Origin of the sequence: Borrelia duttonii Ly (assembly GCF_000019685.1) — a bacterium.
GTDB lineage: Bacteria > Spirochaetota > Spirochaetia > Borreliales > Borreliaceae > Borrelia > Borrelia duttonii.
This window is the reverse complement of sequence record NC_011229.1, coordinates 230,687-288,357: the sequence shown is the minus strand read 5'-3', so window position 1 is coordinate 288,357 and position 57,671 is coordinate 230,687. Positions and strand designations below refer to the sequence as shown.

Annotated in this window: 48 protein-coding genes and 1 tRNA gene (2 of these 49 running past the window's edge); 24 read left to right on the top strand and 25 right to left on the bottom strand. The window is 27.6% G+C overall.

Annotation, left to right across the window (positions count from 1 at the left end; translation table 11 throughout):
- On the bottom strand, positions 1-359 hold the beginning of the coding sequence (locus tag BDU_RS01315; RefSeq protein WP_012538027.1) for a tetratricopeptide repeat protein. It extends 1,045 nt beyond the left edge of the window; the window shows 359 of its 1,404 coding nt (coding positions 1-359); its start codon is at positions 357-359; its stop codon lies beyond the left edge, outside the window.
- A 168-nt stretch (positions 360-527) separates the two neighbouring features.
- Here BDU_RS01315 and BDU_RS01310 point away from each other — a divergent pair, with 168 nt between their 5' ends.
- Genes BDU_RS01310 through BDU_RS01295 form a run of 4 tightly spaced genes read left to right on the top strand, consistent with a single transcriptional unit; the run spans position 528 to position 7,033 of the window.
- Positions 528-1,724, top strand: a complete 1,197-nt coding sequence (locus BDU_RS01310) for a hypothetical protein (RefSeq protein WP_318250774.1) — start codon at positions 528-530, stop codon at positions 1,722-1,724.
- Positions 1,717-3,855, top strand: coding sequence for a flagellar assembly lytic transglycosylase (locus tag BDU_RS01305; RefSeq protein ID WP_049752251.1), 2,139 nt, complete (start codon positions 1,717-1,719; stop codon positions 3,853-3,855). Before BDU_RS01310 ends, BDU_RS01305 begins: the two co-directional genes overlap by 8 nt.
- A 13-nt stretch (positions 3,856-3,868) precedes the next feature.
- Positions 3,869-4,669: an undecaprenyl-diphosphate phosphatase gene (locus BDU_RS01300; protein WP_012538024.1), complete on the top strand. Its 801-nt coding sequence runs from the start codon at positions 3,869-3,871 to the stop codon at positions 4,667-4,669.
- 12 nt (positions 4,670-4,681) lie between these two features.
- On the top strand, positions 4,682-7,033 hold the full coding sequence (locus BDU_RS01295; RefSeq protein ID WP_012538023.1) for a DNA translocase FtsK: 2,352 nt from the start codon (positions 4,682-4,684) through the stop codon (positions 7,031-7,033).
- 50 nt (positions 7,034-7,083) lie between these two features.
- On the opposite strand, the gene rpsU is transcribed toward BDU_RS01295, so the two are convergent.
- Genes rpsU through BDU_RS01275 form a run of 4 tightly spaced genes read right to left on the bottom strand, consistent with a single transcriptional unit; the run spans position 7,084 to position 10,991 of the window.
- Positions 7,084-7,293, bottom strand: coding sequence for a 30S ribosomal protein S21 (rpsU, locus tag BDU_RS01290; RefSeq protein WP_012422030.1), 210 nt, complete (start codon positions 7,291-7,293; stop codon positions 7,084-7,086).
- Positions 7,294-7,310: 17 nt separating this feature from the next.
- Positions 7,311-8,267, bottom strand: coding sequence for a M23 family metallopeptidase (locus BDU_RS01285; protein WP_012538022.1), 957 nt, complete (start codon positions 8,265-8,267; stop codon positions 7,311-7,313).
- Positions 8,267-10,381, bottom strand: a complete 2,115-nt coding sequence (recJ, locus tag BDU_RS01280; RefSeq protein ID WP_041177770.1) for a single-stranded-DNA-specific exonuclease RecJ — start codon at positions 10,379-10,381, stop codon at positions 8,267-8,269. The genes BDU_RS01285 and recJ overlap by 1 nt, the downstream gene beginning before the upstream one ends.
- A gap of 22 nt (positions 10,382-10,403) precedes the next feature.
- On the bottom strand, positions 10,404-10,991 hold the full coding sequence (locus BDU_RS01275; RefSeq protein WP_318250773.1) for a hypothetical protein: 588 nt from the start codon (positions 10,989-10,991) through the stop codon (positions 10,404-10,406).
- 167 nt (positions 10,992-11,158) lie between these two features.
- On the opposite strand from BDU_RS01275, the gene lon reads away from it, so the two are divergent.
- Positions 11,159-13,609 carry an endopeptidase La gene (gene lon / locus BDU_RS01270; RefSeq protein WP_012538019.1) on the top strand — a complete coding sequence of 817 codons (2,451 nt, stop codon included), beginning with the start codon at positions 11,159-11,161 and terminating at the stop codon, positions 13,607-13,609.
- A gap of 62 nt (positions 13,610-13,671) precedes the next feature.
- On the opposite strand, the gene BDU_RS01265 is transcribed toward lon, so the two are convergent.
- From BDU_RS01265 to rdgB, 7 genes are all read right to left on the bottom strand, one after another.
- A complete protein-coding gene (locus tag BDU_RS01265) occupies positions 13,672-15,939 on the bottom strand; it encodes an efflux RND transporter permease subunit (protein WP_012538018.1) in 2,268 nt (755 codons plus the stop codon).
- Between the two features lie 10 nt (positions 15,940-15,949).
- Positions 15,950-18,478: a leucine--tRNA ligase gene (gene leuS, locus BDU_RS01260; RefSeq protein WP_012538017.1), complete on the bottom strand. Its 2,529-nt coding sequence runs from the start codon at positions 18,476-18,478 to the stop codon at positions 15,950-15,952.
- A gap of 97 nt (positions 18,479-18,575) precedes the next feature.
- Positions 18,576-18,659: transfer RNA gene (locus tag BDU_RS01255), tRNA-Leu, on the bottom strand.
- A gap of 18 nt (positions 18,660-18,677) precedes the next feature.
- Entirely contained in the window at positions 18,678-19,286 is a 609-nt protein-coding gene (locus BDU_RS01250) for a DedA family protein (protein WP_012538016.1), read from the bottom strand.
- Between the two features lie 10 nt (positions 19,287-19,296).
- Positions 19,297-20,001, bottom strand: coding sequence for a phosphatidylcholine synthase (gene pcsA / locus BDU_RS01245; RefSeq protein WP_012538015.1), 705 nt, complete (start codon positions 19,999-20,001; stop codon positions 19,297-19,299).
- 14 nt (positions 20,002-20,015) lie between these two features.
- Entirely contained in the window at positions 20,016-21,785 is a 1,770-nt protein-coding gene (gene pepF, locus BDU_RS01240; protein WP_012538014.1) for an oligoendopeptidase F, read from the bottom strand.
- A gap of 125 nt (positions 21,786-21,910) precedes the next feature.
- The gene (rdgB, locus tag BDU_RS01235) at positions 21,911-22,510 is read right to left on the bottom strand and encodes an RdgB/HAM1 family non-canonical purine NTP pyrophosphatase (RefSeq protein ID WP_012538013.1); all 600 of its coding nucleotides are present in this window, start codon (positions 22,508-22,510) and stop codon (positions 21,911-21,913) included.
- Positions 22,511-22,714: 204 nt separating this feature from the next.
- Here rdgB and BDU_RS01230 point away from each other — a divergent pair, with 204 nt between their 5' ends.
- Genes BDU_RS01230 through BDU_RS01220 form a run of 3 tightly spaced genes read left to right on the top strand, consistent with a single transcriptional unit; the run spans position 22,715 to position 24,776 of the window.
- A complete protein-coding gene (locus BDU_RS01230; RefSeq protein ID WP_012538012.1) occupies positions 22,715-23,740 on the top strand; it encodes a M23 family metallopeptidase in 1,026 nt (341 codons plus the stop codon).
- Positions 23,741-24,292 (top strand): bactofilin family protein, encoded by a 552-nt coding sequence (locus tag BDU_RS01225; protein WP_012538011.1) that lies wholly within the window; start codon positions 23,741-23,743, stop codon positions 24,290-24,292.
- Positions 24,282-24,776, top strand: a complete 495-nt coding sequence (locus BDU_RS01220; RefSeq protein ID WP_012538010.1) for a YaaR family protein — start codon at positions 24,282-24,284, stop codon at positions 24,774-24,776. Before BDU_RS01225 ends, BDU_RS01220 begins: the two co-directional genes overlap by 11 nt.
- A gap of 96 nt (positions 24,777-24,872) precedes the next feature.
- On the opposite strand, the gene BDU_RS01215 is transcribed toward BDU_RS01220, so the two are convergent.
- The 5 genes from BDU_RS01215 to BDU_RS01195 form a co-directional block, all read right to left on the bottom strand.
- Complete coding sequence (locus tag BDU_RS01215) at positions 24,873-26,435, bottom strand: glycerol-3-phosphate dehydrogenase/oxidase (RefSeq protein ID WP_012538009.1); 1,563 nt, start codon at positions 26,433-26,435, stop codon at positions 24,873-24,875.
- Positions 26,436-26,468: 33 nt separating this feature from the next.
- Entirely contained in the window at positions 26,469-27,470 is a 1,002-nt protein-coding gene (gene glpQ, locus BDU_RS01210; protein ID WP_012538008.1) for a glycerophosphodiester phosphodiesterase, read from the bottom strand.
- A gap of 85 nt (positions 27,471-27,555) precedes the next feature.
- Entirely contained in the window at positions 27,556-28,911 is a 1,356-nt protein-coding gene (gene glpT, locus BDU_RS01205) for a glycerol-3-phosphate transporter (protein ID WP_012538007.1), read from the bottom strand.
- Positions 28,912-29,035: 124 nt separating this feature from the next.
- Positions 29,036-30,526, bottom strand: coding sequence for a glycerol kinase GlpK (gene glpK / locus BDU_RS01200; protein ID WP_012538006.1), 1,491 nt, complete (start codon positions 30,524-30,526; stop codon positions 29,036-29,038).
- A gap of 64 nt (positions 30,527-30,590) precedes the next feature.
- Positions 30,591-31,352 (bottom strand): MIP/aquaporin family protein, encoded by a 762-nt coding sequence (locus tag BDU_RS01195; RefSeq protein ID WP_012538005.1) that lies wholly within the window; start codon positions 31,350-31,352, stop codon positions 30,591-30,593.
- Positions 31,353-32,082: 730 nt separating this feature from the next.
- On the opposite strand from BDU_RS01195, the gene BDU_RS01185 reads away from it, so the two are divergent.
- Together BDU_RS01185 and BDU_RS01180 are read left to right on the top strand one after the other, a co-directional pair.
- Positions 32,083-32,691, top strand: coding sequence for a deoxynucleoside kinase (locus tag BDU_RS01185; protein ID WP_193333502.1), 609 nt, complete (start codon positions 32,083-32,085; stop codon positions 32,689-32,691).
- A gap of 71 nt (positions 32,692-32,762) precedes the next feature.
- The gene (locus BDU_RS01180; RefSeq protein WP_041177690.1) at positions 32,763-33,527 is read left to right on the top strand and encodes a hypothetical protein; all 765 of its coding nucleotides are present in this window, start codon (positions 32,763-32,765) and stop codon (positions 33,525-33,527) included.
- On the opposite strand, the gene lnt is transcribed toward BDU_RS01180, so the two are convergent.
- Positions 33,491-35,044 (bottom strand): apolipoprotein N-acyltransferase, encoded by a 1,554-nt coding sequence (gene lnt / locus BDU_RS01175; RefSeq protein ID WP_012538002.1) that lies wholly within the window; start codon positions 35,042-35,044, stop codon positions 33,491-33,493. The genes BDU_RS01180 and lnt overlap by 37 nt on opposite strands.
- 162 nt (positions 35,045-35,206) lie before the next feature.
- On the opposite strand from lnt, the gene BDU_RS01170 reads away from it, so the two are divergent.
- The 8 genes from BDU_RS01170 (at position 35,207) to BDU_RS01135 (ending at position 42,183) form a co-directional block, all read left to right on the top strand.
- Positions 35,207-37,207: a tetratricopeptide repeat protein gene (locus tag BDU_RS01170; RefSeq protein WP_193333517.1), complete on the top strand. Its 2,001-nt coding sequence runs from the start codon at positions 35,207-35,209 to the stop codon at positions 37,205-37,207.
- A gap of 24 nt (positions 37,208-37,231) precedes the next feature.
- The gene (gene ychF, locus BDU_RS01165; protein WP_012538000.1) at positions 37,232-38,338 is read left to right on the top strand and encodes a redox-regulated ATPase YchF; all 1,107 of its coding nucleotides are present in this window, start codon (positions 37,232-37,234) and stop codon (positions 38,336-38,338) included.
- A 130-nt stretch (positions 38,339-38,468) separates the two neighbouring features.
- Positions 38,469-39,170: a hypothetical protein gene (locus BDU_RS01160; RefSeq protein WP_318250772.1), complete on the top strand. Its 702-nt coding sequence runs from the start codon at positions 38,469-38,471 to the stop codon at positions 39,168-39,170.
- 72 nt (positions 39,171-39,242) lie between these two features.
- A complete protein-coding gene (gene rpsT / locus BDU_RS01155; RefSeq protein ID WP_025400605.1) occupies positions 39,243-39,500 on the top strand; it encodes a 30S ribosomal protein S20 in 258 nt (85 codons plus the stop codon).
- 11 nt (positions 39,501-39,511) lie between these two features.
- On the top strand, positions 39,512-39,838 hold the full coding sequence (locus BDU_RS01150; protein WP_012537997.1) for an HU family DNA-binding protein: 327 nt from the start codon (positions 39,512-39,514) through the stop codon (positions 39,836-39,838).
- Positions 39,839-39,841: 3 nt separating this feature from the next.
- Positions 39,842-40,249, top strand: a complete 408-nt coding sequence (locus tag BDU_RS01145) for a bactofilin family protein (RefSeq protein ID WP_012537996.1) — start codon at positions 39,842-39,844, stop codon at positions 40,247-40,249.
- An 86-nt stretch (positions 40,250-40,335) separates the two neighbouring features.
- The gene (rho, locus tag BDU_RS01140; protein WP_012537995.1) at positions 40,336-41,880 is read left to right on the top strand and encodes a transcription termination factor Rho; all 1,545 of its coding nucleotides are present in this window, start codon (positions 40,336-40,338) and stop codon (positions 41,878-41,880) included.
- A gap of 57 nt (positions 41,881-41,937) precedes the next feature.
- On the top strand, positions 41,938-42,183 hold the full coding sequence (locus tag BDU_RS01135; RefSeq protein WP_012537994.1) for a type B 50S ribosomal protein L31: 246 nt from the start codon (positions 41,938-41,940) through the stop codon (positions 42,181-42,183).
- A 27-nt stretch (positions 42,184-42,210) separates the two neighbouring features.
- Here the strand turns inward: BDU_RS01135 and BDU_RS01130 are convergent, their stop codons facing one another.
- Complete coding sequence (locus BDU_RS01130; protein ID WP_012537993.1) at positions 42,211-45,129, bottom strand: insulinase family protein; 2,919 nt, start codon at positions 45,127-45,129, stop codon at positions 42,211-42,213.
- Between the two features lie 12 nt (positions 45,130-45,141).
- Positions 45,142-45,858, bottom strand: coding sequence for a hypothetical protein (locus tag BDU_RS01125; RefSeq protein ID WP_041177689.1), 717 nt, complete (start codon positions 45,856-45,858; stop codon positions 45,142-45,144).
- 145 nt (positions 45,859-46,003) lie between these two features.
- Between BDU_RS01125 and serS the strand changes: the two genes are divergently transcribed.
- A complete protein-coding gene (gene serS, locus BDU_RS01120) occupies positions 46,004-47,278 on the top strand; it encodes a serine--tRNA ligase (RefSeq protein ID WP_012537991.1) in 1,275 nt (424 codons plus the stop codon).
- Here serS and dusA read toward each other — a convergent pair.
- Complete coding sequence (gene dusA / locus BDU_RS01115) at positions 47,268-48,275, bottom strand: tRNA dihydrouridine(20/20a) synthase DusA (RefSeq protein WP_012537990.1); 1,008 nt, start codon at positions 48,273-48,275, stop codon at positions 47,268-47,270. The genes serS and dusA overlap by 11 nt on opposite strands.
- 69 nt (positions 48,276-48,344) lie before the next feature.
- Here dusA and BDU_RS01110 point away from each other — a divergent pair, with 69 nt between their 5' ends.
- The 5 genes from BDU_RS01110 to BDU_RS01090 are packed head-to-tail and all read left to right on the top strand — an operon-like array spanning position 48,345 to position 53,607.
- Positions 48,345-49,037, top strand: a complete 693-nt coding sequence (locus BDU_RS01110) for an SIMPL domain-containing protein (RefSeq protein WP_012537989.1) — start codon at positions 48,345-48,347, stop codon at positions 49,035-49,037.
- A gap of 19 nt (positions 49,038-49,056) precedes the next feature.
- Positions 49,057-49,758 (top strand): 6-phosphogluconolactonase, encoded by a 702-nt coding sequence (locus tag BDU_RS01105; protein ID WP_038366093.1) that lies wholly within the window; start codon positions 49,057-49,059, stop codon positions 49,756-49,758.
- Positions 49,745-50,980, top strand: coding sequence for a flagellar motor switch protein FliG (locus tag BDU_RS01100; protein ID WP_041177688.1), 1,236 nt, complete (start codon positions 49,745-49,747; stop codon positions 50,978-50,980). Before BDU_RS01105 ends, BDU_RS01100 begins: the two co-directional genes overlap by 14 nt.
- A complete protein-coding gene (locus BDU_RS01095; RefSeq protein WP_012537986.1) occupies positions 50,980-52,758 on the top strand; it encodes an alanine--tRNA ligase in 1,779 nt (592 codons plus the stop codon). The genes BDU_RS01100 and BDU_RS01095 overlap by 1 nt, the downstream gene beginning before the upstream one ends.
- 27 nt (positions 52,759-52,785) lie before the next feature.
- A complete protein-coding gene (locus BDU_RS01090) occupies positions 52,786-53,607 on the top strand; it encodes a ZIP family metal transporter (protein WP_012537985.1) in 822 nt (273 codons plus the stop codon).
- A gap of 1 nt (position 53,608) precedes the next feature.
- Here the strand turns inward: BDU_RS01090 and pstB are convergent, their stop codons facing one another.
- From pstB to BDU_RS01070, 4 genes are all read right to left on the bottom strand, one after another.
- Positions 53,609-54,373 carry a phosphate ABC transporter ATP-binding protein PstB gene (gene pstB, locus BDU_RS01085; protein WP_012537984.1) on the bottom strand — a complete coding sequence of 255 codons (765 nt, stop codon included), beginning with the start codon at positions 54,371-54,373 and terminating at the stop codon, positions 53,609-53,611.
- 3 nt (positions 54,374-54,376) lie between these two features.
- A complete protein-coding gene (pstA, locus tag BDU_RS01080; protein ID WP_012537983.1) occupies positions 54,377-55,915 on the bottom strand; it encodes a phosphate ABC transporter permease PstA in 1,539 nt (512 codons plus the stop codon).
- Positions 55,912-56,820, bottom strand: a complete 909-nt coding sequence (gene pstC / locus BDU_RS01075; RefSeq protein WP_012537982.1) for a phosphate ABC transporter permease subunit PstC — start codon at positions 56,818-56,820, stop codon at positions 55,912-55,914. Before pstC ends, pstA begins: the two co-directional genes overlap by 4 nt.
- Positions 56,821-56,907: 87 nt before the next feature.
- Positions 56,908-57,671: the 3' portion of a substrate-binding domain-containing protein gene (locus tag BDU_RS01070; RefSeq protein ID WP_041177687.1), read on the bottom strand. It continues 85 nt past the right edge of the window; 764 of the gene's 849 nt are visible here — the last part of the coding sequence; its start codon lies off the right edge, out of view; its stop codon occupies positions 56,908-56,910.

Below are 57,671 nucleotides of genomic sequence, written 5' to 3'. Positions count from 1 at the left end.
TTATAAAATCCATAACTTAAGAATACTTTAAAGGAATCAATATTCTTATTTGTAGGATTTTCTTCGATAAGTTGACATAATTTTCTGGCGTATTTAAGTCCATTTTCAAAATCTTTATTAGTATAATAATAGTCATTTAAAGTTTGTAAAGCCCCTACTTCATTTGGGTTTGTTTTTAGTATATTTATAGCTTTTGAGATCAATTTTTTCGTTTTGTGAAATGTTTTGTGATGTTTACCTTTTGTTCTTGTTTTTGTATTTAATACTGCAATTCTGAATAGTATAAATACCAAAACAGATATTGCGGCAGAGGACAGTATTATGAATAATGGCAACACTTTAACTTCTCCTAAAATCATATATTAGCAATATTACATAAGCAGTAATTATAGCTTTAAATATAACATGGTTTCTTTTAAATAAAAGCATATACATAAGTTGAATATGATATTAATTATATTATATTATTGTTATAGTTAATTATATATAAATTTGTTTTTTATAAAAGAACAAAGAGGTTGGAATTGTTGAAAGGTTTTTTGGGCATAAGGCTTTCTAGTAATGAATATTTTTCAGTTTTAAGCTTGGATGATACTTCTGTAAAGAAGATGGTATTGGGTAAACTTGCAGATGAGACCAACATAAAATTAGATTTTTATGTTAGTGAATATGAAAATTTTTCTAATCCCATTATTATTGGGTCTTTTTTCTTAGATAATCTTGATAAAGATAGTTTGAATGTAAATATTTATTTCAAAATAGATTCTATGATGCTTTATGTTTATGGAGAGTGTGATGGAATTACTAATAAAACCAAGTTTGATTTGAGTTTGATGAGTCTTTCAGTTAATACAAATGAAGTTAATGGTGATTCTTTAAATAGTGATAAAGTGGATGATTTGCCTATTGATTTTCAAGATACAAATCGCAAGGAGAGTTTTGACAGTATTGTTGAAGAGAAGCAAGATGATTCTTTGGATTTTGATTTAAGTAATGTTAATGATTTATCTAATTCTAAGGATTTGCTTTTAAAGAAAGAGAATGATTTGGATTTAGTAGTGGATTCTTTAAATTTAACTAATGATATGGATGAACATGCATTGTTAAGTGAAGGAAGTAAAGAGTTAGATTCTGAGTCTAATGTAAATTTAGAAAATTTGGATTTTGCCCCTACAAGAGATAAATTGGAAGATAATCCTATTGAAGAAACAGAAGTTGCACATGTACTTGATGATATTGATCAATATTCTGTAAATCAAGGTATTTCTACTTTGGATAAGGTTTCTATTGATGTTAATGAGAGAAATGATGTTTTTGATAATTCTGAGAATGATGTAAAATCAGTTAAAGATAAGGATGATAGTTCTAGTAGCTTTAATGTGTATGTTATCCAAAATTCTTATTCTGATGATTTGAGTGTTGAAGATATTATTGCGGATGTTAGTAAAAATTTAGATGATGTTGAATTTGATGATGTTTCTTTGGATTTAGGTAAAGACAATTTTACTGTGGATGTTGAAGAACCTAAATTTGATCCTGATTTAAAAGAAGATCGTATTCAAACTTCTATGCTTTATTTAAGTCTTGTTTCTTTATTTCTTTTGATATTTTTTTCATTGTTTTTGATTTTTTCTAAAATATTAAATCCTAAAAATTTTACAATTTCTTATTGTTCTTTTTATAAAGAAGAAAAAATTACTAGATGTGAAAAAAGTAATGTTTAAGAAAATTATTTATTTGTTTTTATTGAATTTATTATCTTGTTCATTTGTGAAAGAATCTTTAAGTAGCAATATTTTAAAAAAAAGTATCAATAGTTTTGATTTAAATCATTTAAATTGGTTGTGGAATTTTGACTATGTAGGACAAAATTTTGATAAATATTTTGGTATAGATTCAGATTCTTATGTATATGTTGCTTATCTTTTCAAAAAAATAGGGTATGATGAAAAATTTAGAGAATATATGCACAAAGCAATAAATAGTAATAATAATATTGCATCTCAATTTGCTGGTGTAAAACTTCTTGAATATTATAATTCTAGAAGAGAATATTATGAGGCAGAACTTGTTGGTCGAAAACTTTATAACAAATATAATGATAATAAATTCATTATATTAGGATATTTTAAAAGTCTTTATTGGCAGAAAAAGAATAATGAAGCTCTTTTAGTTTTAAATAAGCTAGAAAAAATGGATTTCATGCAGGCACAAGAAAATGAAAATCTTTTATTTAAAGCAGTGCTTTATTTTAATATTTCTGATATTAATACGTCATTAATTTATTTCAAGAAATTGTTTGAGAATTTGCCGGCAGAATATTTGCATGTAAGGGCTCATGATTATCTTGTTCTTGAAGGGAAAGATAATCTTTTAAATTCAACTTTTTTAAGTCTTGTTAAATTTAAATCTTTGGTTGCTAATGGTGATTTTAAAGGTGCTGTTAATATATTAGATGATAGTTTTAAGAAGTATTATAATAATTTTATTTTTTTAAATGATGTTTATAAGACTTTTGTAAGTTTAGGTTATATTAACAAGGCATTATCTTTTTTTAGTAATTTAGATAGTGTTTATAAAGATTATTATTTGGGGCTCCTTAATTTAAAATTAAAAAAAGATGTAGGTTTTGTGACAATACTTAAATATTTGGAAAATTCTTCTATTATAAATGAACCTTATAGATTAGAAATGCTTAATGAAATTTTTAGAAATTTCATATTTATGAAAAATACAAGAAATTATTTTTCTAAAAACATAGCTAATTTTTATACAAGTAAAGATAAGGGTAATTTTGCTTTTATTAAGGTATTAGATGAATATATTTTAGAAGCTGTACAACTTGGAGATTATGATAATTTATATTTACTATATTATAATGGTCAAAATGTTATTGACAATGCTGTTTTAGCAAGGCTTGCTTTTCTTAATGCTAGACTTATATATCACAAATTTATTAAATCTCAGTCAGTCGGTGAGTATAGAGAGCTTTTGCGTTCTGCTATTAAATATGATCAAATATCTTATGCATCGTTTATGAGTAGGTATTTGCTTGATCAAAATATTAATGATTTGTTTGAAAATGCTTTGGATATAAATTATGATCAGTCCGATTATGAAAGGTTTTTGGAAGGGTTTTTAAAATTTAATTTGCATTCTTATGTTAGTGTGTTTGTTGCCAATGATTTTAAAAATGGTTATAGATTTTCTCCTAATTTTTACCGTAATCTTTACGATGAATTTGTGAAACATGAATATTATTATGAATCTATACTTGCTATTAATTACCTTGTAAGGCAAGATTTTTCGGCTTTAAATAAAGATGATTATAAGCGTCTCTATCCATGTTTGTACACGGCTTTAATTAAATCTTGGTCAGGGAAAAGGGAACTTGAGTCGAGTCTTGTATTTTCTTTAATAAAAGCTGAGAGTAGTTTTAAAAGAGATGCTGTATCTAAACCTGGTGCTATCGGACTTATGCAAATTATGCCTGCAACATCAGCTGATGTATCTAGAGAAATCAAATATTATAAATACTATTCTTATGATTTGAAACAGCCAAAGGATAATGTTATTATTGGGACTCATTATTTACGTAAAAGAATAGACATGTTGGAAGATGTGTATAAGGCTCTTGCATCTTATAATGGTGGTATTGGAAATGTTAGGAAATGGGAAAAAGATTATGGGCATTTGCCCAAAGAAATTTTTATCGAAGCTATTCCTTTTGGACAAACTAGGAATTATATTAAAAAAATATTAGTTTATTCTGTATTATATGATGCTTTATATGAAAGAAAGGGAATGGATTTTATTATAGAGTATATTATGGGTAAATTTTCCAAACGTTTTTAGGTTGTGAAGTTAAATGGATAATATTTTAAGGGTTATTATTTTAGGTTTTGTTCAAGGCATTTCTGAGTTTTTGCCTATATCTAGTTCAGGCCATTTGTTACTTTTAAAAAAGTTTATGAACATTGATCTTCCAATTGTATTTGATATTTATTTGCATTTTGCAACAGTTTTAGTTGTAATAATTTATTATCGAAGACGAATATTAGAGCTTGTAATGGTTTTTATTAAATTTATTTTAAGAAAATTAAAAATGACAGAATTAGATTCTTCAAATTTGAACTTGATATTACTTATATTAATAATTACATTTTTTACAGCATTGATTGGGATTTTTATAGAAAAGTTTAAGGTGTTATTTACTTTTAAGTTAGTTTTATTTAATTTTATTGTGACAAGTATTTTATTATTTTTGATTGAATTTAGAATTAAAATTTTTAATTTTAAAAAAAATATTTTTTTTTCAGGATTATTAATTGGGATTATGCAGGGAATTGGAGCTATGCCGGGTATTTCTCGTTCAGGAATTACGATTTTTGCGTCAATTTTGCTTGGGTTTAGCAGGACAAAATCCCTTGAAATCTCTTTTTTATCTTTAATTCCTATTGTTTTTGGAAGTTTATTTTTAAAGTATAATGATCTATTTAAGTCTGATATAATTTTTAATATTTTTGAGATAAATTTGGGAGCAATTTTTGCTTTTATATTTGGACTATTTTCAATTAGTTTGTTTGTTAAGATGCTTAAGAATAGTAAACTGTATTATTTTTCAATTTATTTAGTTTCAGTTGTGAGTTTAGTTTATTTCCTTGTTTGATGTTAGTAGAATATGAAGAATTTTTATCGTTATTTTCAGTTTTTATTCTTTTTTATGTTGGCTGTTATACTATTTTCTCTTTTGGTGGCATTAACTCCTATAGGAAATATATTTATATTTTTTGTATTTAATCTTATAGGGCAGATGCTTCTTAATACTTTTTCATTTTTGTCGTTTTATTTAATACTCTATCCGCTTGTAAACTGGTATGTTTATTGCAATAATATGCTTAGCAAAAAATTTATATTTAATTGGAATTATACGGTTATTTTATTTTTTACTTTAACCTTTTGGTTAAGAATTAATTCTGATTTTGAGGGTTCTAATTTTGTTAATTGGTTCTTGAGTAATTTTGGCATTATAGTTGGAAATTTATTTGTTTGTCTTCTTTTTATTTTAGAACTTATTGTTTGGGTTTATTTAAATTATGTTTTTTTTAAAGATGCTAGTTTTATTTTAACTACCTTTCATTTTATAACATTTAAATTGAAAATTTTGTTTGAGAACATGTTTTCTTATTTGCCTTTTTTGAGTACTTTAAAGATTAAGAAAGATATTAAGGTTTATAAAGATTGTGAGAATAATGTAAGTTCAGATAGTATTTTGAATAAGGAAGATAATATTATTAATGATGAAGAGTATCAGGCTTTATGGTCTTTTAAGGAGTTTTTACGAAATTCTAATAAATCTTTAGATGTTGATTTGGATAAAACTATTTTTTCTAAATCTGAGGTAATGGATGATAAATTACCAAAAGATGAATCTTTGCAAGAAGTTCAATGTGATTTAAATACTGAGAATAATTGTCAATATAAAATTTTGAGAAGTGAATGTGAGGATAGTAGGTTAGTAGTTAGTGGAAAAATTAGGGCTAGTGATATAAGGCATAATGGAATAATAAATAATATTGTTAGAGATGAATATGAGAATGACACTTTATTTAAAGTTAAAAGTGATGAAAATTATTCAATAGATATTTCTGTTTTTGCTCAAAGGGAGCCTGAGAATGAAACTGAAGATGTTGAATATGAGAGAGAAATTCAAAAGCAAGCGATGCTTTTGCAAGAAACTTTTAGAGAATTTAATATTAATGCCAAACTTATTGATATTATTAGAGGTCCTGTTGTTACGATGTATGCTGTTCGTCCTGATAAAGGTATTAAGCTTTCCAAAATAACTTCTATATCTGATAATATTGCATTACGTCTTGCAGCAGTTAGAGTTAGAATTATTGCGCCAATACCTGGTAAAGAAGCTGTTGGGATTGAAATACCTAATAAGAGACGAAAATTCATTTTGATATCAGAGATAATAAATAGTCAAGAATTTCAAAATGATTTTAAAGTGCCTTTTGCACTTGGTAAAGAAATTAGTGGAAATAATGTTGTTTTTGATCTTGTGACTGCTCCCCATCTTTTAATAGCAGGTGCTACTGGTGCTGGAAAATCAGTTTGTGTAAATTCACTTATTGCTTCAATTATTTTTTCAAAATCTCCAGATGATGTTAGGCTTGTGTTAATAGATCCTAAAGTAGTTGAGCTTAAACTTTTTAATAATATTCCTCATTTATTAACTCCAGTTATTACTAATGTAAATAGAGCTTTGGAGGCTTTGCGTTGGTGTCTTGATGAGATGGAGAGAAGGTATGTTCTTCTTGATAATTTTTTTGTTAGGGATATTAATTCTTATAATAAGAAAATAGTGGAAGAAGGATTAAATGAAGTGCCGTTGCCTTATTTGGTAATAATTATTGATGAATTTGCAGATTTAATTCTCTCTGCAAGAAAGGATTTAGAAAATTTGATTTCTAGGCTTGCAGCTATGGCTAGGGCTGTTGGAATGCATTTAGTTCTTGCTACTCAAAGACCATCTGTTGATGTTATTACTGGGGTAATAAAAGCCAATTTTCCCTCAAGAATTTCTTTTATGGTTGCTAGTTCTATGGATTCAAGAATAATTCTTGGAACATCAGGTGCTGAAAAACTTTTAGGAAAAGGTGATATGCTTTACGTTAGTCCTATCACGCCTTTTCCACAACGCATTCAAGGTGGTTTTTTAACTGAAAAGGAAGTTTATAAGTTAGTTGAAGAGGTTAAAAAATTTGGTATACCAAATTATATTGATGATGAAATATTTATTGATAGTGTTGTTGAGTCTGATACTTTGGTGATAAATTCTTCAGATGAACCTATGTTTGAAGAAGCTCTTGAAATTGTTCGTTCTACTAAAAAAGCATCTGCGTCTTATCTTCAGAGGCGTTTAAAGATAGGATATAATAGAGCTGCACGAATTATTGAACTGATGGAAGAGATGGGATATATAGGTCCTGTGAATGGTTCAAAACCACGAGATGTTTTTATTTAAAGAGTTTCAATGTAAAAAAAAGGACATTCACCATGAATATCCTGATTTTATTATTTACCAATTTTTTGTTTTAGTTTTCTTACTTTTTTTGCTTGTTTTCTTTTGAATGCTTTTTCTTTTTTAACACGAATAGTAGATGGCTTTTCATAATATTCTCTTCTTTTCCATTCTCTGATGATTGCTTCTTTTTCAATCATTCTTTTAAAACGTTTCAATGCTTTTTCCAATCCTTCATTTTTGTCCACATTGACAGTTACCAAAAAATCACCCCCTTTTTTTACTCTATCTTTTTAGTGTTATTGATTATTTGATTTTTGTCAATAAGCATTTCTTCTAAGAAAAAATCTGGATTTACTGCGATTCCATTAATTCTAATTTCAAAGTGTAGATGAGGACCTGTTGATATTCCCGTATTTCCGACATTACCGATATATTCTCCTGTATTTACTATTGTATTTTCTTTAACTCCAAATTTTGATAGGTGTAGATAAATTGTAAATACTCCTGGTAAATGTTGAATGATAATGGTTTTGCCAGTGATTTCTCTGTCTCTTGCAAATACTACTTTTCCTCTACCAGCTGCGAAAATAGGTGTTTTTTCTTTTTTAAATGGCGCGTAATCTTTTCCGTTATGTATTTTTTGGCTTGATATTTTTTGATTGTCTTGCATATAAATTCTTTGGTCTCCATAAGGACTAGTTATTTGATATTTATCTTTTATTGGATGGACAAATGTATCATAATGATAAATTGTTGTATCACCTACACTTCCAATGATATTCCATAATGTTAGAGCTTGTTTTTTTGCTTTAGGTGATTGTTGACTTTTGATAAGTTTAGATTTGCTTTTATTAAGTTTGACAGTTGTTTTTTTGAATGTGAATTTTTTGATTTCAATTTCCTTTATGTATTGTTTATTTTCAAACTCTATTTGAATTTTTCTTTTTCCTTCTTTGATCATTGGTGTGATTCCTATTAAAGCTATATAGTAGTCTTTATTACTTATATTACACTTAAAAGGCGATGTACTTAAAATGGGTTTTTGATTTGTTGATAAGAGAGATAATTTTTTAAAGTTTTTATTGCTTATAAAATAGATGTTTCCCCCTTGAAAGGTCTCTTTTTTATAGTATATTTTTGTAATATCGTTATTTTTTGCATTAACTTTAAATAATCCTATTATAAATATAAATGCAAGTGTAAATATAAATAAAAGTTTTTTGATGTTGTGCACTAATTTTTTCTCTTGTTTATATCAATAATTTTTAAAATTTTATCATTTTGATTGTAAATATCTTCACTGATTGTGAATATTATGTCTATATTTTGACCATCTTTGATGCCAAGTTCTTGAATAGTTTGAGTGCCATTAAAGTAAATTGCTTTATAATAATCTATATTATTAATGATTTTCATGCTTATGTGTTTTGAAGTTCCATTTTTATCAATTGTTCTGATGTCCTGAATGCATACATTTTCCATCATTAAAATAAATTCTCTAAAATCATGTCCATATGGTTCAAACAAATCTATTGTTTTGATAAGTTCTGTTTTACTTAAATCTTGAGGTATTATAGCATCAATTAGTATTGAATCTTCTTGTAATTCTTTATATTCTATTTTTTTGAGAGCATTTTCAAGTTCTCTTATAAATTCGTTTAGTACATTTTCATACAATGTAAATCCAGCAGCAGCTTTGTGCCCTCCAGAATTTATTATTAGATGTTTTGGGATCATTGAAATTAGTTCTTTGGAATTTACTTTATTATTTGATCTAATAGATCCTTTAATTATATCTGATTGTTTAGTAAGAAAGACAGCGACTTTTTTATAATAGGATGAGAGTCTTGTTGCCATTCTAGAACTAATTCCTTTTGGAGTATTTTTGTCATAGCATACTATGAATTTATCATTCTTAAAAATGGTATTTTCATTATGAGTATTCCAAGATATATCTTCTTTATATTTTCTTAAAGTGTTTATATTTTTGATTTCCTTAAATTTATTTTCTATTTTATTAGTATCTTGACTTAATAAAAATCGTATTGTAATGTCTGCTTTTTCAAGTCTTCCTGTTGAATTTAATATTGGTGCAATTTTAAATGCAATATCTGTTGAAGTGATTATTGGTTTTGTTAATATATTGACTTCTTTTAATAGATAATTTATAGATATATTTTCTCTTAATGCTATTTCTTTAAGTCCTTCTTTTACAGCTATTCGATTTTCATCAATAATTGGCATATTATCAGCTATGGTTCCTATTGCAACAAATTTAAGCCTTTTAAGGCAATTTTGCAGTAAATTTTTGTTTGTTTCAAATATTATGTTATAGAACATATAGTACAGTTTTTCATAAATATTAATTTTTCTATATTTGAAATATTTGGTAATTTGCATAAGTTCTTTTAGTGTTTTGTTGGCATGTTTGGGATATTTTTTTATAAAATTTTCATTAATATCAATGATTTCTATATCTATTTTTTGTTTAAAAAATTCATTTAAAAGTTGAGCTTGTTCAATTTTATTAAATACAATTATGTGTTTATTTTGTGAAAATTCTTCTATTTGATTAATATTAATTTGTAAATCGTTATTATTGTCTAGAGTTATATGCTTTTTTAAAATGTAATTGTTAATTTCTATTGCATGAAGTTTGATATTGTTTTCGAATTTTTCTAAAAACATAAATATTAAGTCTTTGTTATAAAAATTGGTAGTAGAAAGATATAATGCAAGACATGCTTTGAAACTTACATAACATCCAGCTATTTCTTTAAATGGATAAAGATCACCTTTTAAATGGGGATCTATGATAATATTTTCTGTGTCGATTTCTTTGTTTGGAAGGTGATGATCTGTAATTATTACTTCTATATTTTTTGATCTTGCATAATTTATTTCTTCAATGTTAGAAATTCCACAATCAACAGTGATTATTAGTGTTATTTTGTCGTTAAATGCCTTATCAATAACTTCTTTTGTAAGCCCATAAAATTCTCCATTAGATGGTATTTTATAAGTTACATTAATACCAAAATCTTTAAGAGTTTCATACATTATTATTGTTGCTGTGATTCCATCAGCGTCTTTATCTCCAAAGATTAATACATTTTCTTTTTCTAAAATGGCTTCATTTATTCTATAAATAAATTTGTCTATATTTTTTAAAAAAAATGGGTTGTGCATTAAATTGACACTGCTTTCTAAGAAAAATAAGAAATCTTCTTCTTTAATTTCTCTGCTAAGTAGTAGTGTTGCTTCAAAAAGACTGATATTATATTTTTTTTTAATGTTAACTATATTTTTTTCTGCAATATCAATTTCTTTTTTTTTCCAGATTTTCATTTCTTGTTCCAATTTGCTTTCTTTAGAGTAGTATTTGCTCAAATTCTCTATTTAGTTTGTTTTTAATCATAAATGTTAGAAGTTCTTTTGTTCTGTTAGTTAATTTTGCATTTAAAGTTGTGTTTATATTTGTTTGAGTTGTGTTTTCTAAGTACTTAAAACTTTCTGTATTAATGTACTGATTTTTATTATTGGAACATTTGATGCAATTAAAACCATAAATGTGTGTGTCGTAATAATAATTTTCTTTTATTTGTTTATTACATTGAAAACATAAGTTTGATAAATATAAAAGTCCTTTGATTATTAAAAATCTTATTTTGTACTGCAAGTCAATTAATTGTGTTTTTCCTAAGCTTGAATTATTTAGCATTTCTGTAGCTTCGTTAAATAGTTTGAAGCATTCTCCTTCATCAAAACTTAAATTAATAAGCTTGATCCATAGTTTAATAATTGTTAGTTTTTCGTATGTTAAGTCTTGAACAATAAATTCTTCATCATTAACTTCTATTATTTTGCATAAGTTGTTTTTTTTTACTATTTCAAAATTGGCTTTTACTAAGTTATTTATATTTAACTTAAACTTTTCTATGGTGTAATCATGAATCATTGTATGAATGATTCCTTTTGAATGAAATAGGTTTAATAATGAATAATTTTTTTTATGATATAGATTTGTTATTATAGCATTGATTTTGTTAAACAGCATTATACATTATTGTATAATAAAAAAATTCATTATTAAATGAATTCTCATAAAAATTTTCTTTTGTTATAATGAAATCTAGGGAGATTGAATACTTTATGGAAGAAATAAAAGATACTGTTTCTAAGGAAAAGAAGCGTTCAAAGAACTCTGGAGGCATTTTGCCACATTTTGATAAACCCGTAAGAGTACCTTTAATTGCTGTTCCATCACATCCTGTATTTCCAAGTATGTTTATTCCAATTGTTATAGTTTCTGATATTGATATGAAGGCTGTTGATTATGTTATTAAAGGTAATGGAATTATTTCTTTATTTGTTTTGCGTGATAAATTTTTAGAAAAATCAGGGAATAATAAGGATGGTAAATTAACTATTAATTATCAGAAGGATATTTATTCTGTTGGTGTTACTGCTAAAATAGTAAAAAAGATTAATCTTCCTGATGGTGGATATAATATTTTTGTTTCCACTATTGATAGAGTTAAATTTGTTAAAGTTGTTCTTAATGAGGATTTTCCAATAATTGAAGTTGATTATTTAAAGCAAATTCCAATTAAAAAGTATGATGTTAATTTAAAAGCAATTTATAGTAGTATTTTACTTAAAACTAAAGAAATATTCTCACATAGGAAAATGCCCGAATTTCAGTTAAATATGGTGAATATTGAAGATAAGGGTAGATTATGTGATGTTGTTGCAGGAATGATAGCGTCTTCAAAGGAATCTCATCAAGAGGTGCTTGAAACATTAAGTGTTAAGGATAGGCTTAAAAAGGTTTTAGAATTGCTTTATGAAGAATTAAACCTGATTGAGATTCAAAATAAAATTGCTAAAGGTATTCAAGAAAAATTAGAAAAACAGCAAAAAGAGTTCTTTTTAAAGGAACAACTTAAAGCTATTAAGACTGAGCTTGGTGTTGGAGATGAGAAGAATAGTGAATTTTTAAAAATGAAATCTAAAATAGATGCTTTAGCTTTAAAAGGAGAAGCTTTAGATGCGGTTGGAAGGGAGCTTGAGAAGTTTTCATTTCTTGAGAGACATTCGTCTGAGTATATTGTAGTTAGGAATTATCTTGAACTTATTACAAATCTTCCTTGGGAAGATACCAAGGTTGATTTTGATAAATTTAATTTACAAAGAGCAGAAAAAATTTTAGATAAAACTCATTATGGCATGAGGGAGGTTAAAGATAGAATTCTTGAATATATTTCTGTCCTTAAATTAAGAAAATCTCAAAAAGGGGCTATTATGCTTTTAGTTGGTCCACCTGGGGTTGGTAAAACCTCGATAGGAGCAGCTATTGCTGAAGTTCTTAATACGAAATTTTTTAGATTTTCTGTAGGTGGTATAAGAGATGAATCAGAAATTAAAGGACATAGAAGAACTTATGTAGGAGCATTACCTGGAAAAATTATTCAAGGACTCAGAATTACAAAAACAAATTCTCCTGTTTTTTTAATAGATGAAATTGATAAGGTATCGTCTTCTCATTATGGAGATCCGTTTTCAGTTCTTCTTGAGGTTTTAGATCCCGAACAAAATGTTAATTTTAGAGATCATTATCTTGATTTGCCTTTTGATATTTCTAATGTATTTTTTATTTTAACGGCCAATTCTCTTGAAACAATACCTACACCTTTATTAAATAGGATGGAGGTAATTCAACTCTCAGGATATGTTGATGATGAAAAAATAGAGATAGCAAGAAAATATTTGATACCAAAGGTCTTAAAGGAAAATGGTGTTGATAAAGATTCCTTAAAATTTCAAAGTTCATCTCTTGTTCAGATAGCTAGAGAATATGCTAGAGATAATGGACTGAGAAATTTTGAGAAATATTTAAAACAAATTGTTCGAAAAATTGCAAGAAAGCTTGTTGAAGATCAATCTGTCAAAGCATATCAGATTTCTAAGGAAAATTTGGAAGAGTATATTGGCATTCCTGTATTTAGAAAAGAAAAATTTTTAGATAAAGCTATGTCTCCAGGTATGGTAATGGGTCTTGCATGGACCAATTATGGTGGGTCAACTTTGATTATTGAGACTGTAAAGACTGAATCTAAATCTCCTGGTATTAAGTTGACAGGTAGGCTTGGAGATGTTATGAAAGAATCTGCAAATATTGCGTTTACTTATGTCAATAGTATTAGTAATGAACTTAAAGTGCATAAGTCCTTTTTTGAAAAATACATGATACATTTGCATATTCCAGAAGGTGCTACTCCAAAAGATGGGCCTTCTGCTGGAATTACTATTGCTAGTGCTTTTATATCTCTGGCTCTTAATAAGACTGTAAGACCCAATTTGGCTATGACAGGAGAGTTATCATTAACAGGTAATGTAATGGCTATTGGCGGATTGAAAGCCAAAATAATTGCTGCTAAGAGAAATGGTGTTGAGCACATTATTATTCCTAAAGCAAATAAAGTAGATCTTGATGATATTCCTATTAATATTAAAAATGGTATAAATTTTCATCTTGTAGATAGTATGAAAGAAGTAATTAAATTGTTATTTTGATTTTATAAAGTTTTAAGTTTAATTTGTGTTTTAATGTTTTTGAGATATATTATTTGTAATCTTTACACTTTTGTTGTACTTACTGTTTTAACAGTTGGTTTAAATATATAAATTAATAATGGAAGTAGTGTTAATGATGCAATAGATGTTGTTAACATGGTAAAAGCTATTATTGCTCCAAGTGTTGCAATTATTTTGTAAGTTGAAAATATTAATGTTAAGAATCCTATTCCTACCGATATTGAGTTTGCAAATATTCCATTAAATACGTTAGGAATTGATTCAAGTAAAGCATTTTTATAGTCCTTAGTTACTTGATAGTTTAATATAAATGCATTAAAGAAGTGAATAGAATAATCTACACCTATGCCCATACTAACAGAGGCAATTGTTGCTGTTGCAGGATTTAATGTTATTCCAAAAAGTTTCATTACTGCAAAATTTAAAAATACCGACCATGCTACTGGAATTGCAATGATAATCCCAGTTTTTATGGATTTAAAGAATATTATTAGTAATATTGCTATTGCACTAAGTGTTGTAATAATATTTGTGATTTGTTCTCTTACCATAGTTTGTGATATAGGTATTTTGTCATAAGCACCTGAAAAATGGTATTCATGTCCTGGCATATATTTATCAATCACATTGCTTGCATAGTCTGCAAATTGTTTAATTTCTTCAGTTGAATTTTGATCAGTTCTTATAATAATTGATATTTGCGACCAATCATTATTGATATACATATTAGTCATATTTTTAATGGAATTGCTTCTGCTAATTAATAGTATTAGCTTGTTTAATACAGCTTGATTTTCAGGTAATCTGTATTCTTTGGGATTTTCTTTTTTAAATTTAAAATTCATAAGTCTTATAATGCCATTTATTGAATTGGATTGTGTTTTATAACTGAATTTATCAATATTATCTGTAATTAAATCCAAATTTTTCATTTTTTGTTCATTTTTAAATTCACCTGGGGTGCCATTAATTTCAATTTTAATTACTGAGGTTCCTCCTATTTCTTTTTGCATCAAGTTAAGTGTTTGTTTGACACTTGTATTTTCTTTAAAATAATCTTTTTCATCGAAATTAATTTCTATTTTAAAAAGTCCTATAATTGAGCTCAGTAAAATTATTACGGTTATAATGAATGAAATGTATTTGTTATTTAATATCCATTTTGTAATTATTTGGTTTATTAGCGAAAGCTTTTCAAGAAAAGTATGAGTGTTTTTTTTGTTATTATGTTTAAATGGTGTTTTAACTAATATTCCAGGTAGTACTAATAAGGACATAAACATTGCAATAATGACACCCAGTGACATAAAAATTCCCATTGTTCTATATGCTTGAATAGATGAAGTGATTAGCGATAAAAAGCCAAAAGCTGTTGTGAGAGAAGTTAAAATTATTGGTGTTTTGAGTGTTTTAATTGTAGTTATGATGGCTGTTTCGGTTAAGGGTTTATTTTTATTAATTTGTTTTAATACTCCATTTATTATATGTACAGCATTAGCACATCCAATTGAAATTAGTAGGACTATCATTGTTGTTTCTGGGACAGTAATTGGAGACATAAAAAGACTTTTAATTCCAAAAGTCCAAATTAAAGCACATATTGCAATGAGTACGGGAATTATTGCTCCTAGTATATTTTTTACAATAAGATAGAGTGATACAATGACTACGATTGCAGCAAATGGTCCTAACAATTTAAAGTCATCAGCCATATAATTGAGTATTTTTTCTCTTACTACAAGATCTCCTGTTAAGTAAAGTTTTAGAGTATCAGTTTCATGTCTTTTAATTGTGTCTTCCATTGCTTCAAGTTCGTTTTTTAAGCTTCGACTAAAGTTTGTCTTAGTATCTGTTGTTGATATTATTATAAAGTATATTAAAGTTTCATCATCATTTAGAAATAGCTTTTTAATAAATGGTGTTGCGTTAATTTTGTTTTTTATATTGATTATATCTTCATCTGTGTATACATCTTTTTTTAGTTGTGGGAAGTAAGTAAATATGCTTGTAACGGAGTTGGGTGTTACTTTTAAAATATTGACTATATCACTTGCTACTTCATTAATTTTTCTAAAAGTTTCTTTATTGAAAATATTTTTTTTGTCTTTAAACATTACTATTGTTGATAATAGAGAACTACTTTTGTCTATGTCTAGAGTTTGTTCAATTTGTGCATTTTTTGGTATGAGTTTTAATATGTTGGAGTCAAATTTTATATCTTTTAAGAAAAATCCTAAAACAATTGTTATTAGTGTGAATGTTGTTAATATGAAAACTTTATGTTTAATACCTAGAGTCGCTAGATCCATTTTTGCCTCGTTATTTTGCTACTATATTTACAAGTTTGTCTTTAACTGTAATAATTTTTATTATTTGTTTATTGTTTATATTTTGTATAATTTTTTGATTATTAAAAGCAATCTTTTTAAGAGTTTCCTCATCAGTGTCTTTTTTTATCATAATTTTGTCTTTTGTTTTACCATTAACCTGTAGTACAATTTCTCTTGTATCATCAATAATTGAATTTAAATCATATTTTGGCCATTTTGCATTTTTAAATATACTGGATTGTTCGCCCATGAATTCCCATAATTCTTCTCCTAAATGTGGTGCAAATGGTGATAAGATAATGCTTATAGGTCTAAATATTTTTAAGTAATTTTTTTCATGTTTTAGAAGTTCGTTTATGAATATCATTAATGTTGAAATTGCGGTATTAAAATTTAAAGTTTCTATATCTTCTGTAACTTTTTTTATTGTTTTATGCAGTTCCGATATTATTTCTTTTGGAGGTGTTTCGTTAGTAAGTTCTTTGTTCTTGATGAGCCATATTTTGTTTAAAAATCTAAAAATTCCAATGAGTCCTTGTGTATTCCATGGTTTTGAGTCGGTTAAAGGTCCCATAAACATTTCATATATTCTCATTGAATCTGCACCGTATTCTTTAATGATGTCATCCGGATTTATTATGTTTTTAAGTGATTTGGACATTTTTGCTATTATTTGTTTTAGTTCTTTATTATTTTTTTTTGAAAAAAATTTGTTGTCTTTTTTTTCCACTTCATCATTGGGAATTAAAATACCATTTTCGTCTTGATATGCAAATGATGTTATCATTCCTTGATTTATAAGTTTTCTAAAGGGTTCTTTTGTATTAACATATCCTAAATCATAAAGAACTTTATGCCAAAATCTTGCGTATAATAAGTGTAGCACTGAATGTTCAGCGCCTCCAATATAAAGATCAACTGGCATCCAATAATTGATTTTTTCTTTATTTGCAAATTCTTTTTTGTTATGAGGATCAAGGTAGCGTATATAGTACCAACATGAGCCTGCCCATTGGGGCATTGTGTTTGTTTCTCTTTTATATATTTTCCCGTTACGTTTAACATTTACCCAGTCTTTAATTTTTGAGAGAGGCGATTCTCCTGTGCCAGATGGTTTATAATTTTCTATGTCTGGAAGTGTTAAGGGTAGTTCATCGTCGTTTAATGGTATTTCATTTAGGTTGTCATCAAATAAAATAGGAATAGGTTCTCCCCAGTATCTCTGTCTTGAGAAAATCCAGTCTCTAAGTTTATAATTAACTTTTTCTTGGCCCATTTTATTTTCTATAAGCCATTTTATTACTTTTGTTTTTACTTCTATAGTTTTGAGATTGTTAAATTCTGTAGGTGTGTTAATTGAAATACCATTTTCGGTAAATGGTTTTATTAATACTTCATTAGTTCCAGTTTGAGAGACCACTTGTTTGATAGGCAAATTATATTTTTTTGCAAATTCAAAATCTCGTTCATCGTGTGCAGGAACACTCATTACAGCTCCAGTTCCATAAGTGCCAAGTATATAACTTCCTATCCAAATTGGTATTTCCTCTTTAGTTATTGGATTAATAGCATATGCCCCTGTAAATATTCCTGTTTTATCTTTTTCAAGAGAAGTCCTCTCAAGATCGCTTTTAAGGATTTCTTTGTCTTTATATTTTGATATTATAGGTTTAAGTTCATCTTTCGTGATTTTATCTACCATAGGATGTTCTGGTGCAAGTACTAAATATGTTACTCCAAAAATTGTATCTGGTCTTGTTGTAAATACCTTTATTTTTTCTTTACTTTCCTTTATTAAGAATTCAATTTCAACTCCTGTTGATTTTCCAATCCAATTTTTTTGCATTTCTTTGACAGAGTCAGGCCAATCTACTTCTTCAAGATCTCTAATAAGTCTTTCTGCATATTTGGTGATTTTGAGTAGCCATTGTCTTAAAGGTTTTCTTTCTACTTTATGAAACCCCCGTTCTGATCTAGGTCCATCGGGTGTTTGAATTACTTCTTCATTTGCAAGCACTGTTCCAAGATCAGGACAATACCAGACAGGTATTTCTTTTGTGTAAGCCAAGCCTTTTTTATATAATTGAAGGAAGATCCATTGTGTCCATTTATAATAATTTACATCATGAGTTTTAATTTCTCTGTCCCAATCATATGCAAATCCTAATGCTTTAATTTGTTCTTTAAATTTTTCAATATTTTTTTCTGTTATTTTTTTAGGATGTTTTCCTGTTTGTATTGCATAATTTTCTGCAGGTAATCCAAAACTATCAAACCCCATTGGATGAAGTACATTAAATCCATTTAAAAGCTTATATCTTGTTAATATGTCAGTGGCCGTATAACCTTCAGGGTGTCCGACATGGAGTCCATTAGCTGAAGGATAAGGAAACATGTCAAGAATATAGATTCTTTTTTCTTTTGGAACATTTGGATCTTCGTTTACTTTATATGTTTTGTGTTTATCCCAATAATTTTGCCATTTTTTTTCTATTTTTTTAAAGTCATATTTAGACATTTATTCCTCAGTGCATAGCAACACTCTGTTAATATTGACGTAGCACATTTATGTTGTTATTTTAAAACTTTGTAGCCCTTAATTTGCTCCTAATATATGCTGTGGACTGGACTTGAACCAGCATGGGCTTACGCCCACTAGCCCCTCAAGCTAGCGTGTATACCACTTCCACCACCACAGCGCATACATATTATATTTGCTATTCGAAAAGTTTGTCAACTTTTTTAGGTTTTTTCTTTTTTAGAATATATCTTAATAAGATCAGTATTATTATTATGATAAATATTATTAGTAAAATAAATCTTATTTTAGGGAATATTGTATTAAATGATTCTCCTATTTTAAAACTTAATGTGAAGTAGGTAGTAATTGATATCATTGCTGCAAAAAGGTCAATTATAAAAAAGTTACTACTATGCATGTTGCCCATTCCTGCAGATATAAATATTGCATTTCTAAATCCAAAAGGAATAAATCTGCCAAATAGTAAAGTCAAACTTCCATAGTGTTTATAGTAGTAATTTATTTTGTCTAGTAAGTTATTTGTTTTTGTTTTTTGCTTAAGAAATTTATTAGCTAAGAATCTACCTATATAAAATGAAATTATATCTCCAATATAAGCTCCCCAAAAAATTCCTAGAAATATTAATATTGTATATTCGTTTTTACGACTGGCAAGTATTCCACCCATTATTACTATTGCATCTTCAGAAATTGGGATGTTAAGGCCTGCAAGAATTAGTAATCCAAAAAATACAATTGGTGCATAAGCAATATTTAGATCTATAAATTCTAATATTATGTACATAAATAACTCATTATTTTTGTTTTGTTTTGCAAGTTAAATATATGCTTGCTAAGATGAGATATAAACAGTAAATAATTATCAATGTTTTGCCTATTGTTAAATATATATCTGGTAATTTGATGAATATTATTAGTATTACTAATAAGGAAGTTATTATTGTTATAGGAAGCGTTATATATTTTAGTTCTTTTGTTTTTGATGGATAAATGAATTTAATTGGTACAAAACTAAATGCAATACACGATAATATTATGATAATGTTTGTGTTTTTGTTAATTTCAAATATTACATTGAAAATTATTAGAAAATTCCATAATGATGGAAAACCTCTAAAATAATCATCACTTGTTTTTGCATCTAATTGTGAAAATTGATATGCTGATGCAAGCAAAATTCCAATGCATATTATTATTTTATATTTCTCTTGTATAAAATTACTATAATAAAAGAATATTGTTGGAATGAATGTATAGTTTATATAGTCTACGATGTTGTCAAGGAGTTCTCCATTAATTGTTGGTATTGCTTCTTTGATTTTTAACTTTCTTGCAAGTGTTCCATCAATTCCATCAATTAAAAGTCCCAAAATCGTAAGTTTTATCAAGAGATTATAATCTGTGTTTATTATTGCAATTATTGAATAAAAACCAACTATTAATCCAGAAGCCGTTAAAATATGTACTAACCAAGCTAAAATAAGATTTATTTTTATCAAAGCTTACTCCTTTACTAAAATAATTTTTTTACATTATCAAGATGTTCTTTAAATATGTTAATTGTATTTTGTATTGTTGATTTTAAGTTTAAGTCAACACCGGTAACTTTTAAAGAATCTAGGGGATATTTTGAGCCTCCTGTTTTTAAAAAGTCGATGTAATTCTTAGTTGCATCTTTTTTGTTATTTTTTATATTTTTATATATTAAAAGAGCAGCTGTTATGCCTGTTGCATATTGATATACGTAAAATGGAGAGTAGAAATGTGGGATTCTAAGACATTCTAATGAGCTTTTTTGGTCAAACTTAAGACTTTTACCAAAATATTTTGTTAATAAATTCAAGTAAATTGATTTAATGGTTTCTTTTACTACTGGTTCATTTTTGTTGATCATTTCGTGAATTGTATATTCAAATTCTGCAAACATTGTTTGTCTAAAAAATGTTGCAAGTAAATCATCAATTTGATTTAGTTTAATATATTTTATTTTTTCAACGTCGTTTTCATTTTCAAGTAAATATTCTGCAAGGATTTGTTCATTTACTGTAGATGCTATTTCTGCTTCAAAAATGGAGTATTGATAGTGAGGGAATGGATTGTTTTTGATACTAAAGTATGAGTGCATTGAATGTCCTGCCTCATGAGCTAAGGTGAACATATCTCTTATAGATTCATCTTTATAGTTCATTAATATATAAGGCTTTCCATTATATGATCCTGCGCTAAATGCTCCTGCTCTTTTTCCCTTGTTTTCGTATTTGTCAACCCAACGCTCTTCTAAAAGCCCTTTTCTTAATACATCAATATATTCGCTTCCTAATATTTCAAGTGATTTTAAAATTTTATCACAAGCTTCTTGAAAAGAATGCTTAAATTTAATGTTTTTTGTTAAAGGAACATAAACATCATAATGATTTAAATATTCTTGATTAAGTATTGTTTTCCTAAATTCATAATATTCATGAAGTACAGATAAATTTTCATTAACCGTTTCTATTAAGTTTGTATAAACTGTTTTATCAATGTTATTTTGAAAAAGCTTCATTGAGATAGTGTCTTGAAAATTTCTTGTTTTTGCTAAAAATTTATTTTTATTAATATCAGCAATTAAAAGATTGGCCAGTGTATTTTCATGTTTTTCATATTCTTGATAAAATTTTAAAAAAGCTTGTTTGCGTATTTCTTGATTTTCGTTTTGAAGAAATAGGGTGTAAGTGGAATTACTTAATAATTGCCCATTGATTTCTCCAAATTCCATGTCTGCATTTGTTAATGCTGAGAATATATCACTGTATGATGAGTAGAGAGATGTGTAATTGGCAAGTATTTTTTCTTCATTTTCGCTTAAGATATGTTGTTTTTCTCTTAAAATTTTTTCAATAGCTATTTTTTTATCTTTAAGTTCTTTGTCTTGAAGCCATTCTTTTATTTTCGTTGTTTCTATTTTTAAAATTTTTGGAATAAAGAATGATGTGATATTTGATGCTTCTGTTTCTAGATTAATGTTCATGGCACGAAGTTCATTTGAAGTTTGATTGCTTACGTCTGTTTCTAGTTGAATGTGTGTGTAATATATTGTTCTCTCTATTTCTTCTTCAATCTCGTAATAATAATTTATTGCTTCTTTAAACGTATTTAGGTCAAATTCTAAGGTTTCGTATTTTTTAAAATTTTGCAGTTTTGATCTTATTTGTTTAACAGTATTTTTATATTCTTCGTTGTCTTTAAATAAAGAAGATAAGTCCCATTTGTCATTTTCATTGATTTCATTTCTTTCTATCATTAAATTATCTCCATTGTTTAATATAAAACTTTATAAATTATGAATAATAACCATTTTAAATCTTTACTTATAATTTTACAATTAAGTTGGAGATTGTACTGGCTTTTAAAATTTAGTTTTTGGTCTTAATCTAAAAATTGCATTAAAAATTTTTTAAATTTATCAAATGCTATTCCTCTGTGAGATATTTTGTTTTTCTCTTCAAGATTTAATTCGCTTAGTCTTTTATTATTTGTAGTTAAAAATATTGGATCATATCCAAATCCATTTTTTTGATAATAATCAATATTTAGAGCAATTGTTCCTTTAAGCATGCCTTCAAAATTATTTATTGTTCCATCTACATCAATATAACTGATTACACATATAAAATATGCTGTTCTATTATTTTTTTCTCTCATTAAATCTATAATAAGATGATTTTTTTCATTGTTGTCCAGTTTTTTTCCTAATTTATATTGATCATATCTTTTTGAATAAATACCAGGTTCCATATTTAGTGCTTCTATGCATAATCCAGAATCTTCACTAAAGACAGGTTGTTTGTTGTTTAAAATTTTAAATAAAGCTTTTGCTTTTAATAGTGAATTTTCTTTAAATGTTTTTCCTGTTTCTTTTATATCAAAATTTTGAGGAATCTCTATTTTTATTTTGGGTATATCTAAGATTTGTTTCACTTCGTTTATTTTATTTATATTGCTAGTTGCAAAGAATAATGTTTTCATTGTATATAATAGTAAATCATTTATGTATATTTTTGATATTTCTGTTACGTTTATAGAAATAATTTATAATTTGATTAAGAGAGTATTATACTTAAGGGTAAATTTTTTAATTTGATGGTATTATTTAATGTTCAACATTAAGTTAAATCTTATAAGTTTTTTATGTTTAAATTTTATTGATTGATGTTGTGGTGAGGGTTTGTAATGAAAGATAAAAGAGGTTTTAGAATTTTATCATTTTTGAAAAAATTAGATAGGATCTTTTTTACAATTTTTAGTTCTTTTTTTAAATTTTTGAGTCATATTTGTTCTTTTTTTAAACAAAATATTAGCTTTATGATTATTCCTCATGTTAGAGGGAATGTCAAGAATATAAAGATTTCTTTTTTTACTTTATTTTTATTTTGTGTATTTTTCTTTGTAATTTTTATAGGATTTATTTTTCTTGCTGTTAATTATGTTACTCTTAAATCTATTGTTAATTCTACTGAAAAAAATTATGCACTTGCAGAGTCTGAGATTGAGGATTTTAGAAATACAGTTGTGGAGATTAATTCTGTTTCTAATAATTTTTCTAAAGTTTTAGATGAACTTAGTTCTTCTTTAAGAATCAAGGAGAATAATGTTGGTTTGAATAGAAGTAAATTAGATGGAGATCTTGCAGATTTTATTGATTTACAAATGTTAGAGGCCAATTCGTTTAAGGAATTAAATGATCTTAAGAATGTTAAGAACACGATTGAAGGGTCAATTTCGCCTCTTAAGAATATAGTTAGATTGCTTCATTCTCAAAATAAATTATTGAATGATATTCCTTCGCTTTGGCCTATTATTAAAGGAAATGGTATCGTCTCTTTGCATTTTGGTCCAGCTATTGAGCCTTTTACTAGACAGTGGTATATTCATAAGGGAATAGATATTGCAGGGGTTAGGATTGGAACAGCCATTGTTGCGGCGGCTGATGGTGAGGTTGTAAGAGCTAGTTATCAAGTGACAGGTTATGGTAATTTTGTCCAAATTAAACATAAATATGGACTTTCAACGCTTTATGCACACATGTCTAGATTGAATATTTCAAAGGGTTCTTATGTGAGAAAGGGTCAAGTTATTGGTTTTTTGGGGCAAACAGGATATTCTACAGGTCCACATCTTCATTATGAAGTTCGCATAGGATCTCAAGTTGTAAATCCTGATATGTATTTAAATTTGGCTACGGGGGCTTCTAAATAGATGTTAAATTTATTGGTTATTAAAAGAGATAGAAAGGTTGGATCGTCTTTATTGAGTGATGAAGTTAAGACAATTGTTGGGAAAGGCGATTTTTTTAAAGGAGAATTGGTTTCAAGTAATTTTATTCGAGTTGATGGTGATTTTTTGGGTACTATTAATTCTACTAAAAGGGTTGTAATTGGGGATACAGGGCGGGTTAAATCAAATATTAATGCAAATGAGGTTGTTGTTTCTGGGATAGTGCTTGGCAATGTGCATGCTAATAATAAAATTAAAGTTTTTCAGTCAGGTTGCATTATTGGTAATATTTCATGCAAGTCAATTGAAGTTGAAGAGGGTGCAATTATTGATGGATATATGAATGTTGGGATAGGAAGTCTTAATTTTTCCGAGAAAGATGTATTGATTTATACAGGATCTTATAAAGTTGATGAAAATATTTTGATTGAGGTTAATAAGGGAATGAAATGGGAAAATCGAAACAAGGAGACTTGTGTTCGTGAAAATGATAAATATTTATTTAATGATGTGAGAAAGATGGATGAAGATTGATAATTTAGTTTCAGGTGCTTTTAATCTTGATTTAAAAGACTATAAGGCTTCTAAGAAAAAAATTAATTCTAGTAAAACAAATATTTTTTCTGCAATATTTAAATCTGAACTTGTAAAAGAAGATAAACATTTGATTGTTTTTGAAAATGGTGAATTTAATCTTGAGTTAATTAAAGATATGTTAGCTGAAATTAACGATATTGGTGAAAAGTTGTTAAGCGAACCTTCGCGTCAGAATGTTATTTTTTATAAAAAAACTATAGGTGAATTTTTATCTGTTGTTTTATCCAATTCTATTTCGCTTAAAGAGCAAAAAGGAGGTAGGAATGGTGAATTTAAGAGACCTAAATATCGCATTATTAAAATTATTAATGAAAAGCTTGATAAATTTGCTTATTCTGTTTTGCAAAATCAGATTTCCCAATTTAAGCTTTTAAGCAGTCTTGAAGAAATTCAAGGATTGCTTGTAAATTTATTTAGATGACCCAAGTTTATTTTGATATTTAATTAATATTTGTAGTAATGTAATGATATTTATAGATTTAAAAATAAAGGAGGATGTGACTATATCCTCCTTTGATTAGATTAAATATTTTTTTGCTACTTTTTTAAAGTTTTTGATTTGCTCATTTTTCCAAGTTTCAGATTTGCCAAGTTTATGCATCATAATTTCAGCAACTTTTGGTGTAGCTTCGATTGTTGCTTTTGCATTGAGGAGTAGTGCTCTTGTTCTTCTGGATAAAACATCTTCAACGGTTTTTGCTTGTTCAAATTCAATGGCAAAAATTATTTGAGCTTCATTTAATGGTAATTCTTTATGAATTTTATTTTCAAATTCTTTCATTTTACTTAAATATTGAAAATCGCTTCCATAGACTCTAAAGTGTTCTGGTATTTTGTTGATTTCTTCTCGTTGCATATATCCGTGTATTTTTAAATTTTCTGTTATTGGCATTGCTGCAGGTATTAAATTTTCGTTTATTGCTTTTGTTAAAGCTTTTTCAGCCATCTTTCTATAGGTAGTGTATTTACCCCCGGCAATTGTGATGAGATTTGAGTTTGATATGAATATTTTTTCATTTCTTGATATTTTGGATGTGTTTTGTTGTCCTTTAGGGTCTGTTATTAATGGTCTAATTCCTGCATATGTGCTTAGAATATCATTTCTGTTTATTTTAATATTTAAATAATTATTCATATTGTTTAATAAAAATTCAATTTCACTGTCTAATCTTTTGGGTTCTTCTTCGATTTTATCTATTGCTATATCTGTACTTCCACAGATAATGACATCATACCAAGGTACGGTGAATAAAATTCTCTTATCAGCTATCTTAGGCATTAGCATTGCATATTGTGTATTTAGTTTTTCTTTTTTGATTATCAGATGAGTTCCTTGAGAAGGTTTTATGATATTAGAAGCATTAATGTCATCTAATTTCCTAATTTTATCTGAAAAGATCCCCGTTGCATTTATTATGCATTTACTCTTAACAGTAACTTGTTTGCCAGTTATTGTGTCTCGAATAATAGCACCAGATATTTTACCGTTTTTTTTGATAAATTGTGTAAGTTCTGTATAATTAAAAGCATTTCCTCCTTTATTAATAAAAGTTCTAAGCATGCTAATTGCCATTCTGGCATCATCAAACGAGTCATCATAGTATAAAACAGAACATTTAAGACCTTTGGTTTTAATGTTTGGTATTTTTTTTATTGTTTCTGATTTTGATAGCAATTTTGTTTTATACTTGTGTTTTTTATGTTTGCCAAGAAGGTTGTGATACCAACTGAGCCCTAAATAGTAATAAGGAATACTTAAAATATTATACATGGGTGTAATAAATGCACGTTTATTTACTATGTGAGGGGCATTTATTTCAAGCAAAGCTTGTTCATATAAAGCCTCTTTTACCAAGGGTAAGTTAAATTGTGCTAAATATCTTACGCCCCCATGTATTAATTTAGTTGATCGAGAAGATGTGCCTTTAGCATAGTCATTTTTTTCTATAAGTAAGGTTTTATATCCTCTTGTAATCGAATCTACACTAATGCCAAGGCCTGTTGCTCCTCCACCAATTATTATTAAGTCAAAGTCTTGATTATCAATATCCCCCAATACTTTTTTTTTATGTTCTAGCATAAATGAGATATTCTCCTTATTAAAATTATGGTTTTATTGCATAAACTTTATTGATATGTCAACAAAGTCTGTAAATAGACCATCTACTTTAGCTTTTATAAATAACAATTCTAATAATTCATTTGGATCTTTTACATATGAAGGCAATGCATCAATTCTAAACGTGTAAGGATGAACCTGCATGTTATATTTATGAGCTAAACTTATAAGACCTGTGATTTGCCCATTAATAATGATTTGGGGTATCCAAGGTCCAATTCCGTCAGCATATTTTGCAACCTCAGCCATACCTTCTTCTGATTTAATGTATTCATAATCTGTTGGTGCTTCTTCCCAGTCATTTTCTCCAACAAGCATTATCAATTTTCCCTGATATCCAAGTTCTTCTCTTATTCTTTTTATTTCGTCAAAATCAAATGTTTGAAGATAAATTTTATCTTCTTTTGATTTGTATCCATATTTATTTAGAATGTCTATTACTATTTTAGATATGTCTTTACCTTGTTGTTTATGCCATAGTGGTTTTTTGATTTCAGGATAAATACCAATATTTTTCCCTGTGCTTTTGTTTAGTCCTTGTATGAATTTTATTTCTTCTTCTAGGGTTGGAATTTTGAAATCATATTCTGTTGCAGGAAAACGGTTAGGGTATATTGGTTGTTGTGTTTCAGGATCAAATCTTTCGCTAAGGCTTAGTGATTTGATTTCTGCTAATGTGAAATCGACGGAATAATATTTTCCGTTTTCTCTAGCTCTTCCTGGAAACAGCTTTGCAACATTTGTTGTTGTATCTAGTTCAGGATCGTGCATTACTATAGGGATATCATCTTTTGTTAAAACAATATCTTGTTCTATATAATCAGCGCCTAAGGCATGAGCGTATGCTTTGGCTTCTAATGTATGTTCTGGTAAATATCCGCTTGCACCTCTGTGAGCTATAATTAATGCTGATTTTTTATTTATTTTTGCATTTTCTTTTGCACAAGAAATGATAAGAACAGTACTTATTGCAAACATTATTAATTTGAATTTCATTAATTTAACCTCTCATAACTTATATTTTGATGAATATATTATAATATATTTCATTCTTAAGCTTTCATTGTTAACATAACTATTATTATTTATTTTTATTGTTTTTTTCTTTTTTCAATGTTAATGCTATAAATGTTATTGCAAATATGCATGAAATCATCAATAAATAGAAATAAACGTCCCAACTAAAGTATTGCAATACAAAACCTGTAATGGCGCTAGCAGTAACAGAGCCTCCTATATATCCAAATAATCCCGTAAATCCTGCAGCAGTACCAGCAGCTTTTTTAGGTGCAAGATCGAGTGCATGAAGACCTATAAGCATAACAGGTCCGTAGATTAAAAATCCTATTATTGCTAGTAAAACGGTTGTAAGTGTTGGAGTATTTTCTGGTAATTGCCAATATATAATTATTGCAATAAGGGTGGCAGTCATAAATATTATTCCAGTCTCAGACCTTCTTCCATTAAATACCTTATCAGACATCCATCCGGCAAGTAGTGTTCCAGGGATAGCTGAAAATTCATAAAGGGAATATGCCCATCCTGAATTTTTTATAGAAAAGTTTCTAACCTGTGCAAGATATGTTGGTGCCCAATCTAGTATTCCATATCTTATAAAATATACAAATGCATTAGCAATGGCTATATACCATAGTAGCTTATTATTAAGTACATGTTTGATAAATATTTCTTTTGCATTAAGTTCTTTTTCTGCATCTTCTGTATGGTTATCAGGATAATCGTTTTTATATTCTTCAATTGGGGGTAATCCTACAGATTGAGGAGTGTCTTTTAGTGTCATTAATACAAAGATTGCAATTATTATTACTATAAATGCTGGTACATAAAGTACGGCTTGCCATTCATTAAAGTAAAATAAAGCTTGTGCGGATATTATTCCAGCTATTCCTGCTCCTATATTATGAGATACATTCCAGGTAGCAACAATTATTCCCCTTTCTTTTTTTGACCACCAATGAACCATTGTTCTTCCACATGCTGGCCATCCCATGCCTTGAATCCATCCATTTGCAAACATTAAAATGAACATTAATACTATAGCAATTGAAGTATCAATTGAGCTCCATGGCAATAGTCCAAATATAATACTTATTGCTGCTGTTAGGGATAATCCTAGTGATAGAAAATATCTAGGATTACTGCGATCTGAGACATTTCCCATAATGAATTTAGAAAATCCATATGCAATTGAAACTCCAGATAAAATGATTCCTAGTTGACTTTTATTTAAACCTTCTTTTTCAAGTTCTGGCATTACAAATGAAAAAATCTTTCTTGTTAAATAGAATCCAGCATATCCAATAATTATTGAAAGAAATATTTGTAATCTTAATTTTTTATATAATGATTCTTCTAATTCCTTGTCTACTCTTTGTATGTGAGGCGCTGGTTTTAGAAAATTAAATATCTTTTTCATAATTTAACATCTCCATTTTTTTGTAATTTATTAATTCCATTTCTTTAATATTAATTCTATATGTTTTAATCTATAATTTAATCAATATCACTTAACTTTAAATGTTATTATAATTAATGATTGATTATTCAATCCAAGATTTTGCCCTATTTATGGCTTTATGCCAATTATAAATCAAATCTTCCCTTTGACTTTGTTTCATTAAAGGTTCAAATATTTTATCTGATTTCCAAAGACTTGTAATCTCTTCTGTATTTTCCCAATATCCTATGGCAAGTCCTGCCAAATATGCAGCGCCAAGAGCTGTTGTTTCTGTGATTTTTGGTCTTACAACATTACATTGTAAAATATCAGCTTGAAATTGCATGAGTAAATTATTTTGACTAGCTTTACCATCAACCCTTAGTTCTTTAATATCAAAACCTTTAATTGAATTTTTCATTTCAGTTAATACATCAAAGCTTTGAAAAGCAATGCTTTCAAGTGCAGCTCTTGTAATGTGTTCTTTTGTTGAACTTCTTGTAAGTCCAATAATTGTTCCTCTGGCATAAGGGTCCCAATGTGGTGTTCCAAGGCCTACAAATGCTGGTACGAAATAGATACCCCCATTATTATTTACTGAGGCAGCTAGTATTTCTGCATCGCTGCTTTTTTTAAATAGTTCTAAATTATCTCTTAGCCATTGAATTACAGCTCCGCCAATGAAAATACTTCCTTCAAAAACATAAGTTGTTATATTTTTTTTTACCCATGCAATTGATGTTAATATTTTTTGTTCATTGATTATAGGTTTATGTCCTATATTAACTGTAGTAAAACAACCGGTGCCATAAGTGTTTTTTGCCATTCCTTTTTGAAGACATGATTGTCCAAATGTTGCTGCAAATTGGTCTCCTGCAATGCCTGAAATATTGATTTCTGTTCCCATTATGGAAGAGTCAATTTTTCCATATATTTCTGAACTTTGTTTAAGTTCAGGTAAGATTGATTTTGGAATGTTTAAGATTTGTAGTAGATCGTCATCCCAATTAAGAGAATTAATATTTAAAAGTAAAGTTCTTGATGCATTTGAATAATCCGTAATATGTATTTTACCTTTAGTAAGATTCCAAATTATCCAAGTATCTATTGTGCCAAAACATAATTCTCCTTTTTCTGCTCGTTCTCTCGCTTGTGAAACATTATCTAGTATCCATTTTATTTTTGTTCCACTAAAATAAGGATCTAGTACAAGACCTGTTTTTTCTAAGAAAATTTTGTCTTTGCCCTGTGTTTTAAGTTCATCACAAATTTTTGCTGTTCTTCTGTCTTGCCAAACTATTGCGTTATAAATTGGTTGGCCTGTATAGCGATCCCAAATAATAGTTGTTTCTCTTTGATTTGTAATTCCGATTGTTGCAATTTCATTAGGATGAGTTCGTGCATTTGCTAATGCTTCTGATATTATTTCTAGTAGAGAACTCCATATTTCATTTGGATTGTGTTCAACCCAACTTGGATGAGGATAAATTTGTTTAAAGTCTTTTTGTGCAAATCCTTTTATATTTGCATTTCTGTCAAAGATTATTGCTCTTGAGCTAGTTGTTCCTTGATCTATGGATAAAATATATTTCATAATAATTTTTTCTCCTTTTCCTTTATTATTGTGTTATAGTCAATATTATTATTTGTATTTACAATCATTTTTTGTCTTTTAATGTGAGTTTATAAACCATTGCACCTATGTTAGCACCAATGATAGGTCCCAATATGGGGATTATAAGTACATTAATGTCGTTAAAACCATGATTTTTAAATCCAGTTATTAATAATAATATTCTTGGGCCTAAGTCTCTTGCTGGGTTAATAGCATAACCATTCATGCCTCCAAAACTTATTCCAATGGCTATAACTATTGCTCCAATAATGAAAGGGAAAAATGGATTTTGAATATCTTCTTTTATAAATTTGCCAACAACTAAGACTAAAAACATTAATAGAAATGTTCCAAATATTTGATCAATAAATCCAGGCCAAAAACCAGGAATAGCGGGAAAAGTTGACATGATTCCCTGGGTGATTTCAAATTTAGGATCTATTTCTATCCATTTGGGATAAAATACGATAAGTGTCATTAATGCGCCAGAGAATGCTCCAAGTATTTGGGCTGGAATATAGTAACAAAGTTTTGATTTTGGAAATTTACCAATAGTTGCCAGTCCAAGACTGATTGCAGGATTTAGATGAGCGCCACTGATTTTTGCAGCGGTGTAAACCCCAAACGTTACACCTAAACCCCATCCAAACACTATATTTGTATATCCACCATTTATTATTTCTCCAGCTATAGTGGGGTTTGATGGAAATAATGTTGTCATAGCTACAGAACCTGTCCCTATTGAGAGTAAAATAAATGTTCCTAAAAATTCTGAAATAAATTCTTGAGTTTTTGTGTAAACCATACTTTAACCTCCTTATTGTAGATAAGACTTAATTTAAGATTAACTTTTTTAAATAATTTATATTATGCTTGATGTAATTTAACTAACATAATAATAAGAAAACAAACTATTTTGTTTTTGTATGGGGGATGATGTTTTGTTATTATCGTTTGAGTTTTCTCTCATAATACTTTTAACTATATGACATTTACATTTGATGATTAAAATTCCTCTCAATATAATTCTTATGTTGATTGACCATTGTTTTTTGATATTATTTATTATTTTAAAATTGATGCAATTTAATATAGACAAAGTCATATAGTTTTTTTGCTTTTTTTTAGAATATAAGTTTTTATTTGTTGATTTTTTACTTTGATTTATAAATTTTATTATGTTGGTATATTGTTTATATTTTTTGTTTAAATAATTATTAATTGTTATTTTTGGGAAGATTTTAATTATTGTTTTAGGCAATATTAATTTGTTATTGAAATTGGTTAATTCGGATTGATTACCCATTTAATGTTCCTCTGAATTGATCATTGAAATATATAGGATTGTTTCATGCTATAGAAATTTTATTTTTTATTGTTGTTAATGTCAATAATTTAAGAAACTTGAAATTAATTATATTAATTTTTTTTATTAAAAAATTTAATTGTTTGTTTTATTAATGTATAGTTATGTTTTTATTTGTTTCAATGATGCATTATTTATTAATTAATAATTATGAATTTTGGAGGCAGGCTTGGTAATTGTAATTGAGGGATTAATAGGTGTAGGTAAGACTACGCTTGGACATATTTTATCTTTAGATCTTGAAATTCCTTTTTATCGTGAATTAGATAATGAATTTACATTGTCTATGTTAAATGAGTTTTATAAGGATAAATTTAGATGGGCTTTTCCAATGCAAATTAGTTTTTTGAATGAAAGATTTAAACTTATAAAGAGTGTATTTAAATCTAAAGGAAAAGGGATACTAGATAGATCTATTTATAGTGATTGTGTTTTTGCTTCTTTCTTAAATGATAATGGATATATTTCTGATAATGAATATAAAATATATCTTGATTTACTTGATAATATGTTAGAGCATTCTAAAAAACCTGAGTTGATGATATATCTTGATTGTAGTATTGCTGAGGCTGAGAATCGTATTAAGAAAAGAAATAGAAGTTGTGAGACAGATATTTCAAAAGATTATCTTGAGAAACTTAATAAGAAATATTTAACTTGGTATGATAGTTATAATTTGTCTCCCAAATTAATGTTTAATTATGATAAAATAAATGTTTTTGATGATAGAGAGAAAAGCAATCTCATTACTTTCATTAAAGATAAACTTGTAATATAATTGTTTATGATTTTTGAAATTATTAGTTTGGTTTTGTTTTTTGGAATGACTAGATTTCATTGGAGGTTAACATGAAAAAATTGGTCTTATTGTTTTTTTCTTGTATTTTTATAAATTTATTTGCAAGTAATGATTCTTTAATTGATGAGAGACAAAAGGAACTTGCTATTTTTTATTATGAGGTTGGACAACGGTATATTGATGTTGGAAAAGTTACAAAGGGGAAAATTTTTCAAAAAAAAGCTTTGGAAATGTATCCAAAATTAAAAGGGGAAGTTGATTTAAAAAGTGCTGTAGAGGATATTGATTCTAAGATGAAGTTAGAAGGTGAGGCAACTTTTCTTTCTTTTGATGATGTTAAGCTTGATGATATTCCAGGAATAATTCACGATAAGATTGAAATTAGTGAAGTTACAAATGCTCCTAGAATAGAATATGTTGCAAGTAGAGAAAGAGAAAATCACAAAGAGCAAGCCGTTAAATTTCAATTTAATAAATTTGTAAGGGCTTTTCTTTTGCAAGATTTAAATTTGCTTGACTCTGTTATTGCTGATGATGTTAAAGTTTTAGGTAAAGTTTCACCTAAATCCGATTTTATTGCCAATTTGGAATTTGCTTCAAGTGATTTTAATAGAGATGATTTAGGTTATCTTTCAGTTGATGATTTTTATGATCTTAAATCTTTAAGTATTACAAAAACTACAGATACGTCTTATACTGTCAAAGTTAAAGCTAAGAAGAATGATATTACTCAAAATATTCCATTTTGGAGAGATGTTCAAACTTTATGTTTTGTAAATCAAGATAATAAATGGTTACTTTTTTCAGTTAAATGATATCTTAGGGTCATAATTACAATTGCTATTGCTAAAGCATATATAAAGAGGTCTCCAATGTATTCATAGATTGTTGTGAATCTTGGGGGCAATTTTATTTTTGATACTAGATATCCTTCTTTAAATGTTTCTAAACTTTTTACATTCTCACCATATTCGTTTATTATAGCAGTTATTCCTGAGTTAGTAGCTCTGATTGTTTTAATTCCGTTTTCTATGCTTCTAAATTTTGCCACTACAAAATGTTGCCATTCTGATGAATTTGTATGTGACCAAGAATCATTTGAAAAATTTAATAGTAAATTGGCATTTTGTTTTTTATAGTTTCTTGCAAGATCTGGAAACGCATCGTCATAACATATTAAAAAACCTAGATTAAATTTTTTAAGCTTTAAGATTTCAAGTCTATTTCCGTTAGTTTGTCCAAAAAGGCCAAAATTTTTATAGAAAAATTGTCTTATAAATTTATATTCATAAAATGGTATTTTTTCTGAAAATGGAACCAAAAATATTTTAGAATATATATTAGTTATTTCAAGGTTGGGATTTATTGCATAAACAGAATTTTGATGTGTAAGTAATCGTTTATCTGTTTTTGATGGTGAACCAATTGCAAAGTAGGCTTTATTGTTTATTATAAGTTCATTTACTGAATTATATAATTCAAGCAATTCTTGATCGTAATATGCATAATCTTTATAAGTATTGAAAGGATAAGTTAATACTCCTTCACTCCAGAGCACGAGTTCTGTATTTGGATGTTCTCTTAGTGCTTGTTTTGTAATTGTAATAGATTTTTTAATTCCTTCTTTACGATTGCCAGGCAACCAAGAATCAATATTAATTTGAATTGCTGCAATGTTTAGTGTATCTATTTCTTTGTTTAAGATTGGATTCAATTCTATTTTTTTTATGTTTCCATAAGCAAAAGATGTACTTATTAATAAAATAGAAAATAACATACTTAGTATATTTGTTTTATTTTGATTTATTAAAAAATTTGCAATTCCTGCATTAAAAAAATAGACTACAAAACATACAAATAAAACCCCAAATATATCAGCTACTTGTATTAGATCATTAAAATTATGTACCATAAATGCTGAAAATCCCCAAGGATATGCTGGAAATCCAATTGATTTTGAGTAGTCATATAATGTAAAAAGTATAGCTAAGGTTAATGTTTTGTTATTAAAAGTTTTGAGTGAGTAATATAATAAATATCCTAAAACTAAAGCATAAGGAATATATCCAAGTATTGCTCCTAAAAAAGTAATGATACCGAATGAATAAAAGAATGCAAGCCAAAAACTTTGTAAACTATTGGCTATTAAAAAATAAAATGTTGTTAGGGTGATAAGAAATTTTTTATTTTTTGTTTTAGTTAATGCAATAAAAAGTGGTATGTATGCTATCAAACCAATGTGTGAATATCCCATATTATTTATTTCATTTGGAATTGCTAAACTTGTAAGCAATCCAGAAAATGCGGCTAGAGAAAAATATTTTGTTTTCATTCTTTTCCTTTTTTGTTTTGTTTTTGTATATAAAAATATATTATATATTCAAGAATACAGATATTAATATACAATATTGCATAGTATAATATATATAATATGTTTCGTGTAAAAATATTAAATTTATATAGTACTTGTTTTAGTATTAAAAAAATAGCTTTGATGTTTAATATAGCCATTTTTTTAATAAATGCATTTGTTTTAAATGCTCAAGGTATTGTTACTAACAAGGATGCTCAAGAAGAATTTAAATGGGCACTTAATTCTTATAATAATGGTCTTTATGATGATGCTTTGTTGTCTTTTAAGAGAGTTTTAAGCTTTGATCCAAGTAATCTTGATTATCATTTTTGGATAGGAAATGTTTATTATAGATTGGGGCATGTTGAGGAAGCTTTGATGGAATGGCGAAATTTGCAATCTCAAGGGTATAAATCGGCTTATCTTAGGCAGTTGATATCTATAATTGAACAAAGAAGAGGTATATCCTTAAATAATGAATTTAAAAATATTGAAAAATTTGTTCAAGTTGCGCTTCTTGATAATTCCATTTATAAACGACCAAATGGATATCAGATTACATCTCTAAAGGCCGATCAATATGGTGGTTATTATGCTGCTAATTTTGTAGGAAATGAAATTTTACATTTTGATGCTAATAATAATATTCATGTTTTAGTTAAGGATGGAATTACTTCTATAAAGTCACCTTATGATGTTATTGAGCTTGATAAACTTTTATATGTGACACTTTATTCAAATGATGAGATTGGTATATATGATAAGACTTTTGGCATTAAAAAAGGTTCAATTGGAAAGAAAGGTACTGAGGATGGTGAGTTACTTGCTCCTCAATATATAACAGTTGATGAGAGAGATTATATTTATGTTAGTGAATGGGGAAATAAGCGAATCAGCAAATTTGATGCTAAGGGTAGTTTTGTTTTGAATTTTGGCATGAAAACGGTTGGATATGCAGGGCTTTTAGGTCCAACAGGTGTTACGTATTTGAATGGAAATATTTATGTTGCTGATGCTCCTAGAAATTCTATTGAAGTATTTGATACTAGTGGTAATCATTTGTATTCTATTTCAACTTCTTTTGAAGGGATAGAAGGTCTTAGCAGTGATTTTGCAAGTAATAGCATTATTATATCTTCAAAATATGGTGTTTATAAATATAGTGTTTCAAGTAAAACTTTTGTTAAGCTTTTAAAAGCAGATAAGATAGATTCTAAAATTTCATCTTCAATTATTGATGTTAATAATCAAATGGTTGTATCAGATTTTGATAATGCTCATATTGCGATTTATAAAAGTGATGTTAGTGTTTATGATAGTTTAAATGTTGATGTTCGTAGAGTAATTAGGGCTGGAGGTTCTAAAATTTATGTGGAGCTTAATATTAGCAATAGAAATGGATTACCAATTGTGGGTTTAAAGAGTGAAAATTTTGCGGTTGCTAATGAGAGATATTACATTGTAAATCCAAAAATTGCTTATGATATTAATACTTCTAATGATATGAATATTGCAATTGTTTTTGATAAATCTTTTTCTATGAAAAATTACGAGTCAGAACAAATTATGAGTGTAAATACTCTTATAAAATCTAGAAAAAATAAAAAGTTTAGTTTTATAAATGCAACTAATTTACCTTTGGTAGATAATATCGATAGTTTATTAAGTATGATTCATAAAACAAATTCTCTTGGTGTTTATGATTTAAATGATGTAAAGACGGATGTTAGTCTTAAACTTGCAGGTTCTGAACTTATGTCAAAGAGTGCAAGAAGGGCCGTTATTTATTTTAGTGATGGATCTTTGAGTCATTCTGCTTTTAGTAGGTATTCTGTGGATACTATTTTAAGCTATTATAAAAATAATGATATTAGATTTTATTTAATATTGTTTGGAAATAGTCCTATTGAGTCTAAATTGCAGTATTTAGTAAATGAAACTGGTGGTGCTATTATTCCTTTTTCTTCTTATGAGGGTGTATCAAAAGTTTATGATTTAATGATGAAACAGAAAACAGGGACTTATTTGCTTGAATATGATTATCCAGGCCCTCAAGAACCTAATGGATATTATAATTTATCTGTTGAAGTAAATTTCAATCAACAAATAGGTAGAGGAGAATTTGCATATTTAATTAATTAAATTTTACTTTATGGAGTTTTATTTATGGCACTTAATGTGGGAATAGTGGGATTGCCCAATGTTGGGAAATCTACCTTATTTTCGTCCTTAACAGCATCAAAGTCAGAGATTGCTAATTATCCTTTTTGTACTATTGATCCTAATGTGGGAATAGTAGAAGTTCCTGATGCGAGACTTTTGAAAATTGCTAATTTAGTATCGTCAAAAAAAATAATTCCTGCTGTGATAGAATTTGTTGATATTGCGGGTCTTGTTAGAGGGGCTTCCAAAGGAGAAGGACTTGGTAATAAATTTTTAGCGAATATTCGTGAAGTTTCTATTATTGTTCATGTTGTTAGATGCTTTAATGATAGAGAAGTTATTCATGTTGATGGGGATATAGATCCTCAAAGGGATATAAGTACAATTAATACAGAATTATGTCTTGCAGATCTTGAAACGGTTCAAAAAAGTATTTTAAAAAATGAAAAAAATGCAAAGAGTATTGATAAAAATATTAGTGAAAATGCAAAGATAATTGTTTCACTTCTTCGAGATCTTGAAAAACATTTGATTGATGTTAAACCAGCAAGCGAGTTTAAATTTGATGAATTTGGTTATACTTTTGTTAAGTCTTTAAATCTTTTGACTATGAAAAATGTTATATATGTTTGCAATGTTGATGAGGATTCACTTTCTGGTAATAAATATACTGATGTTGTTAAAAATATAGCTTTAAGTGAGGGTAATAATTATTTAATTTTGTGTGCTAAGATTGAGGCAGAACTTGCTGAAATTCAAGACTTAAGCGAGAGAAGAGAAATGTTAGAATCTATGGGTATCAAAGAGAGTGGTCTTAGTAATTTAATACGTACTTCTTATTATACTTTAGGTTTAAGAACCTATTTTACTGCAGGAGAACAAGAAGTTAGAGCTTGGACTTTTATTGATGGAATGAAAGCCCCAGAAGCTGCAGGTATTATTCATAGTGATTTTCAGAGAGGTTTTATTAAAGCAGAGGTGTATTCATTTGATGATTTGATTGAGTTTCAAGGCGTTCATGGTTTAAAGGAAAAGGGACGTCTTAGACTTGAGGGAAAAGATTATTTGGTAAGAGATGGTGATATAATTTTATTTAAATTTAATGTTTAAATAAATTAAGATGCAGGAATTATTTTTTTATAAAATCAGATTACTTTTTATTTTTTGTCTTAATATAAGCTTTTCTATATATTATATGTTGTTATATAGGAGCAGTTTTAGTATTTTTATTATTTTTTTAATGTTTATAAATTTTTTTGTAATGGTTTCTTATTTAAGATATTTTTATGAAATTGACTTTAAAGGAAACAAAATTTTTTATAAAAAATTTTGTTTTAAAGTTAATTTTGATTTTCATGATATCATATGGATTGAAAAAAGATTGTTAGATAATATGTTAATTTTAGGTTTAAATAATGGTACAAAAATAAAAATGTGTTTTTTAAGAAAAGAGTATTTGAGTAGTTTTTTTAAAAAACTCAAACTTATAAGAAGTGATTTATTTATTACAAAGATACAAGAATTACCAATAAGATATCATGTTTCAGGTACTTATATTTTGATGTATTTATTTCGTGTTTTAATTAATATTTTTGTTTATTATATTTCATTTGGTAGTATAATAGTGTTTTCTCTTGTTTTTATTTTAGGAATTAAGGTTTTAATAAGAGATATTTTGGTGCTTAAAAATTTAGTAATTTTTTATGAATTTAGGCAAAATTCTGTTTATGAGAGAAAGCTTTTTTCTGGAAAAGAATATTATTATGAGTTTTTTAATAAGATATTTGTTTATAATTCTGAGTTAACTGGTGATGGATATTTGTCTTTTGTTTATTCTTATAAGAGTATTTTTAAGAAAGTTTATATTAATGATGAGGGAATGTCTTATTCAATGAAAAAAGTATTTGCTTATATTGATAAGTATTGCAATAAGTGTTCTTAGTGTATGATTGACTATATCATAATTAGTTGGTATATTATTTATTATCATGTTTGCTGCATTAAGGAGTTTAATTTGGGCAATAATCCATCAGCATTAAAGCGAGCTCGACAAAATTTGAAGCGAAATTTGAGAAATGTAAGTGTTAAGAGTGAACTTAAGACACTAGAAAAGCGTTGTATAAAACTTATAAAAGACGGGAAAAAAGATGAAGCTTTGGAGTTTTTTAAATTTGTTTCAAAAAAATTAGATACTGCTGCTAGAAAGCGAATAATACATATAAATAAAGCCGCACGTAAAAAGTCAAATTTGAGTATTTTGTTATTACAGTAAGGAACTAGCTTATGTCTTGTTCAAAGAGATCCAAAGTTACTAAATCAGATATTGTTGATCAAATATTTTTAAACATTAAAAATAATAATGAAAAGTTGGAAAAGAAGTATATAAGACTTGTAGTTGATGCTTTTTTTGAAGAACTTAAAAACAGTCTTTGTGTTAATAATGTTATAGAGTTTAGATCATTTGGTACATTTGAGCTTAGAAAGAGGAAGGGTCGCCAAAATGCTCGTAATCCTCAAACAGGTGAATATGTGAATGTTGATGATCATCATGTTGCTTATTTTCGTCCAGGAAAAGATTTAAAAGAACGGGTTTGGAGCATTAAAGGATAGTTAATGCCTGTTAATGTTAAGGATTCTTACAAATGGGATTGTAAGCTTGATTCAAGTTTAATTTTTAGAGGAAAATTAAAGTTTGAGGGTGCTTTATATCTTGATTCTTCTTTTGAGGGTGAGATTTTTTCAGAAAAAGGAATACTTTTTATAGGTAAAAATAGTAAGGTTATTACTGATGTAGTAATTTGCGATACATTGATAATTGAGGGAATTTTAAAGGGCAATGTTAATGCTAGCAATAAGGTTTATTTAAATAGTGGTTGTAAAATATATGGTGATGTTAAGACAAAAAAGATATTTATTAATGATAATATAGTTTTTGATGGTAAATGTGAAATGATTAAATCTAATGAAAGCATAGATTTGTTTTCTTTTACAGTTTCACAATTAAAAGATACTTTGCAGTGAATTAATGTTATGTTTTATCATTTAATGATTAATTATTATTTTAAATAGAAATACCCTTCTTAAAAATTTATCTCATAGAGGAGATTATGGATAGAAAATGTGAGGAATTTGATTTAGAGGATGAAATGAAGCGTTTGAATTCTTCTAAAGAATTAAAAATTGAAGATAATAATAAGAAAAAAGTAGTTAAAGTTGTTACTAAAAAAGAATCTGTTTCTAGTGCTTCTAGGAATTCTAATATTGATAAATTAAGAGAATCTAATGAGCTTTCTTCTGATTTTGATTATGATATATCAGATCCAGATTTGGAGAGTAGTATTAAGACTCTTGAACAAAGCAATATTATTAATTTTTTAGGTGGTAAGGATTCTATAGTTATTGATACTCTTTATGATAAGCCAATCACTGAAATTAGAAAAGTTGTTGAAGGACTTGGGACTAATCATACTATTGCGGTAACTATGAAAAAGACAGAATTGATATTTTTACTTGTTAAAATATTAACAGAGCATAATATTAATGTTTTATTTACCGGTGTTCTTGATGTTTTAAGTGATGGTTATGGTTTTTTGCGTACAGCATCTAATTCTTATCTGTCTGGAGGTAATGATGTTTATGTTTCTCCGTCTCAGATTAGGCTTTTTAATTTAAGAACGGGTGATATTTTATATGGACAAATTAGATCTCCAAGAGAAGGTGAGAGATTTTTTGCAATGATTAAGATTAAGAGTATTAATGATCAAGATCCTACATTTGCACAAAATAGAATACCTTTTGATAATTTAACACCTTTATATCCTAGTTCAAAATTAGATCTTGAATATGAAAATTGTAATATTTCAACTAGACTTATTAATTTGTTTGCACCTATTGGAAAGGGTCAAAGAGCTTTAATAGTCTCGCCTCCAAAAGCTGGTAAGACTACTTTACTTCAAAAAATAGCTAATGCAATTACTACTAATTATCCAGATATTGTTTTAATGATTTTACTTATTGATGAGAGACCTGAAGAGGTGACTGATATGATTCGTGGTGTTAAGGGTGAAGTAATAGCATCTAATTTTGATGAACAGGCTAGTAGGCATGTACAAGTTGCAGAGATGGTCATTGAAAAGGCAAAAAGATTAGTTGAGAATAAAAAAGATGTTGTGATTCTTTTAGATTCAATTACAAGGCTTGCTAGAGCTTATAATCAAACTATGCCAACTTCTGGTAAGATACTCTCAGGGGGTGTTGATTCTAATGCTTTACATAAACCAAAAAGATTTTTTGGTTCTGCTAGAAATATTGAGGAAGGAGGTAGTCTTACTATTATAGCTACAGCTTTAGTTGATACTGGGAGTAAGATGGATGAAGTTATATTTGAAGAATTCAAGAGTACTGGTAATATGGAGCTAATTCTTGATAGAAGTTTGGCAGATAGAAGACTTTTTCCTGCTATTAATATTAAGAAATCGGGGACAAGGAAAGAAGAATTACTTTTAAGTGAAGAAGAACGTTCTAAAATTTTGCTTATTAGGAAAATTTTAAGTGGTGTTGATGATTATGAAGGAGTTGAAGCTTTGGTTGAAAAGATGAAAAAGAGTAAAAACAATGAAATTTTTTTAAAAACCATGAGTAATGGAGATTAATGAAATTGACTTTGTTAATAATTTAGACTAAACTTTGATTAAATTAAGAGAGGCTTTATGAAAAAAGATATACATCCTGTTAGTAACTTAGTAGTTTTTAAAGACGGTGCTAATGGTGCCATGTTTTTAACAAGATCAACTTTAACGTCAAAAGAAGTAATTAAGTATAGTGATAATAAAGAATATCCATTAATTACTGTTGAGATTTCAAGTAAGTCACATCCTTTTTATACAGGTCAGCAAAAATTTGTGGATGCGGCAGGTAGAATTGACAAATTTAACAAAAAATATAAAAAAGCTTAATTAATATTTTTTTATTTTTTGTTGTTTTTAATATATTTTTTTTACCCTATATTTTTTGCCAATAAATTTTTCTATCTTTGTTTTGTCATTCTCATAGATTGTATTGCTAACAAGAGATGTGATGCTGTTTTTTTGTTTTAGTTGGTATAGTACTTTTTCAGAGATGTTTTTTATATCTGTATTTGTTATTTTAAAATAATTATTTCTTATATTTTGTCTTAGATTATCACTAATGTTTAGCATTTTTCTTTTGTAGCTTTGTAATATTTCTGTGGATTTTGTTTTTACATTTGTATTAAGTCCAATTACCCCTATTAAATATGTATAGATTTCGTCACATTTAATTTCATTATTAGCTAACTCTTCTAATGATGCTTCAAAAGCTTGGTATGTTGTGATAAAATTTGGATCTCTATATGATGCAAAAGAAAATATCCCGTTTGTAATAGATGCAAATGCACCATATGCTCCACCAGCAACCCTTATTTTTTCCCATAATATTCCGTTTTTTAATATATGTGTTAAGAAATTTATTGTTGGATATTCTTTATCTGTTATTTTATAGCTTGCAAAGCTCATGGCATTAAAAGATATCTTTGATGGAATGATCATTATTTCTTTTAAGACATTACTTGATGGTTGTATTGTAATTAAATTGTTGCTGTAAATTTTTTCATTTAGATTTTCTTTTAGTATAAATAATTCTGTTTCTAATTTTTTAACAACGTCTTTAGTATTACCTATAAGCAAGGATGATAGATTATTTTTAAGAATAATCTTATTTCTAAGGTTTTCTAAATTATGTGCAATTTCTTTTAAAGATTCTATGTCGGTTTTTATTTTGTGCCAATATTGTCTTCCCGTAATACCAAATTGAAGTTCTTGCAGGTATTTACTTTGACTTAATTTTGATTCTGATCTTGTTGTTGCTAAGATGTGTCCTTGTGGAATGAGTATTGATTTAAAGTCGTTTTTGAGACTTAAGACTATTTCTTTTAATCTATTGTAGTCGTGAAAATCTATATTGATTAAAATTTCTTTTATTAATGTGAATGATTCTTGAATTTTATTGTTAAATGATTTGAAATTTATATTAAACAGATTGATCATATTTCCGTGAATATCTTCTTCATAGCTTTCGTATATATTTAGTTGTCCCAGAGTATTTTGGATTTTATTATTTAAAGTGATATATGAGTAATTTTTGGTAGACAAATCTTGAATAGCTCTTTTAAGCAACGAGAGATACAAAAAATCTTCTTTTTGTAAAAAATCTAATGTAAAAAATAGATATACATTAAATATGTTGTTATTCTTTTTTAACTCAAATGTATGTGCCTTCAGTTCGGGAACATAATTTAAAATTAAGCTTTTATCAACTTCTTTTGGTAGGTCTTCTATCTTTAATATAGGAATTTTAGCAATATCAGATTTAAGATCTTTCTTATTTTGATATTTTTTGAATTTATTGTAATCTTTAGTAAATTTTGAAAATTTCTCTGGATTTTTTTTAATATCAATTTCTCTATCCATCAGTTTTTTTTCTATTTGTTCTTCCATTTCTTTAAGCATTTTATCCGATGGGTTGAAGTGAATTAGAGTATAGTGATTATTGTTTAGTAGATATTTTTCTATTAAATTTTCAAAATAGGGTTCTCCTCTCTCTAATTTGTTTTTGATTTCATTTAGCTGATAATTAATTTTTAGAGTTTCAGTTGGATGTAGGCCGTGTATCCAGCCTTTAAAACTTTTAATCATTAAATTAATAGGCCAACCTTGTCCTTTTTCTTCTTTTAATGAAAATTCGTAACCAAATAGAATACCTTGTATTAATTCTTGAGGAATTTTTACCTTTACAAGGTTTTTAAGTTCTTGGAAAACTTTGTCTTTAAATTCTTCTATTTTTCCTGGAAGTACGTTTTGTAAACCAAATGAAAATATGCATTCTTTTATGTCTGTGTTAATTCCGCTAACATCAGCTATTACATCTCCGATTTCGCTTTTTAGCATGTTTATAGTAAATTGGCAAGAACTATCTAGAATAATTTCTGATAAGATTTCAAGACCAATATTTTCTTTAATATTTTCAATATCACTACATAACCAATTTATTACATATACTCCCAATGTATTTTCAGTTTCTTTAGGAATATCAAAACTGAGTGTTTTGTGTTGGTTCCATCTTGTGGCTTTGTCTATGTTATAATTGACATTTGATTTTTTATTTGTGCAAGGCCTAATTATATATTTTTCAATGAAATTAAGATTTTTATTGGTATCAATATTGCCAAATAAAAATATTTTGCAATTTTCTAATGTATAGTATTTTTTATAAAATTCAATAAATTCTTCATATGTAAGATCAATAATGTTAATAGGGTTTCCTCCAGAGTCGTATTGGTAAGGACCTTTAGAGAAAAGAGAATTGGTGGAGATTTCATTAATTAAAGAATTTTTGCTTGAATAATTACCTTTCATTTCATTTAACACAATGCCAGATGGCTTAAAGTTATTTGGATTTATGTTATAACCCTCTTGCATAAAAGCTTCTTTTTTCAGTAAGGGGTTAAAAATGGCATCAGAATATATTTTAAACAAATTAAAGTAATCTTTTTGTATTGTGGATGCTGCTGGATATAGAGTTTTATCTGGAAATGTCATTGCATTTAGAAATGTATTTAGACTACCTTTCATTAAATATAGAAAGGGATCTTTTATTTTATATTTGTTTGAGCCACAAAAAATTGCGTGTTCAAGGATATGTGCAACACCTGTATTATTGAAAGGAATAGTTTTAAATGCTATTCCAAAGGCATTTTCTTTGAATGTACTATTTTTTAGCTCAAATATTTCTAATCCACTCTCATGTTTAAAATAAGACCCTTCAGCATCATATTCTTCTAAATAAGTTTTTGAAATTAAATTAAACAATTTTTTTTTCTTCATTGATAATTAATTTTATCCTTGTTTAATATATTTTTTTGATTCTTCTTCGCTAAATTCAAAAATATTTTCTGTATGATCTGTTGCCTCCAAATTAAATACATAAAGTGGAAATTTTATTATTATTTTTTTATCTTTAAAATAAATTACTGCTTGTTGTAAATCAAATAGTAATTCATTTTGATATGTTGTTGTAATTTTTTCTTTGATTTTGTGGGTAAAATATGGAAATGCTTCCTCTATGTTAATAATTTCATCTATGTTATAGATATAATCCCCATTACTATTAATATAGTAGCTTCTATGATTTGTGATATATGTATTATTAATTTCCTGAGAGGTATTTATTATTATTGTGTGAATACCGTATCCATAGTAAATTTCATAGTCTATATTTAAGCTTGGTTTTTGAGGATTTTGACTAGTGTTTTGAGTTGCACTTTCTAAGTTGGAAACTATCTCATTTGCATAGCTTTCAATCTCATCATTTAGTGATTTTGCCTTATTACTTTCTGTTGTTTGAGTTATTATTTTTGGTATTCTAATTTTATATTTTAAAAGTTCGCTTTCTTTTTCTGCTGAGATAGATTGAATTATTATTTCATTTTTTTCGTTATAAAGCGTATCAATATCATTAAAACTGATTTTTTTTGATTTTTTCGTGCATCCTAATAAACTTATCAGCAAGGATATAAAAATTAAAACTTTTTGGGTTGTTGGTGATTTTATCATAAAGATATTTTTCTCCATATATAAAGTTTTTTATGTTATTGTTATCAAGTATTATATAATACTTATTATACTAATTAGTATAATTTATTTTTCATTATTTTATTTTAATTATCTTTAATTAATTTATTATATTGGGAGTTCGTTAATGCTTGATCTGAAGTTTATAAGAGATAATTTAGAACTTGTTCGGGAAAATATTAAAAATAGAGGATTAAAATTAGAACTTGATTTGTTAATTTCATTTGATGATGAACGTAGAAAACTTATTACAAAGATAGGTGAATTGAATGCTTTAAGGAATGAAAATGCTAATGCCATGAAAGACAATATTGATGATTCTAGTAGGCATTATTTAATAGAAAAGGGCAAAGCTTTAAAAGCTGAAATTATGGATTTAGAAGAAAGGTTGGGTTATTTAACATCTAGACTTTTAGTTGAACATAAACGAATTCCAAATATTTCTGCTCCTGATGTCCCTGTTGGTGTTAGTGAGGATGAAAATGTTGTATTAAAAGTATCAGGAAATATTCCAAAATTCGATTTTAAGCCAAAAGATCATTTAGAGATAGGTATACATTTAGATCTTTTTGATTTTGAAAAGGCACGTGAGGTTAGTGGAAATAAATTTTATTATCTTAAAAATGAAGCTGTTTTTTTGGAACTTGCAATGATTAATTTTGCCTTTAGTAAACTTAAAGCAAAGGGATTTGATTTGTTTATTACACCTGATGTTGCAAGGGAATTTATAGTTGATGGGATTGGATTTAATCCACGTGGTGCTGAGAGTAATATTTATAAAATTGAGGATACTGATAAATATCTTGTTGGTACGGCTGAGATTACCCTTGGTGGATATTATTATAATACTATATTGGATCTCAAATCACCATTAAAAATGGCAGGACTCTCACATTGTTTTCGCAAGGAGGCTGGGGCAGCTGGACAATTTTCTAAAGGACTCTATAGAGTTCATCAATTTAGTAAAGTTGAGATGTTTTGTTTTTGTAGAAGTGAGGATTCTGATCGTATTCACAATGAGTTTTTGGAATTAGAAGAAGAAATTTTTACAGAACTTGAAATTCCATATAGAGTTTTAAATGTTTGTTCTTCTGATCTTGGTGCTCCAGCTTATAAGAAGTATGATATTGAAGCTTGGATGCCAGGTAGAGGAGAGAATGGCGATTATGGAGAGGTGACTTCAACTTCAAATTGTACAGATTATCAGTCAAGGCGCCTTAAGATTAGGTATAAAGAGGATGGGCAGAATAAATTTGTACATATGATAAATGGAACAGCAATAGCCTCCACTAGAACTCTTATTGCTATACTTGAAAATTTTCAAGATGCAAAAGGAGGGGTTCGTATACCTAAGAGTTTGGTTAAGTATACAGGTTTTGATTATATATCTCCTAAGAATTAGAGCTTAGGGTGTCTTCTTTTAGATGTTCAATTGCATTTAAGAGAATTTCATGGTTTTTCAGATTTTGATTAAAAGGTGCGGTTAAGGCTTGTCTAAATTTACGGGCATTTTTTTGAGAATATATCACTCTCATTATATGTCTTAGTATAGTGTTAATTGTTGGATGCTCGTTGTATTCTTTAATATATTCTACCATTTGAAATAGTATTTCTTTTCTTGTTGGAATTTGTTCTTTTTCTCCTAAAAATTCCCTTGAAATTTTTGCGACAAAATATGGGTTTTGTGCTGCAGCTCTTCCAATCATTACAGAATCTACATATGATAAGTGCGTTTCTATGTGATTGCTATTGATAATTCCTCCATTTATTTCTATAAATGTGTTTTTGTATTCTTTTTTTAGTTGATATACAAAATCATATTTTAGTTTTGGAATATTATGATTATCTTTAGGGGAATAGCCATTTAATATAGCTATTCGTGCATGGACAATAAAATTTTTGATTCCATATTCTATAATTTTGTCTACAAATTGCTTGAGTTCTGTGTAGGTTTCTTCTTGGTATTCTTTTTTATTATGTCTTATTCCTATCCTATGTTTTATTGAGATTGGCTTGTTTGTATTTTTTTGCATGGCTTTTAGGATTTTTCCTACTTGAATTGGGTTTTGCATTAAACAAGCCCCGTAATTTGCTTTTTGAATACGAGATGATGGGCATCCAACGTTAAGATTATATTCGTCAAAATTGAAATTTTTTTCAAGAATTTCAATTGCTTTTGCAGCATCATTTTCACAATTTGTTGCTATTTGAATTGCTATTGGAGAGTCATTGGGATTTTGTTTGACAATTGTATTTAATTCCCCCATTATAATTGATTTTGCAGAAATCATTGGAGTATATAGAGTAATTTTTTTTGATAATAATCTTATTATGTATCTAAAATGTTCATCTGTAATTTCTACCATTGGTGCTATTGATATTTTTCTGTTTATTAACATAGCGTAATATGCTAAAATAAATTGTTTAATTTGACAATATTGTTTTATAAAAATTAAGAGGCAGGATGTATGTTTCTAGAAAAAATTTTAATTTCATTATCGTTTATACTAGTGCTATTAGCATCGTTTATTATATCTAGTGGTATAAAGGGTATTGGTGTAAAAAATGCAAATTACATTACTGTTAAAGGATTAAGTGAAAGAGAGGTTTTGTCAACTTTTTCAAGTTGGAGTTTAAATTACGAATTGGGTGGCAATAGTGTAGAAGAGATTAATAAATTAAATAATGCTAATTTATTGAGAATAAAGGATTTTTTTGTGAGTTATGGATTTCATGAAGATGAGATAGATATGCTTAATATGAGTCTTAATATTGCAAATTATCGTGATACTCTTTACAAGTATAATGCTTACGTATCTTTAGGTGTTCGTACTGCAGATGTTGATAAAATGGAAAAAGCAAGTAAAAATATCACTGAACTTTACAATAAGGGAGTACTTTTAAATAGTAATCTTGGTCCAAGGTATTATTTTGATAAGATTAATGATGTTAAACCGGATATGTTAGCAGATTCTATTAAAAATGCTTATTCAGCAGCATTAGAGTTTGCACATCATTCAGGTGTTGCTTTGGGTAAAGTGAAAACAGCAAATCAAGGGTATTTTGAGTTTATTCCAATTGATAGAAGTGACGAAGATCATGCTCGTTATTCAAAAAAGATATTAAGAGTAGTTACTACAGTTTCTTATTATTTAGATTGATTTATTCAAAGGAATAGTGATGGAATTTTTGTATTCTAATAAAGAGAGTGATTTAAAGAATAAGTTTTTTGAGTTTTTTTTAAATAATGTTAGTCAAAGTGATTTTACTAGTATTGGAATTTGCGGTGGTCGCAATATTATTTCTTTTCTTAATGTTTTTGATGAGCAAAATTATTCTCTTAAGAAATCTCATTTTTTTTTAACCGATGAGCGTTGTGTTGATTTAAATAGCAGTTATAGTAATTTTAAACTTTTAAGTGAAAATTTTTTTTCTAAAATGGTGGAAAAAAATTTAGTCTGTGGTTCAAATTTACATCCTTTTATTTACAATGAATTTGATGAGACGTCTTCCATTTATAATTATAATATTGAATTTAATTCTAGATTTACAAGATTAGATTTAAGTATTTTATCTGTTGGTGAGGATGGGCATATTGCATCTATTTTTCCTTCAAAGAAGCTTTTATTTTCTGAAATGGAAGGATATCAATATGAGTATGATTCACCAAAATTTCCAAATAAAAGAATTAGTTTAACCCCTAAATCTTTATTGTCTTCTAAAGCATCTGTACTGTTTTTTATTGGGGATGAAAAAAGAGGTGCTTTAGAAAATTTTTTAAGTTCAGATATTTCTTTGAGGGAATGTCCAGCTAGAATTTTTAAAGACCATTCACATTTATTAGTTCTTACAAATATTGAGAGGGTCTATGCAGGATCCTAGACTGTCCAAATATCAAAATATAAAAAATTTGGGAGTAAAGACTTTTCAAAATATTTGGAATAATAAAGGTATTAAGAGTAAAGAATTGTATGATGATTTGGGTGATTCTGAGATACAAGGCTCAATTCTTAAATCTTGGGTTAATTTGGTAAAAAAAAGAAAAAAAGATGGTCAAAGTAAATTAAATGCGTCCAATAAAGGAGTAGAAAAGCCGGGGTTCATTCGTAGAGAGAGTAAAGTATCTAAAATAGCAAAGTATTTTTTAGCTATTGGTCTTGAAAAATCAGCAGAGATTATGGCTGAACTTGATGATGCAGATATTATTGCTATTACTAGGGAAATTACAAATATTAAATATATTACTCCTGATGATAAGAAACGAATTATTAAAGAGTTTGAAGAGTTGATTAGAAGTGAAAAAAAATATTTAAAAGTTGACGATAAGTTTGCCTATGAATTATTAAATAAATCTTTAACTAAAACACAAGCAAAGGAGATTTATAAAAAAGTTACAGGTCTTGATCCTTTTTTGCCTTTTGATTATTTGTCTGGCATTGAAAATGAACAACTTTGGGCTTTAATTAGAAATGAAAATGTTCAAACACTTTTAGTTATATATGGTTATTTGACTAAAGAACAAAAAAAATATGTTTTTTCTATGTTAGAAATGGATGTTAAGAAAAAATTTATTAAGACTCTTGCTAAACCAAGGCAGTTGAATGTGGATGTTATTGAGGTTATTTCTAATAGATTGAAGGATAGATTAAAAATTCAAGGTAAGCTTAAGACTGAGAAACTTGATGGCTCTAAGATACTTGTTGATATTTTAAGTTACATGGATTTTGAAGATGAAAAAAATCTTTTAAGTAATATTGATATGAAGGTTTTCAATCCTGTTAAAGATATTGAAATTAAAGAAAAGATATTTGATATTAATGTGATACTTAGAATTACAGATAATGATATGCATAATATTTTAAGAGAGTTTGAAAACCATGATATTGCAATGATTATTAAAGATAAAAGTGATGAGATTAGAAATAAAATTCTTTTTAATATTTCAAGGAGACGTAAAGAACTTGTCTTAGAAGAAGAATCCTTGTTAAAAAGAGCAAGAAAAAAAGATATAAAGGCAATGACTACGTCTTTTGTTAATTATATTAAAGAGTTAACTTTGAAAGGTGAGTTGATTATTTATAGAAAGAATGAGGAGTTTGTTTAGTGAAACTTGATGAGCTACGTGCAAAATATATAGACTTTTTTAAAAGTAAGGGACATTGTGAGATTGTAGGTAAATCTTTGATTCCTGATAATGATTCTACGGTTCTTTTTAATACGGCTGGTATGCAGCCCCTTGTACCTTATTTGCTTGGAGAGATTCATCCATCTGGAGATATGTTAGTTGATGTTCAAAAATGTTTAAGAACAGGAGATATTGATGAGGTTGGAGATTTAAGTCATTTGACTTTTTTTGAGATGCTTGGAAATTGGTCTCTTGGTGCTTATTTTAAAGAACTTTCAGTAGAATATAGTTTTGAGTTTTTAACTTCACCTCATTATTTAAATATTTCAAAAGATAAACTTTATGTTAGTGTATTTGAAGGTGATAAAGATATTCCTAGAGATGTAAAAACAGCTGATATTTGGGAAAAACTTGGAATTTCTAAAGATAGAATATTTTATCTCTCAAGAGAGCATAATTTTTGGGGTCCTGTTGGGAATGTAGGTCCTTGTGGTCCAGATACCGAGATATTTGTTGATACAGGAATAGATAAATGTTCTAATACGTGTGATATTACTTGTTCTTGTGGCAAATATTTTGAGATTTGGAATAATGTTTTTATGCAATATAACAAGGATAATAATGGTAATTATGAAGAATTAAAGAGGAAATGTGTAGATACAGGCATGGGTATTGAGAGAACAATTACATTTTTACAGGGAAAATCTTCAGTTTATGATACTGATGCATTTAGACCTATAATCAAACAGATAGAAAAAATTTCTGGTAAGGTTTATGGGGATAATTTGGAAGATGATAGAGCTATTAGAATCATTGCTGATCATATTAAGGCCAGTTGTTTTATTTTAGCTGATAATTTTTCAGTTCTTCCATCTAATGTGGGACAAGGTTATGTTTTAAGAAGGCTTATTAGAAGAGCTATTAGATATGCAAAAAAACTTGGTATGGAATCCCATTGTTTAGCAGATCTTGTTGATTCTGTTGAAGACATTTATAAATCTTTTTATAAAGAGATAACAGAAAAAAAAGATTTTATTAAGAATGAATTGAATATAGAAGAAGAAAAATTTTTTAAGACTTTGCGTTATGGAGAACAAGAATTTGTTAAATTGATCCATCAACTATCATCAAAATTAATTCCAGGTGATATTTCTTTTAAACTTTATGATACTTATGGTTTCCCTTATGAAATTACAGAAGAACTTGCAATTGAATATGGGTTTAGTATGGATAGGGAGGGTTTTGAAGAACATTTTAAAAAACATCAAGAAGTGTCTAAGAAGGGAAGTGATAAGGTATTTAAGGGTGGACTTGCAGATTGTTCATATGAGACTACTAAATTGCATACAGCTACTCATTTACTTCATAAGGCTCTTCAATTGGTGCTAGGTGATCATGTAAGACAAAAGGGTAGTAATATTACTTCTCAGAGATTAAGATTTGATTTTAGTCATCCTTGTAAAATGACGGATGATGAGATAAAAAAGGTTGAAGATATTGTTAATTTACAAATAAAAAATAAATTGTCTGTAAAGAAATCTATAATGAGTTTGGAGGATGCTTTGGTTAAAGGGGCTATGGCTTTATTTGGTGAAAAATATGAAGATATTGTAAGTGTATATGAAATAGATGGTTTTTCAATTGAAGTTTGTGGTGGTCCTCATGTTAATAATACCAGTGAGCTTGGCACTTTTAAGATACAAAAAGAACAAGCTTCTTCATCAGGAATAAGGAGAATAAGGGCAATTTTGATATGATAATAGAAAAATTATGGAGGATACTTTATGTTTAAGCATTTGTGTGATTATTTATTAACTCTTCATCCTATTTTTTTAGGGTTTTTGGGTTCTGTTTTTACTTGGTTTACCACTGCTTTTGGAGCAGCTGCTGTTTTTTGTTTTAGGCGAGTCAATAATAAAATAATGGATGCTATGCTTGGATTTTCGGCAGGAATTATGATTGCTGCTAGTTTTTTTTCGCTTATTAAACCAGCAATAGAAATGGCAGAAGAGCTTGGTTATGTTACGTGGATACCTGCAGTTTGTGGTTTTCTTTGTGGTGCATTTTTTATATATATTGTAGATGTATTTGTGCCAGACCTTGAAAAGTTAACATTTATTGATGAAGATTTAACCAGACATGGAAAGAAGGATTTTTTGCTTTTTACAGCTGTAACTTTGCATAATTTTCCCGAAGGACTTGCTGTTGGTGTTGCTTTTGGTGCTCTAGCATCTTCTCCTGATCTGCATACTTTAGTTGGAGCTATGATTCTTACATTGGGAATTGGTATTCAAAATATGCCAGAAGGTGCGGCTATTTCTTTGCCTTTAAGAAGAGGCCATGTTCCTTTATGGAAGTGTTTTAATTATGGACAAATGTCAGGATTGGTGGAAATTATTGGAGGCTTTTTGGGTTCTTATGCTGTTTATACTTTTACTAGAATTTTACCCTTTGCTTTATCCTTTTCTGCAGGTGCAATGATTTATGTCTCAATTGAACAATTAATACCTGAGGCTAAAAGGAAAGATATTGATAATAAGATCCCGACCATATTTGGAGTTATTGGGTTTTCTTTAATGATGTTCCTTGATGTTTCTTTGGGTTAATTTAACCAAATTTACCGGTGATATATTCTTCTGTTTTAATATTCTTAGGATTGAAGAATAATTCATCTGTTTTGCTTTCTTCTTCAATGTATCCATTTAAGAAGAAAGCTGTTCTGTCAGATATTCTTCCAGCTTGTTGCATATTATGAGTTACTATTATGATGGTGTAACTTTCTTTTAGATTTATTATTAGTTCTTCAATTTTACCTGTTGATATTGGATCAAGAGCGGAGGTAGGTTCATCCATTAGTATTACATTTGGTTCTATTGCAAGGGTTCTTGCAATGCAGAGTCTTTGTTGTTGTCCTCCTGAAAGACTTAGTGCATTTCTGTTAAGTTTGTCTTTTACTTCATTCCATAATGCGGATTTAATTAAAGATTTTTCAACTATTTCATCAAGCTTTTTTTTATCTTTGATGCCATGGATTTTGGGGCCATAACTTATGTTGTCATAAACTGACATTAAGAATGGATTGGGAGTTTGAAAAACCATTCCTATTTTTCTTCTAAGTTCTAAAACATCAAAGTTATTTGAATAAATGCTTTTACCTTCATACATAACTTTTCCTTCTATTTTAACTCCTTCAACAAGGTCATTCATTCTATTAAGTGTTCTAAGGAAAGTTGATTTACCACAACCTGATGGACCTATTAATGCAGTGATGCTATTTCGTAATATTGATATATTAATGTTACTTAGTGCTTTAAAATCTGTATAAAATAAATTTAAATTTTCTGTTTGAATGATAGCTTTGTCTTGGTTCATTTGCTAAATCCTATATAATTTGTTAATTAAAAATTTTGATATTAGATTTATTAATAATATTATTATTATGAGTATTGATGCTGTTGCAAATCCTTTATCTAAATATCCCTCTTGAAATAGTAATAATAGGTGTACAGTTAGACTTCTTGACGGTTCATTTAAAGTGCTTGCAAGTCCCAAGTTTGTTCCCATTGTAAAGAGAAGTACAGCAGTCTCTCCAAGGGCACGTCCTATTGCAAGGACTATTCCTGTTAATATTCCTGGATTGGCAGCGGGTAATAAAATTTTAATTATAGTCTCTGTTTTATTGGCGCCAAGTGCAAACGATGCGTATTTGTATGATTTTGGAATTGATTTTAGTGATTCTTCTGTTGTTTTGACAATCATTGGTAATATCATTAAAGAACTTGTGATTGCTCCTGAGAGTATTCCCATTCCAAAAATTGGAACAAAAAATATAAGTCCAAAGAGTCCAAATATAATGGCAGGAATGGATGATAAGATGTCAACGCTCATAGATACTGTTTTATAGAATACTTTGTTTGAAGTATACTCTGCAAGCATTATTCCTGTACCAATTCCTATTAAAATTGAAATTATTGCTGTTAGTAGTATGACATAAAATGTATTTAAGATTAAATAAGAAATACCTCCATATTTTCCAGAATTTCTTGGTGTAGATAAGATGAAATTTAAATTTAAAGGCATGCTTTTTTTTATATCATATAATTTTAAAAAAGGTGCATCACTTTTATAAAAGTAATGCCAGGGTACAATTGCAATTGTACCTTCATTTTTTTCTACCATTTTTATTGCATTTGGATCATAATCTGAGTATTTTATGATATTCAATTTGATATCTTTAGATATTAAATCATTCCAATTTGCTTTTCCTATGAGTAGTTTTTTGATTTGCTGAAGGTTTATTATGTCAATAATTTCATTTTCACTTTTTTGTAATGTTTTTTTCCCTACTAAAATTGATATAGATTTTATTCTTAGTGATTTAATTTTTGGATATTTTTTAAAATCTAATTTTTCAAGATCATCTTTGGTGAGGTATCCAATAGCGCCGTTTGTTTGATTTATAGCTTCTATCATATCTTCACTTGATTCGACAAGTTTTATATATCTGTTATTGAATTTATTATTTTTGATAAGAGTTTGTAGTATTACTTCGTTTGACATATTTGGTTGAGAGCTTGCAATTGGTACTATGTCAAGATTTTGGTCTGAGATACTACCCCAGTGTGAGATCTTGTTGTTGTATATGTTATAAATATCTTGAGTAGTAATTTCGTTAATTTTAATGCTTTTATTGATAATGAATGCTATTTTGACTGTATTGTTATTTGATTTAAATGGTAAGAAATGTGTTGTTTCATCTAAGAATAATGATTCTTTTTTGCTTGTAAAGAATATCGAATTGTATACTATGTAGGATATTATAAATAACAATAATGTTATTAAAAAATAAGCAATAAATTTGATTATGCAAAATGCAATTTGATTAAATAGTTTATTCATTTGAATTTTTTTCACTTGATTTTTAGCCTTTTAGATGAAGATAAAATCAGATGTTTAATTGAATTTGTTATTATAACTAGTGATAGCAATACCAATGCTGTTGCAAGTAGAGCTTCTTTATGAGTTCCAGATGCATATGCCATGTCTATTGCAATGTTTACTGTTAGTGTTCTAATAGGTGAAAAAATATTTCTTATAAATAGGGGTGAACCACCACCAACCATTAAAACAGCTATTGTTTCACCAATTGCTCTTCCTATTGCTAGTATTACTCCTGCTAAAATGCCTTTACTAGCCGAAGGAATCATTACCTTGTATATTGTTTGCCAATCCGTTGCAGCCAGTGCAAGAGATGCTAATTTATATGATTTTGGGACAGTTTTAAGAGATGTATATGAAACACTAATTATTGTTGGGAGTATCATTATACTTAAAACTATTATTGAAGTTATTAGATTATATCCTAAATTGTCTTCTCTTATAAAAGTGTTTTTTATAAGAGAAGATATAAATGTGCTTCCAAAAAATCCATATACTACACTTGGAATTCCTGCTAAGAGTTCTATGATCGTTTGCAATGTTTTTTGGTAGATACCTTTAGTTTTTTCAGATAAATAGATTGCAAATCCAAGGCCAATTGGTAGTGCAATTGCAACAGAAAAAAATGTTGTTAAAGCGGAATTTATAATAAAAGATAAGATACCATAAGATTTTTGTATTTTACTGGTAGGATTCCAATCTGTGCTGAATAAAAAATTTAAAATATTAATTTTATTGTTCAAAAAAGGTGTTATTCCATTTTTAATAATAAATAAGATTAATAATAATATTATTAGAGTACTAATTGTTGCAGATGCAACAATAAAGCATTTAAAAGCCAGTCTAACAATATTTCTTTTTGTTTTTAGAGTTAATTGCATTCTTTAAAAGAGTTCCCCTATAGAAAGAAATTGAATCTTGATAAGATTATATTTAATTTAAATACTTAGTCAAATTTTTTCATAGTATTAATTATTTTCAGTTGTATTGACCTTTATAAACCCTTGTTCTTCAATGATGTCTTGTCCACTTGGACTTAATATAAAATTGATGAAATCAAGTGTATTTTGATCTTCAGAAATATTGTTTGTTATTGCTATTATTTTTCTCTTTATATCATATTTATCCTTTATTATTGTTTCTTTTGTAGGATATATGCTGTTTATTGATAATGTATGCAGGCCTTTTTCTATTGCACCTCTTGCATATCCAAAGCTAATATAACCAATTGAGTTAGGTGTAAGACTGATTTTTTCAATTACTTCTCCATTAGATTTCACGATAATGCTATCTTTTCTAAATTGAGCTTCTTCAAGATTTTTCAATATTTTTTCAAGAACTAGTTCTTTGATAGATGAATAGGAACCTGATGAAGAATCTCTGTTTATAAAGTTAATTTTGGCATCAGGACCTCCAACTTGTTTCCAATTACTAATATTACCATTTAAAATTTTTACTAAATCTTCTTCTGTAATGTTTGTAATCTTGACATCAGGGCTTGTAATAAATATTAAAGCATCATAAGCAATAATTGTGACTTTTGCTCCCTGAGCAATTTCTTCTTCAGTTGCATCTCTTGAGGAAATTGCCATTTTATAAATACCATCGAATAATCCTTTAATACCTACACTGCTACCTTGAGCATCATAAGTTACTTTAAGTTGATCGTTAATTTTTTGGTATTTTAAAATCATTTCATCCATAATAGCAGTTGTTGAAGTAGATCCACCAA

Excerpts from the sequence above, each read along its gene's own strand:
- BDU_RS01170 (WP_193333517.1), top strand. The coding sequence starts at position 35,207 with ATGTTTAATATAGCCATTTTTTTAATAAATGCATTTGTTTTAAATGCT.
- BDU_RS01225 (WP_012538011.1), top strand. The coding sequence starts at position 23,741 with ATGTTAAATTTATTGGTTATTAAAAGAGATAGAAAGGTTGGATCGTCT.
- BDU_RS01275 (WP_318250773.1), bottom strand. The coding sequence starts at position 10,991 with ATGATTCATGATTACACCATAGAAAAGTTTAAGTTAAATATAAATAAC.
- BDU_RS01195 (WP_012538005.1), bottom strand. The coding sequence starts at position 31,352 with ATGGTTTACACAAAAACTCAAGAATTTATTTCAGAATTTTTAGGAACA.
- leuS (WP_012538017.1), bottom strand. The coding sequence starts at position 18,478 with ATGTCTAAATATGACTTTAAAAAAATAGAAAAAAAATGGCAAAATTAT.
- BDU_RS01105 (WP_038366093.1), top strand. The coding sequence starts at position 49,057 with ATGGAATTTTTGTATTCTAATAAAGAGAGTGATTTAAAGAATAAGTTT.
- BDU_RS01110 (WP_012537989.1), top strand. The coding sequence starts at position 48,345 with ATGTTTCTAGAAAAAATTTTAATTTCATTATCGTTTATACTAGTGCTA.
- BDU_RS01160 (WP_318250772.1), top strand. The coding sequence starts at position 38,469 with ATGTTTATAAATTTTTTTGTAATGGTTTCTTATTTAAGATATTTTTAT.
- BDU_RS01220 (WP_012538010.1), top strand. The coding sequence starts at position 24,282 with ATGAAGATTGATAATTTAGTTTCAGGTGCTTTTAATCTTGATTTAAAA.
- glpT (WP_012538007.1), bottom strand. The coding sequence starts at position 28,911 with ATGAAAAAGATATTTAATTTTCTAAAACCAGCGCCTCACATACAAAGA.
- BDU_RS01135 (WP_012537994.1), top strand. The coding sequence starts at position 41,938 with ATGAAAAAAGATATACATCCTGTTAGTAACTTAGTAGTTTTTAAAGAC.
- pstC (WP_012537982.1), bottom strand. The coding sequence starts at position 56,820 with ATGCAATTAACTCTAAAAACAAAAAGAAATATTGTTAGACTGGCTTTT.
- BDU_RS01250 (WP_012538016.1), bottom strand. The coding sequence starts at position 19,286 with ATGTACATAATATTAGAATTTATAGATCTAAATATTGCTTATGCACCA.
- BDU_RS01150 (WP_012537997.1), top strand. The coding sequence starts at position 39,512 with ATGTCTTGTTCAAAGAGATCCAAAGTTACTAAATCAGATATTGTTGAT.
- rdgB (WP_012538013.1), bottom strand. The coding sequence starts at position 22,510 with ATGAAAACATTATTCTTTGCAACTAGCAATATAAATAAAATAAACGAA.
- BDU_RS01265 (WP_012538018.1), bottom strand. The coding sequence starts at position 15,939 with ATGGATCTAGCGACTCTAGGTATTAAACATAAAGTTTTCATATTAACA.
- BDU_RS01125 (WP_041177689.1), bottom strand. The coding sequence starts at position 45,858 with ATGATAAAATCACCAACAACCCAAAAAGTTTTAATTTTTATATCCTTG.
- BDU_RS01145 (WP_012537996.1), top strand. The coding sequence starts at position 39,842 with ATGCCTGTTAATGTTAAGGATTCTTACAAATGGGATTGTAAGCTTGAT.
- glpQ (WP_012538008.1), bottom strand. The coding sequence starts at position 27,470 with ATGAAATTCAAATTAATAATGTTTGCAATAAGTACTGTTCTTATCATT.
- BDU_RS01130 (WP_012537993.1), bottom strand. The coding sequence starts at position 45,129 with ATGAAGAAAAAAAAATTGTTTAATTTAATTTCAAAAACTTATTTAGAA.
- BDU_RS01100 (WP_041177688.1), top strand. The coding sequence starts at position 49,745 with ATGCAGGATCCTAGACTGTCCAAATATCAAAATATAAAAAATTTGGGA.
- lon (WP_012538019.1), top strand. The coding sequence starts at position 11,159 with ATGAAATCTAGGGAGATTGAATACTTTATGGAAGAAATAAAAGATACT.
- lnt (WP_012538002.1), bottom strand. The coding sequence starts at position 35,044 with ATGAAAACAAAATATTTTTCTCTAGCCGCATTTTCTGGATTGCTTACA.
- BDU_RS01300 (WP_012538024.1), top strand. The coding sequence starts at position 3,869 with ATGGATAATATTTTAAGGGTTATTATTTTAGGTTTTGTTCAAGGCATT.
- BDU_RS01295 (WP_012538023.1), top strand. The coding sequence starts at position 4,682 with ATGAAGAATTTTTATCGTTATTTTCAGTTTTTATTCTTTTTTATGTTG.
- BDU_RS01180 (WP_041177690.1), top strand. The coding sequence starts at position 32,763 with ATGAAAAAATTGGTCTTATTGTTTTTTTCTTGTATTTTTATAAATTTA.
- BDU_RS01090 (WP_012537985.1), top strand. The coding sequence starts at position 52,786 with ATGTTTAAGCATTTGTGTGATTATTTATTAACTCTTCATCCTATTTTT.
- pepF (WP_012538014.1), bottom strand. The coding sequence starts at position 21,785 with ATGATAGAAAGAAATGAAATCAATGAAAATGACAAATGGGACTTATCT.
- BDU_RS01215 (WP_012538009.1), bottom strand. The coding sequence starts at position 26,435 with ATGCTAGAACATAAAAAAAAAGTATTGGGGGATATTGATAATCAAGAC.
- serS (WP_012537991.1), top strand. The coding sequence starts at position 46,004 with ATGCTTGATCTGAAGTTTATAAGAGATAATTTAGAACTTGTTCGGGAA.
- BDU_RS01230 (WP_012538012.1), top strand. The coding sequence starts at position 22,715 with ATGAAAGATAAAAGAGGTTTTAGAATTTTATCATTTTTGAAAAAATTA.
- BDU_RS01305 (WP_049752251.1), top strand. The coding sequence starts at position 1,717 with ATGTTTAAGAAAATTATTTATTTGTTTTTATTGAATTTATTATCTTGT.
- rho (WP_012537995.1), top strand. The coding sequence starts at position 40,336 with ATGGATAGAAAATGTGAGGAATTTGATTTAGAGGATGAAATGAAGCGT.
- ychF (WP_012538000.1), top strand. The coding sequence starts at position 37,232 with ATGGCACTTAATGTGGGAATAGTGGGATTGCCCAATGTTGGGAAATCT.
- glpK (WP_012538006.1), bottom strand. The coding sequence starts at position 30,526 with ATGAAATATATTTTATCCATAGATCAAGGAACAACTAGCTCAAGAGCA.
- dusA (WP_012537990.1), bottom strand. The coding sequence starts at position 48,275 with ATGTTAATAAACAGAAAAATATCAATAGCACCAATGGTAGAAATTACA.
- recJ (WP_041177770.1), bottom strand. The coding sequence starts at position 10,381 with ATGAAAATCTGGAAAAAAAAAGAAATTGATATTGCAGAAAAAAATATA.
- pstB (WP_012537984.1), bottom strand. The coding sequence starts at position 54,373 with ATGAACCAAGACAAAGCTATCATTCAAACAGAAAATTTAAATTTATTT.